The sequence below is a fragment of the Psychrobacter nivimaris genome, assembly GCF_043419765.1.
Taxonomy (GTDB): domain Bacteria; phylum Pseudomonadota; class Gammaproteobacteria; order Pseudomonadales; family Moraxellaceae; genus Psychrobacter.
On sequence record NZ_JBHOFX010000003.1, the window covers coordinates 403,700 to 461,370 of the forward strand.

General features: G+C 41.0%; 46 protein-coding genes (2 of these 46 running past the window's edge). 6 read left to right on the forward strand and 40 right to left on the reverse strand.

What is annotated here, in order from left to right; all coding sequences use genetic code 11:
• The 3 genes from ACHEVO_RS08445 to ubiG all read right to left on the reverse strand — a co-directional run.
• Positions 1-530, reverse strand: the 5' portion of a protein-coding gene (locus tag ACHEVO_RS08445; protein ID WP_227684600.1) for a YciK family oxidoreductase. 307 nt of this gene lie to the left of the window's left edge; the window shows 530 of its 837 coding nt (coding positions 1-530); its start codon is at positions 528-530; its stop codon lies off the left edge, out of view.
• Positions 531-605: 75 nt separating this feature from the next.
• On the reverse strand, positions 606-1,316 hold the full coding sequence (locus tag ACHEVO_RS08450; RefSeq protein WP_101204604.1) for an HAD family hydrolase: 711 nt from the start codon (positions 1,314-1,316) through the stop codon (positions 606-608).
• 67 nt (positions 1,317-1,383) lie between these two features.
• Positions 1,384-2,211 carry a bifunctional 2-polyprenyl-6-hydroxyphenol methylase/3-demethylubiquinol 3-O-methyltransferase UbiG gene (gene ubiG / locus ACHEVO_RS08455; RefSeq protein ID WP_394124608.1) on the reverse strand — a complete coding sequence of 276 codons (828 nt, stop codon included), beginning with the start codon at positions 2,209-2,211 and terminating at the stop codon, positions 1,384-1,386.
• 505 nt (positions 2,212-2,716) lie between these two features.
• Here ubiG and ACHEVO_RS08460 point away from each other — a divergent pair.
• Positions 2,717-3,337, forward strand: a complete 621-nt coding sequence (locus ACHEVO_RS08460) for a thiol:disulfide interchange protein DsbA/DsbL (RefSeq protein WP_057757933.1) — start codon at positions 2,717-2,719, stop codon at positions 3,335-3,337.
• A gap of 199 nt (positions 3,338-3,536) precedes the next feature.
• Here ACHEVO_RS08460 and yjgA read toward each other — a convergent pair whose 3' ends face one another.
• The 8 genes from yjgA to mazG all read right to left on the reverse strand — a co-directional run bounded on the left by yjgA (position 3,537) and on the right by mazG (position 11,121).
• The gene (yjgA, locus tag ACHEVO_RS08465; protein ID WP_057757930.1) at positions 3,537-4,049 is read right to left on the reverse strand and encodes a ribosome biogenesis factor YjgA; all 513 of its coding nucleotides are present in this window, start codon (positions 4,047-4,049) and stop codon (positions 3,537-3,539) included.
• Between the two features lie 49 nt (positions 4,050-4,098).
• Complete coding sequence (gene rapZ, locus ACHEVO_RS08470) at positions 4,099-5,064, reverse strand: RNase adapter RapZ (RefSeq protein ID WP_394124609.1); 966 nt, start codon at positions 5,062-5,064, stop codon at positions 4,099-4,101.
• A gap of 51 nt (positions 5,065-5,115) precedes the next feature.
• Complete coding sequence (panC, locus tag ACHEVO_RS08475; protein ID WP_394124610.1) at positions 5,116-6,018, reverse strand: pantoate--beta-alanine ligase; 903 nt, start codon at positions 6,016-6,018, stop codon at positions 5,116-5,118.
• A 48-nt stretch (positions 6,019-6,066) separates the two neighbouring features.
• Positions 6,067-6,867: a 3-methyl-2-oxobutanoate hydroxymethyltransferase gene (gene panB / locus ACHEVO_RS08480; RefSeq protein ID WP_394124611.1), complete on the reverse strand. Its 801-nt coding sequence runs from the start codon at positions 6,865-6,867 to the stop codon at positions 6,067-6,069.
• Between the two features lie 111 nt (positions 6,868-6,978).
• Positions 6,979-7,500, reverse strand: a complete 522-nt coding sequence (gene folK, locus ACHEVO_RS08485) for a 2-amino-4-hydroxy-6-hydroxymethyldihydropteridine diphosphokinase (protein WP_394124612.1) — start codon at positions 7,498-7,500, stop codon at positions 6,979-6,981.
• 1 nt (position 7,501) lies between these two features.
• A complete protein-coding gene (gene pcnB / locus ACHEVO_RS08490; protein WP_394124613.1) occupies positions 7,502-9,730 on the reverse strand; it encodes a polynucleotide adenylyltransferase PcnB in 2,229 nt (742 codons plus the stop codon).
• A gap of 166 nt (positions 9,731-9,896) precedes the next feature.
• On the reverse strand, positions 9,897-10,271 hold the full coding sequence (locus ACHEVO_RS08495) for a ComEA family DNA-binding protein (protein WP_394124614.1): 375 nt from the start codon (positions 10,269-10,271) through the stop codon (positions 9,897-9,899).
• Positions 10,255-11,121, reverse strand: coding sequence for a nucleoside triphosphate pyrophosphohydrolase (gene mazG, locus ACHEVO_RS08500; protein ID WP_394124615.1), 867 nt, complete (start codon positions 11,119-11,121; stop codon positions 10,255-10,257). Before mazG ends, ACHEVO_RS08495 begins: the two co-directional genes overlap by 17 nt.
• 138 nt (positions 11,122-11,259) lie before the next feature.
• On the opposite strand from mazG, the gene ACHEVO_RS08505 reads away from it, so the two are divergent.
• Positions 11,260-12,747, forward strand: coding sequence for a phosphomannomutase CpsG (locus tag ACHEVO_RS08505; protein WP_394124616.1), 1,488 nt, complete (start codon positions 11,260-11,262; stop codon positions 12,745-12,747).
• Positions 12,748-12,848: 101 nt separating this feature from the next.
• Here ACHEVO_RS08505 and ACHEVO_RS08510 read toward each other — a convergent pair whose 3' ends face one another.
• From ACHEVO_RS08510 to sdhC, 21 genes are all read right to left on the reverse strand, one after another.
• Entirely contained in the window at positions 12,849-14,207 is a 1,359-nt protein-coding gene (locus tag ACHEVO_RS08510) for a UDP-glucose/GDP-mannose dehydrogenase family protein (protein WP_394124737.1), read from the reverse strand.
• Between the two features lie 64 nt (positions 14,208-14,271).
• Positions 14,272-15,951: a glucose-6-phosphate isomerase gene (gene pgi, locus ACHEVO_RS08515; protein WP_394124617.1), complete on the reverse strand. Its 1,680-nt coding sequence runs from the start codon at positions 15,949-15,951 to the stop codon at positions 14,272-14,274.
• 3 nt (positions 15,952-15,954) lie between these two features.
• Positions 15,955-16,839 (reverse strand): UTP--glucose-1-phosphate uridylyltransferase, encoded by an 885-nt coding sequence (locus ACHEVO_RS08520; RefSeq protein ID WP_394124618.1) that lies wholly within the window; start codon positions 16,837-16,839, stop codon positions 15,955-15,957.
• A gap of 80 nt (positions 16,840-16,919) precedes the next feature.
• A complete protein-coding gene (gene galE, locus ACHEVO_RS08525) occupies positions 16,920-17,981 on the reverse strand; it encodes a UDP-glucose 4-epimerase GalE (RefSeq protein ID WP_296209065.1) in 1,062 nt (353 codons plus the stop codon).
• Positions 17,982-18,108: 127 nt separating this feature from the next.
• A complete protein-coding gene (locus tag ACHEVO_RS08530) occupies positions 18,109-20,337 on the reverse strand; it encodes a polysaccharide pyruvyl transferase family protein (RefSeq protein WP_394124619.1) in 2,229 nt (742 codons plus the stop codon).
• The gene (locus tag ACHEVO_RS08535; protein ID WP_394124620.1) at positions 20,330-23,803 is read right to left on the reverse strand and encodes a capsular polysaccharide export protein, LipB/KpsS family; all 3,474 of its coding nucleotides are present in this window, start codon (positions 23,801-23,803) and stop codon (positions 20,330-20,332) included. The genes ACHEVO_RS08530 and ACHEVO_RS08535 overlap by 8 nt, the downstream gene beginning before the upstream one ends.
• Positions 23,804-23,823: 20 nt before the next feature.
• Complete coding sequence (gene pseI, locus ACHEVO_RS08540) at positions 23,824-24,864, reverse strand: pseudaminic acid synthase (protein WP_394124621.1); 1,041 nt, start codon at positions 24,862-24,864, stop codon at positions 23,824-23,826.
• Position 24,865: 1 nt separating this feature from the next.
• Entirely contained in the window at positions 24,866-25,774 is a 909-nt protein-coding gene (gene pseH, locus ACHEVO_RS08545) for a UDP-4-amino-4,6-dideoxy-N-acetyl-beta-L-altrosamine N-acetyltransferase (RefSeq protein WP_394124622.1), read from the reverse strand.
• 49 nt (positions 25,775-25,823) lie between these two features.
• A complete protein-coding gene (gene pseG, locus ACHEVO_RS08550; protein ID WP_394124738.1) occupies positions 25,824-26,933 on the reverse strand; it encodes a UDP-2,4-diacetamido-2,4,6-trideoxy-beta-L-altropyranose hydrolase in 1,110 nt (369 codons plus the stop codon).
• 5 nt (positions 26,934-26,938) lie between these two features.
• Positions 26,939-27,628 carry a pseudaminic acid cytidylyltransferase gene (gene pseF / locus ACHEVO_RS08555; RefSeq protein ID WP_394124623.1) on the reverse strand — a complete coding sequence of 230 codons (690 nt, stop codon included), beginning with the start codon at positions 27,626-27,628 and terminating at the stop codon, positions 26,939-26,941.
• On the reverse strand, positions 27,621-28,793 hold the full coding sequence (pseC, locus tag ACHEVO_RS08560) for a UDP-4-amino-4,6-dideoxy-N-acetyl-beta-L-altrosamine transaminase (RefSeq protein WP_394124624.1): 1,173 nt from the start codon (positions 28,791-28,793) through the stop codon (positions 27,621-27,623). Before pseC ends, pseF begins: the two co-directional genes overlap by 8 nt.
• Entirely contained in the window at positions 28,793-29,791 is a 999-nt protein-coding gene (gene pseB / locus ACHEVO_RS08565; protein ID WP_394124625.1) for a UDP-N-acetylglucosamine 4,6-dehydratase (inverting), read from the reverse strand. The genes pseC and pseB overlap by 1 nt, the downstream gene beginning before the upstream one ends.
• 111 nt (positions 29,792-29,902) lie before the next feature.
• The gene (sucD, locus tag ACHEVO_RS08570; RefSeq protein ID WP_101204626.1) at positions 29,903-30,778 is read right to left on the reverse strand and encodes a succinate--CoA ligase subunit alpha; all 876 of its coding nucleotides are present in this window, start codon (positions 30,776-30,778) and stop codon (positions 29,903-29,905) included.
• Between the two features lie 150 nt (positions 30,779-30,928).
• Positions 30,929-32,095 carry an ADP-forming succinate--CoA ligase subunit beta gene (gene sucC, locus ACHEVO_RS08575; protein ID WP_057757869.1) on the reverse strand — a complete coding sequence of 389 codons (1,167 nt, stop codon included), beginning with the start codon at positions 32,093-32,095 and terminating at the stop codon, positions 30,929-30,931.
• Between the two features lie 158 nt (positions 32,096-32,253).
• On the reverse strand, positions 32,254-33,708 hold the full coding sequence (lpdA, locus tag ACHEVO_RS08580; protein ID WP_201547476.1) for a dihydrolipoyl dehydrogenase: 1,455 nt from the start codon (positions 33,706-33,708) through the stop codon (positions 32,254-32,256).
• A gap of 254 nt (positions 33,709-33,962) precedes the next feature.
• Entirely contained in the window at positions 33,963-35,210 is a 1,248-nt protein-coding gene (odhB, locus tag ACHEVO_RS08585; protein WP_101204629.1) for a 2-oxoglutarate dehydrogenase complex dihydrolipoyllysine-residue succinyltransferase, read from the reverse strand.
• 155 nt (positions 35,211-35,365) lie between these two features.
• Positions 35,366-38,242: a 2-oxoglutarate dehydrogenase E1 component gene (locus ACHEVO_RS08590; RefSeq protein ID WP_394124626.1), complete on the reverse strand. Its 2,877-nt coding sequence runs from the start codon at positions 38,240-38,242 to the stop codon at positions 35,366-35,368.
• A gap of 916 nt (positions 38,243-39,158) precedes the next feature.
• A complete protein-coding gene (locus tag ACHEVO_RS08595) occupies positions 39,159-39,869 on the reverse strand; it encodes a succinate dehydrogenase iron-sulfur subunit (RefSeq protein WP_055123743.1) in 711 nt (236 codons plus the stop codon).
• Positions 39,870-40,092: 223 nt separating this feature from the next.
• On the reverse strand, positions 40,093-41,943 hold the full coding sequence (sdhA, locus tag ACHEVO_RS08600; protein ID WP_057757857.1) for a succinate dehydrogenase flavoprotein subunit: 1,851 nt from the start codon (positions 41,941-41,943) through the stop codon (positions 40,093-40,095).
• A 331-nt stretch (positions 41,944-42,274) separates the two neighbouring features.
• Positions 42,275-42,661: a succinate dehydrogenase, hydrophobic membrane anchor protein gene (gene sdhD, locus ACHEVO_RS08605; RefSeq protein ID WP_394124739.1), complete on the reverse strand. Its 387-nt coding sequence runs from the start codon at positions 42,659-42,661 to the stop codon at positions 42,275-42,277.
• 20 nt (positions 42,662-42,681) lie between these two features.
• The gene (gene sdhC / locus ACHEVO_RS08610; RefSeq protein WP_082624524.1) at positions 42,682-43,068 is read right to left on the reverse strand and encodes a succinate dehydrogenase, cytochrome b556 subunit; all 387 of its coding nucleotides are present in this window, start codon (positions 43,066-43,068) and stop codon (positions 42,682-42,684) included.
• A gap of 1,017 nt (positions 43,069-44,085) precedes the next feature.
• Here sdhC and gltA point away from each other — a divergent pair.
• Positions 44,086-45,366: a citrate synthase gene (gene gltA, locus ACHEVO_RS08615; RefSeq protein WP_057757851.1), complete on the forward strand. Its 1,281-nt coding sequence runs from the start codon at positions 44,086-44,088 to the stop codon at positions 45,364-45,366.
• A gap of 132 nt (positions 45,367-45,498) precedes the next feature.
• Here gltA and ACHEVO_RS08620 read toward each other — a convergent pair whose 3' ends face one another.
• Together ACHEVO_RS08620 and ACHEVO_RS08625 are read right to left on the reverse strand one after the other, a co-directional pair.
• Entirely contained in the window at positions 45,499-46,431 is a 933-nt protein-coding gene (locus tag ACHEVO_RS08620; protein ID WP_394124627.1) for a hypothetical protein, read from the reverse strand.
• A gap of 218 nt (positions 46,432-46,649) precedes the next feature.
• Positions 46,650-47,183: a type IV secretion protein Rhs gene (locus ACHEVO_RS08625; RefSeq protein ID WP_394124628.1), complete on the reverse strand. Its 534-nt coding sequence runs from the start codon at positions 47,181-47,183 to the stop codon at positions 46,650-46,652.
• Between the two features lie 457 nt (positions 47,184-47,640).
• Between ACHEVO_RS08625 and ACHEVO_RS08630 the strand changes: the two genes are divergently transcribed.
• Both ACHEVO_RS08630 and ribBA read left to right on the forward strand, forming a co-directional pair.
• The gene (locus ACHEVO_RS08630) at positions 47,641-48,930 is read left to right on the forward strand and encodes a replication-associated recombination protein A (RefSeq protein WP_394124629.1); all 1,290 of its coding nucleotides are present in this window, start codon (positions 47,641-47,643) and stop codon (positions 48,928-48,930) included.
• Between the two features lie 346 nt (positions 48,931-49,276).
• Positions 49,277-50,389 (forward strand): bifunctional 3,4-dihydroxy-2-butanone-4-phosphate synthase/GTP cyclohydrolase II, encoded by a 1,113-nt coding sequence (gene ribBA, locus ACHEVO_RS08635; RefSeq protein WP_394124630.1) that lies wholly within the window; start codon positions 49,277-49,279, stop codon positions 50,387-50,389.
• A gap of 148 nt (positions 50,390-50,537) precedes the next feature.
• Here ribBA and ACHEVO_RS08640 read toward each other — a convergent pair whose 3' ends face one another.
• The 6 genes from ACHEVO_RS08640 to ACHEVO_RS08665 all read right to left on the reverse strand — a co-directional run bounded on the left by ACHEVO_RS08640 (position 50,538) and on the right by ACHEVO_RS08665 (position 56,641).
• Positions 50,538-51,029, reverse strand: coding sequence for an acyl-CoA thioesterase (locus ACHEVO_RS08640; protein WP_394124631.1), 492 nt, complete (start codon positions 51,027-51,029; stop codon positions 50,538-50,540).
• 52 nt (positions 51,030-51,081) lie between these two features.
• Positions 51,082-52,116, reverse strand: a complete 1,035-nt coding sequence (locus ACHEVO_RS08645) for a hypothetical protein (protein ID WP_394124632.1) — start codon at positions 52,114-52,116, stop codon at positions 51,082-51,084.
• 60 nt (positions 52,117-52,176) lie between these two features.
• Complete coding sequence (locus ACHEVO_RS08650; protein WP_296209004.1) at positions 52,177-53,166, reverse strand: uroporphyrinogen-III synthase; 990 nt, start codon at positions 53,164-53,166, stop codon at positions 52,177-52,179.
• Between the two features lie 110 nt (positions 53,167-53,276).
• Positions 53,277-54,311, reverse strand: a complete 1,035-nt coding sequence (gene hemC / locus ACHEVO_RS08655) for a hydroxymethylbilane synthase (protein WP_394124633.1) — start codon at positions 54,309-54,311, stop codon at positions 53,277-53,279.
• Positions 54,312-54,539: 228 nt separating this feature from the next.
• Positions 54,540-55,277, reverse strand: a complete 738-nt coding sequence (locus ACHEVO_RS08660) for a LytR/AlgR family response regulator transcription factor (protein WP_394124634.1) — start codon at positions 55,275-55,277, stop codon at positions 54,540-54,542.
• A gap of 329 nt (positions 55,278-55,606) precedes the next feature.
• Complete coding sequence (locus tag ACHEVO_RS08665) at positions 55,607-56,641, reverse strand: histidine kinase (protein ID WP_394124635.1); 1,035 nt, start codon at positions 56,639-56,641, stop codon at positions 55,607-55,609.
• Positions 56,642-56,871: 230 nt separating this feature from the next.
• On the opposite strand from ACHEVO_RS08665, the gene argH reads away from it, so the two are divergent.
• Positions 56,872-57,671, forward strand: partial view of an argininosuccinate lyase gene (argH, locus tag ACHEVO_RS08670; protein ID WP_394124740.1) — the 5' portion only. The gene runs 574 nt beyond the window's last position; 800 of the gene's 1,374 nt are visible here — the first part of the coding sequence; it begins with the start codon at positions 56,872-56,874; its stop codon lies off the right edge, out of view.

Below are 57,671 nucleotides of genomic sequence, written 5' to 3' on the forward strand. Positions count from 1 at the left end.
ACAGACCCATGGTCAGCATCTTTTAATAGCGGCAATAACGCTTGAGTCAGCATAAAAGTCGCTGTGAAATTAACTTTCATCACTTGGGCAAAAGTATCGACGTCATACATCTCAAGCGGCGTCAATTGTCCTAATACACCAGCATTATGTAAGATACCATCTAACTGGCCGACTTCTTTATTGATTAGCCCTTCGAGCTGCTGCATTTCAGCGTAAGTTGCCCCTTCTAGATTCATCGGCAACATAGCAGGCTGCTTACCTCCAAGGCTTTCAATCTCATCGTAGACATATTCAAGCTTGCTACTAGTGCGTCCTAATAATAAAACAGTGGCTCCATAACGCGCATAGGTCAATGCGGCAACACGGCCAATACCATCCCCCGCTCCTGTTACCAAAATAGTCTTACCATCTAGGCAATTACTGGACGGTACAAAGTTACGAATATCATCATGAGTCAAAGGCTGAATAGGACTTTGAACAGTTTGTTTATTGTCTTGTGGATCGACTGGTTGGTTATTATTGTCACTCATGGCATTGCTCACTACTTATCATTAAATCGTTGAGGATATGTGCTTATGGTTGTAAATCTGGTGATATGTAGCAGTCTATAAATACTCAAACTTACCAGACGATAGCAGTAATTTGTTTAACTGCTCAGGCGTATCCGTAATATAGTCGGCGCCCCATTTTTTTAAAGACTTTTGATCTTCAGGTGGAATATATCCATAAGCGGCCAAAATCGTTGGCATGCCAGCGGCGTTGCCAGCTTCAATATCACGCACATGATCACCGACATAGAGCACGCAGCCTGCCGCGCCTCGTGGAATACCCAGTTTTTCCAGCGCCATATACATTGGCTCTGGGTCTGGTTTGGTACGTGATACATCATCTGGACAGACCAAAACCGCACAGCGTTGATCCAGTTGCATCTCACTTAATAGCTTTTCGGCTAAATAACGTGGCTTGTTGGTAACGATACCCCAAGGCACACCTTTTGCTTCAAGCTCAGTCAGCACCGCTTCAAGCGCCTGAAACACGCAGCTATCGACACAAATATCTGCTTCATAATCATCTAAGAACTGCTGACGAAACTCAAGCAACGCTTCCTCGCTGACTTCGAGTTGATCGTTATGTCTTAGCATCAATTGCACCATGGCCGAGGCACCCGCAGAGACTTGCTCGCGGATTTCCGCTTCAGGCGGTGCCTGCCAATCATTTTCGAGACTCATTTTACCAATGATACGAACAAAATCAGCAGCAGTATCGATTAATGTCCCATCAAGGTCAAATAAAACAGCTTTTACAAATTGGGTCATAGTGAATGCTCTTGAGATTGATGACGTGTTTAATGAAAGTATGGCAAATAAACGGACGCTTGCAACATTAAACCAGTGGCTTTTGTACGGCTATCATATAATTAACATCGACATTTTGGGCAAGCCAGTAGCGTTTGGTCAGCGGATTATAATGCAAACCGATAATATCCTGACGAACAAATCCAGTATTAAGGGCCATTTTGTCTAATTCAGCTGGCGTGATAAATTTGGCATAGTCGTGGGTGCCGCGATCAAGCAATCGCAGCACATACTCTGCACCAACGATGGCAAACAGATAAGATTTAGGATTGCGATTAATCGTTGATAACACACAGACGCCACCAGGAGCTAGCAACTCATAACAAGCTTGCACAATCGAGCTAGGATCTGGCACGTGCTCTAGCATCTCCATGCACGTCACCACATCAAACTGACCAGCCTGCGTTTTTGCCAACTCTTCAACAGGTATATGCTGATAACGAAGCGTGCTCTCTAACTGACTTTGCTCTGCATGTAACGCAGCAGCTTTTAGGTTCTCTGTACCTAAATCAATTCCTGTCACATCAGCACCGCGGCGTGCCATAGATTCTGACAATATTCCGCCGCCGCACCCTACATCGAGTATTTTTTTGCCAGCAAGTCCTTGCTCAGCGGTTTTATTAGCAGCGTTTTGATAGCCACGTTTGACGTTTTCTTCTATCCAGTTTAAACGTAATGGATTAATCTCGTGTAGCGTTGCAAATGCACCTTTGTTGCTCCACCACTCACTCGCCAAGTTATTAAATTTTTCGACTTCGCTAGGATCTACGTTGATGATGTTAGACTCTGTACTATTGAAAGCGCTATTGTTATTTTGATCACTCGAAGTTGATGAAGAATTTAAAGCTGGGCTCATGGTATGTTCCTTGATTGTCACTATCGTTATTATCGTTTACAGTGCACGATTATGTGCTTAATATTAGCATGAGAGTAGCAGTTTTGTCGTAAGCACATCGTCACCGATTGTGAATAGGCTTAAACTTTACCCTGTTTTTTGGGCAATATCTTAATATAGAAGAGCTAAATACTTTTGTGACAATATCGCATCCTAATACTTTCGACTATCTTAAATCTTACATAGAAATAAAGTAGACGTTTGAGAAACAGTAGGTTCAGAAAGTAACAAGCAATATACCTTAAATAATAGCTAACAGCTTTACAACTATCGGTTAAGAATGCGATTCACAAGTACATACATTTTACGTTATCATAGTCGATACTTTGCTATTGTTCGATTATACTCGACACTGTCTGGTTTAAACGCTTTAAAAGCTATATATTTTAAAGTGTCACATATTTAAAAACCATATAGACACCAACCTCTAAACCCATTCTAAGTCTCCACACCTCAAGGATAAAGTATGAAACGTGTCATCACACTGACTGGTCTAGCCATGGCCATTGGACTTGCCTCTATGGGCGCACAAGCTGCAGACTATGTCGCTGGAAAAGATTACCGTGTGCTAGACAACCCAGAGAAAATCAGCGGTGATGCTATCATTGTTCGTGAATTCTTTTGGTATGGCTGCCCACATTGTAATGCGCTTAACCCGCACATGGAAAAATGGGCAAAAACCAAAGACAAAGATGTTGCCTTCTTCAAGACACCAGCAGCACTTAACCCTGTTTGGGAAGCCAATGCTCGCGGTTTCTATGCGGCTCAGCTTTTAGGCTTTGAAAGCAAAACTCATGACGCATTATTTGACGCTATCCATAAAGATGGTAAAAAACTGTTTGACCAAGCGTCACTAAGCAAATGGTATGCATCAAAAGGTGTTGATGAAAAGAAATTTAATAGCCTATATAACTCATTTGCTGTTGGCACAAAAATCGGTCGTTCTCAAGAAGGCGCCAAGCGTTATCAAATCACTGGTGTCCCATCTGTCGTTGTACAAGGCAAATATGTGGTAACTGGTGAAAACGCTAAAGTCGCTAAAGTTGTTGACTATTTAGTTGACAAAACTCGCGCTGAAAAGAAATAATTCGAGCCATGAATACTTGAATAACTCACATGACGTACAGCATATCTGTATGTCGTGCACAAAAAAGCCAATCATAAATTGATTGGCTTTTTTGCATCTTAACCTTTTAGCTATACGTCTTTTAATTACTCATTTTTAACTACTAATCTTTCAACTAATAAAATTCTAATTAATAGATTTCTAGCTTGGTATATAGATGTTATTTCTTCAGCTGCGATAAAATAGCCACTTCACGTATATAGCTTGCCAAATCTGCTTTAGATTCTGCTAGCAACTCATCATCTTGCATATGTTTGGCATACTCTATCCACAATAATAACTGATACATACTGTGGTGCTCAGAAGCTTTATATTGCTTCACAAATTGCTTGAGCGTACCTTCATCATTGATATTCAGACGCTCGTACCAGCTCTCTATTTTTGAGACTTGCTCTTTAGGAAAAAAGGCATCAAATAGTGCCTTTATCAGCTCATGACGATTCTCTTCAATCATAAGCTTGCCAACACGTTTGGTCTGACGATTACGAGCATTGGCACTAGTAATATCAGCCAATGCCATTAGCTCAGCCATAAAATAATCACTGGCAGGTAAGGCTTTTAGCTGTTTTTTCGATAAGCTAGCAAGCGGTATCGATAACTGCTGCAAGCGCTCATGGGCTTTTTTGAGTTCTGTGCGCGAGACGCGCATATCCTGTTCTTTCCAGTCGATCATAAAAGCTTTCCAAAATAATAATTAATAAATTAAAGAGTGTCTGATATCACTACCAACGACTTTTTTCGCGGTGTTTTGCCAATACCTTCACGCCTTTAGGCATAGCGTCAGCAAGGCGGCGCTGTAGATGATCAGTGATAAAAACAGAGCGATGTTTGCCGCCCGTACAGCCTATGGCAACTGTGACCGTATGACGATTATTGTGCAAAAACTCTGGTAGCCAACGGGTCAAAAACTTATCAATATCACCCATCATTTCTGCTACTTCTGGATAATCTGAGAAGAATGCGCCTACCTCAGTATCCAGACCTGTCGAGTCACGTAACTCAGGGTTCCAATGCGGATTCGGTAAAATTCTAACATCGAATACAAAGTCAGCATCGATAGGGCTACCGTATTTAAAACCAAAAGACAGTAGATTGATGACAATCTGGTTGTCCATGCCTATGTGTTCACGCAAGCTGTCTTTTAACTGATGGATATTTAGGCTACTGGTATCAATCCTAATATCAGCGTGACCAGCAATTGGCTCTAATAGCTCAACTTCTTTTTTGATAGCAGCGGGTAAATTAAAGGCAATATGCTTAGCGTTATCACTATCAATATCTTGTGACATTAGCGGATGTACGCGTCGCGTCGCATTGAAACGAGCTATCAGCGTACTCTCTTGTGCAGTCACATATAAAATCTGTACCGCATGCGACCCATAAGTTTCCTTGAGAGAAGCATATGTCACTGCAAAGTTAGATAAATCCGCACGTGGCGTTCGAATATCGACACCAAGCGCAATACGATGAATACCGCTTTCATTAACCAGTTTATGAGCAGCATTAGGTAATAAAGATAGCGGTAGGTTATCAATAGAGTAATAGCCTAGATCTTCTAAGATATTCAATACTGAGGTTTTACCAGAGCCTGAACGCCCTGAGACCACCAATATACTGAGCTTATTCGTAGACGTCTGATCCGCTATCGTTGCTACCGCATTACTATTTTGATCCTGACTTACACCCATGATCTACTCATCCAAGTCTATTATATCTAGTCTACTGCTATGTCATAAAAGCTAATTTACCATTACCAACTGATTGTCTAATAAACGCGCTCGTCCTAGCCACGCTGCGACTAAAATAACGATATTTTTGTTTTCTATATTAAAGGTTGTAGAGTCGCTCACAACAGAACCTAACTCATCAGTCTTTATTTCCAGATAATCAATAATAAAACCTGCGTCACTAATACGTGTCCGCGTATCTACTAATAGCTTATCAAATGCTTGCTGACTAAGAGCCGTACTTTTCAAACTCTGCGCTAATTCTTGCAATGCTTGATGTAATACAGGGGCAACTTGACGCTCATTTGCACTTAAGTATTGATTGCGCGATGATAGCGCCAAGCCATCATCAGCACGAACAATAGGCGCACCAATGATATTAATAGGATAACTCAAGTCACGTACCAACTGCTTAATGATAGCAAGCTGCTGATAGTCTTTTTGTCCAAATACTGCCACATCTGGTTGTACGATATTGAATAATTTAGCGACAACAATACCAACACCATCAAAGTGTCCAGGACGTGATTGACCACATAACTGATTGGCAATAGCACCAGCCAATACAGCAGTAGGTGGTGGTAATACTGGATACATTGCATCAATACTAGGTGCAAACACGTAATCTGCATCCACTGTCGCAAGCTTTGCCACATCTGCATCTAGCGTACGGGGATAGCTATCAAAATCTTCCCCAACGCCAAACTGAGTAGGGTTAACGAAGATACTGACCACCACTACATCTGCATGCTGCTTGGCAATTTTTACTAGCTCAAGATGACCGTCATGCAGATTACCCATCGTTGGTACTAACGCAATGCGCTGCTGACGGCCTTGTTTGTCACTTTGCTGACCACGATAAGGCTGCAGCGCTTCACGTAGTGACGAGATATCATGATAAATAATTGGAGACATGATTATTTTTCTTCTATTCAAACGTTCTGTTGTTCAATAGCTTCAAAATCAGCTAAATTGGTGCTGCTCAGTCGGGAAGCTACCTTCGCGTACTGACTGCTGATAGAGCGCAAAAGCACCTTCGATACTGTGTGCACTATTGCGATCATCTGTCAAAAAGTCATGGATAAAACGTGGCACTCGGCCATGCGCCATACCTAGCATGTCATGCATAACCAATACCTGACCATCAGTGTCTGCTCCAGCACCGATGCCGATGACTGGCACAGCAACAGCTTCAGTAACGGCTTTTGCAAGCGCCGCTGGAACACATTCTAATACTAGTAACGCAGCACCAGCATCGACGACTGCCTTGGCATCAGCAAGCAGTTTATTAGCCGCCTCATCACCGCGGCCTTGAATTTTATAGCCACCAAACACGTTCACAGACTGCGGGGTCAAACCAAGATGTATACAAGTTGGTGTGCCTGCTTGTGCCAAGGTCGTTACCAATTCACAAAGCTCACTGCCGCCTTCGATTTTTATCACATGCGCCCCTGCTTGCATCAGCGTGCGGCTATTAGCAACGGCTTCTGGTAGTGTCACATAACTCATAAACGGTAGGTCAGCCAATATCAGCGCGTGTTTGTTGCTACGGGCAATATTGGCAGTGTGATAAGCCATATCATTGACTGTTACAGGTAATGTTGAGTCATGGCCTTGTACAACCATGCCCAAGCTATCCCCAATCAGAATCGTGTCAATTTCGGCTTTTTCCATCATTCGTGCAAACATCGAGTCATAGCAGGTCAAGCAAGTGAACTTGGTACCGTCTTTTTTAAACTTATTTAACGTAGATAATGTCGTCATATGACCCTCAATTAATCTGCAATGCCTTTGATTATCAATACTGCTACTATTCTAGCTGTGATCGAGATGTCTTAAACCAATCTCCCATCACTTAGCATCATTTACTTATAATCAATCGCTTGATAGTAATGTTAAACCTGTCCAATCGCGACTTTGTGCATAGTCACTTATCGACTTACCTGCGATGGTTAAATTTGGTGCCAACTCTCGCAGTGGTATTAAGACAAAATTGCGCTCACTTAAGCCAGCGTGCGGTATTGTCAGTGTTGGATCAGTAATCTGTATCTCACCGTATAGCAAAATATCAACATCCAGACTACGTTCACCCCAACGGCGCAAACGTGCCCGCTTGGCCATGCTCTCTAACTGCTGACAAAAAGCAAGCAACTCGTAAGGGGTAAGTGTCGTCTCAAAACCAGCTACTGCATTAACAAAATCCGGCTGATCTTGCGGACCCATCGGTGCTGAAGCGTAAAAAGAAGATACACTTACTTCACGTACCTGCTCATGTGCTCGCATTACTGCAAGCGCCTGCTGTAAATGATCAGTAGGCGAACCCAGCTCATTAGCGAGGTTGCTACCCAAGCCCACATAACAGGTAACCCAGTTACTATTATCTGTACTGTTATCCATATTATGCGCTTTCAGTACTAGGCTGACGGCGGCGGCGCTTCGATGGTACAGGGCCTTTACTATCAGTGACTTTCACAGCAGGCATCTGATCATTCGTATCTTGCTTCGCTTTAGCAGCCTTTGCAGTAGTTGCTTTCACCGATTTTTTGGCTCTCGCAGGTGCAGCAGTTTTTGTCGCGTCTTTGCTATCTACTGCCTTGCTAGCTACTTCCTTTACACTTTTAGTATCGCTTTTATCAGTTGATTCAACTGCAGGTTTAGGCGCTTTTTTCGCATACTTCGCTGCTGGCTGTGCTTTGCTATTACTACCCTTCTCATCGCTATTGCCTTGTACTTCGATATTGCTCGCACTATCTACAGTAGGTTGACGACGGCGACGCTTATGCGGGATCGGCTCGTTATTCATACTGACTAACGCAGGTGATCTTGCGATCGAGCGAACTGGTCTAACCTGATTAGCTGACGCTTGAGCTTCTGGTTGGTCAGTATTAGACGGCTGAACGTTATTTGAGCGCTCAGCTTTAGCCGCTTGCTTTGGTGCATCTTGATTGGTTGATGCTTGCTTTCGTACAGGTGCTTTGCTGCGCTTCGATGTATCATCAGCTGACAGTTGCTTCTGCAATGGTGGCACTACGTTCTCGTGCTCGATAACAAATAATGGCTTAGGCTTTGCCTGTTGACTTGCCGATTGCTTGTTATTGGCAAGAGACAACTGCTGTAGCTGAGCAAGCTCATTATTGTCTTGCTCTACTTGCTGCACGTTGTGTCTGCTACTGTCGTTGCGGCCAGCTTTAGACTGGCTGGCAGCGCGGCGGCGACGGGCTGGAATATTTGACGAATCATTTACCATTGTTTGATCATTTCTACCTTTTTCAGCACGGTCATCGGCTTTATTTTGCTTTGTACTGTTCTGATTAGGTGTTGCGTTATCAGTAGTCTGTGTTTTTGATTCTTGACGATTACGTCCGCGCCCACGTTGCCCTTTTTTATAAGCACCTCGGCGAATATTTTCGTCAAATTCATCAATCGCCTGCTGTTGCTCTTGTTCAGACAAGGTTTGATACGTCTGCCACCAGTCACCCATATCGTTGGTTGACTCTGATAGCGGATGCTCAGCATCGCCACATTGCTCACGCAATAACAAAAAGTCAAAGCCAGCACGGAAACGTGGATGCTCAGATAGCTGAACGATTTGCTTGCTACGTGGGGCTGCAAGTTTCGGCTGCAATATCCAGATATCACGGATGAATTGCTCAGCAAATTTCGGAATAGCGGTTTTGATACGCTGACGGTCGATGACTTTACCAGCAGCATGCATTTGCGCTTCGGCAAACGGCATATTGCGTTTCTTGGCTTTTGCTAATTGATGTAGGTAATTTTCCCACAGTAAGGCAGCATAGAAGAACGCAGGGTTGATGCTCTTGCCCGCTGCAATACGCTTATCAGTATTGATAGCTACCTGATTGACTAAAGCACTTGGCTCAGATGGTGGATAGATAATGAGACTATCAATCGCACCTGATTCAAACAATAGCGGCAATAAGGGTACTAAATAGCCACCAGTAAACATCTTTTGCGTTTCATCATAGAGACGATGCGGTGATATTTGCTCAAGCAGCGCCCAGTTCCCGTCATTGAATTGAGCAGACAACGCTTCATCAAACTCAAAACCCAACTTGGCTTTGAAACGTAAGGCACGTAACAAGCGCACAGGATCTTCTTCGATACGTACTGGCGCATTGCCCAATAGACGAATGATTCTGTTATCAATATCATCAAGCGCGCCGCAGAAATCATGGACGATGCCTTTGAGCGGTTGATAATAAAGCGCATTAATAGAGAAATCGCGACGGGAGAAATCTTGTTGGATATCGCCCCAAACATTGTCGCGCAGAATCATACCGTCTTGATTGGTATTAGCATCACTGGTTGGTGGACCACGGAAAGTAGCAACTTCGATCAACTCGCGACCTGAATATACATGCGCTAACTGGAAGCGGCGACCAATAATGCGGCAGCGCTTGCCAAAGACATCTTTAATCTCATGCGGCTTGGCATCGGTGACGGCATCAAAGTCTTTCGGGCGCAGACCTAGTAAAGTATCGCGCACACCACCACCGACGATATACGCATCAAACCCAGCACGGGTCAATGTGGCGATCACTTCAGTAATGGAATTGGGTAATTCAGATTTGTTCAGTTCTAACTGCTTGGCGGCACGCTCGGCCATGCATCTACTCCTCGCCGGTATTCTTTAACTACCCCTGAATAACACAGCGTTTATCAGGCGGATGTACCCGCTAGTTTAACAAATTTTGGACCTACTGGGGGTGTTATGACATTTACTTACATGCTATTTTGTCAATATTGGGGTTAATTAATGCAAAACACCCTCATTAATCGCGCACGCTTAAACGTCTTTGGTTTTTCTCGACTGTTTTTGCACCGATACCTTTCACTTTTGCTAACTCATCCACTGTCTTAAAATCGCCAAACATATCACGATATAAAATTATCGCCTGCGCTTTACTACTGCCGATACCATCTAACGAAACCAGCTCGCCTTCATTGGCTCGATTGATATTGATAACTTTCTGCTCACGCGCTTGTGTGATAGCTTGTTCTTTTGCGATTAAATACTCATAGGCACGTTTAGGGTCGTCAAAACAAGGATCTGCATTTGCATTACTGAGTGCGACCACAGATAATAGCAGACTAAAAGCGGTGGTCGTCAGTAAGCTGACAAATGAAAATTTACGATGAGCGTTCATGTTGTTTCGCCGCTTCCCACAGTGCATCCATTTCTATTATATCGCTGTCTTCAATACGCTTGCCAGCGAGTTCTAGCTGCTCCTCAATATAACCAAAGCGTGACTTAAACTTGTGCACGCAGGTTAAGGTAGCCGCTTCTGCATCAAGGTTTAGTTTACGTGCAACATTTACGAGTGCAAATATACAGTCGCCTAATTCTTTTTCGACCTCTCTGATGTTAGCTTTGACCTCAGCTGTAGACTTATCTGTTAGCTCATGTTTTAGCTCAGCAACCTCTTCGTCTAACTTGTCTACAGCACCTGCAATACCTTCCCAATCAAAACCCAACTTTGACGCTTGCTTTTGTACATCCTGCGCCTGCATCAATGCGCTACCCGCTTTGACTTGGTCTAAGCGACGCTTGGATTTACCACGTGCTTCACGTGCCTGCTGCTCCTCAAGCTTGATTTCGTCCCAGCGTACTTTTACTGCCGCATCGTCTTTGAGCGTTTCGGCTTCAAAAACATGTGGATGACGACGAACCAGCTTCTCTTGCAAAGTACTGATAACATCATTCATATCAAAGCGCCCTTGCTCCGCATACATCTGACAATGAAACACCACTTGCAGCAGCACATCGCCAAGCTCACCTTTGATGTCCTCATCATCATCGCTTTGTACCGCTTCGCCTAGCTCATAAGCCTCTTCGATGGCATACGGAATAAGGCTATGGTTGGTTTGCTTTTTGTCCCACGGACAGTCTGTCCTTAGTCGTGCCATCAACGCTAACAAATCATCAAGCTCGCCAGTGGCGTCTGGCGTTCCTTGTACAGGCTTAGGCACGGTAATTTTATTGTCTGAAATACTCATAAGGGCGGCTCTTATCGTTTTATATGTTGTTTGATGATTCGTCTAATAGTTAGTGTATCATTGAACACAGCTTGGCTTATAATTGTGCTACTGACGTTTTTATTTTACCATCGCTCATGCGCGAGGAACTTTATCATTATGTCCACTTCTGCGACCACCAGCTATCAACCAACCGCAAAATTCGACCCTGTTACTATCAGCTCATTTAAAGCTTATGATATTCGGGGTGAGCTTGGGGTTAACCTCGATGAAAATATTGCCTACCGTATCGGGCGCGCGTTCGCACAGATTTTATATCAGCGTTATCAGGCAGCGGCTCAAACCCAAGTCGATGATATGGCAACTCTAAAACCTGCTATCGTTATCGGGAGTGATATTCGCCACTCTAGTGAGCAGTTAAAGCAAGCAGCTATCACAGGTATGATGGATGCAGGCGTTGATGTGATTGACTTGGGTATGAGTGGTACTGAAGAAGTATATTTTGCCACCAGTCACTATCAGGCGTTAGGTGGTATCGAAGTGACTGCCAGTCATAACCCTATCAATTACAATGGCCTAAAACTGGTTAAAGAACATTCAAAACCAATCAGCGCTGATGATGGTTTGGCAGAGATTCAAGCACTGGCAGAATCTGGGCAATTCACTACGGACAACCAAACGGGCAAATTACAGTTATTGACGGATAAAAGCGCGTACATCGATCATGTCATGACTTTTATCGATACTGATAAACTAAAACCACTTAAACTGGTCGTTAACTCAGGCAATGGTAGTGCAGGTCCTGTGGTCGATTTATTAATCGATAAATTAGCACAAGCAGATGCACCGATTGAAGTGATTAAATTGCATCATACACCGGATGGTAGCTTCCCCAATGGCATCCCCAATCCAATGATTGAAGCCAATAGAGTAGCTACCCAGCAAGCCGTCTTGGAAAACAACGCGGACCTTGGTATTGCTTTTGATGGTGACTTTGATCGCTGCTTCCTATTCGATGAACGAGGTGAGTTTATCGATGGTAGCTATATCGTAGGTATGCTCGCTCAAGCTTTTTTAAACAAATATCCGCGTGAATCAATCGTCTATGATCCACGAGTGATTTATAATACCGAAGCAGTGATAGAGGAACATAATGGTAAGGCTGTCATCAGTAAATCTGGACACTCATTTATTAAGCAAATCATGCGTGACTCAGGTGCTGTATATGGCGGTGAAATGTCTGCCCATCACTATTTCCGCGACTTCTTCTATTGCGACAGTGGCATGATTCCATGGTTACTGACCATTGAGCTGTTGTCTATCACCGGTAAAACCTTATCAGAATTGGTCACAGGCTATATTGCCGCTTATCCTAGCTCAGGCGAATTAAACTTTCGTCTCACAACCCATGATGCACCGGCTATCATCAGCGCTATTGAAGAGAAGTTTAGTACGCAAAGCACAGTTAAATCGACACTCGATGGTTTAAGTCTGAATTTTGGTGACTGGCGCTTCAATCTACGTGCATCGAATACCGAACCGCTTATCAGATTGAATATCGAAAGTCGCGGCGATCAACCGTTACTGGCTGCTAAAACTCAAGAGATACAGCAATGGCTAGCAACTCAAGGTGCCATACCGGCATAAAGTTATTAACCCCAGTAAGATGATCCTGATTGTCAGTCGAAAAAGGCTCGCTAATGAGTATTAGCGAGCCTTTTTCTATTCATAGAAAACCTTAAATCAAACTATTTGGTTCGACCAATACCCATATAGTCACCTACTAAGCTATTAATTTGCGAGCGTGTCAGGGCATTTTGCGCATCAAATACTGGCATGGCTTGTTGATTGATTTTGCCAATATCCAATTGATCTCGTGGTGACCAACTAACAATAAAAATAGCATGGGTATCGCAAAGCTGTTGATAGGGACTAGTAATCAGCTCAAGCAATGGCTGTTGCTGATAGAGCTCGGCAAGTTCATGCTGTGCCTTATCGCTATAAACCAGTGTGCGAATATTATAAGACCACAGTAATGCTAACAATGGATGGATAGCTGAACCAGCAGTACGTCCTGAGCCTGACTTATAACTACTGCCCCAAATCATGACTGTTTTATTATCAATGAACCCATCAAAATACTGCCAGAATTTACGGAATATCAGCTCTTTTTGATCTTCATTAATATGCACAATAGATTGTAATAGAGGCATATCCAAACTGTGTGTGCGGCTTGATTGTTGCAATTTAGCCAGCTCAGTGGGCAAAGTATTACCACCGAAGCCCCACCCTGCTTTTAGATAACTGCTACCTACCCGCTCATCCAATCCCATAATGCGACTGACTTGACTGATATCGACATTTTGACTATCAGCCAAACGTGACATTTCATTCATAAAGCTCACTCTAGTCGCTAGCATCGCCATGATACTACTGCGAGCAAACTCTATCGTGGCGATATCAGCATGATGAGTAGCTTGTGCATGCTGCATCAAAGGCTTCAATACATTCAAGTGCTGACTGCTACTTGCTGTCTTTTCACCCAGTAGCCATAACGAAGGGTTCAACATCGAGCTATAAGCATCACCGTCTTGTAAGAATACAAATGGCACATAATAGACCCAAGCACGTTGTAAACGCTGAGCCAAATCAGCTACATGGCCTAATTGCTCAATGCCGCTCATAATCACAGGTAGCGCCTGCTGATGGCTTTGATTAAACGCGGTAATCCAACTGTCTTCTGTCCATGCTAGCTTGACACTATCTAAAAACAACCAATAAAGCGTCACCGTACTTTGAACATCAGTTTTGTCATGGCCTACTGCTTCATAACCTTTTATTAGCATATCGGCACTAGCTAGTAGGGCTTTACTAATAATAACCTGCTGCTGCTCATACATTTGCCATAAGGCTTGCAGATGATGCTCAAAACCATACTGTTGTATCTGCTGCGTCAGTAGCATCTTGTCTGCATAAAGATGTACACACTGACCGAGACTTGCCAGCACCACTGCACTGGTAATCGCCTCTATGCTGTGACCAATAAGCACACAAACTGTAGAATCAGTTAATTGGTTTGGTTCAGATTCATTATTGTATTTATTCATATGGCTACCATCTAGAGCCGTCTCCATGAGCGTGCTTTCCTATATTATTGACACACCATTATCGCTAGGATAGCTGTTTGATACGCTGTAGTAATTGGTCAGTAGACGTATCGAATAGACCTTGAGAATCTTTCTGCACGTGCTGCATAGCATGGTGTACGGAGTCTGCCATTTGTTTGCCCATCTCGACGCCCCATTGATCAAACGGATTGATATCCCAAATGCTGGCCATGACATAGACCTTATGCTCGTAAAGCGCTATCAATGCGCCTAAGCTATGCGGTGTCAGCTCATCAATCAGTAATGTGGTTGACGGTTGGTTACCACGGTAGTACTTATATTTGTCCGCATGAGATACTGTCTGTGGATTGACCAGATCTGTTACAGCAGCATTGCCAAATGCCAATACTCGACTTTGCGCCAAACAATTTGCTAAAGACAATTCGTGCTGTTGCTGCAATGAGGAGTTTCGCGCCTCATCACCGTAGCGACGTACACAAGCAATAAAGTCACAGGAAACCTGCTGCGTGCCTTGATGTAGCAGCTGATAGAATGCATGCTGCGCATTTGAGCCGATTTCACCCCATAGAATTGGGCAAGTATCATAGTCAATATGATCCCCATTTCGAGTAACGGACTTACCATTACTCTCCATCTCTAGCTGGGTAAGATAACTTGGTAAATAGCCTAGCCTGCCATCATAAGGCAATACAGTGTGCGCATTTACTTGTAAAAAAGTACTGTTCCAAACAGCAAGTAAGCCTAGCAATACGGGTAAGTTATCAGCAAAGTCAGCCTGTAAAAAATGCTCATCCATACTATGAGCACCGCTTAATAGCGCCTTAAAGCCATTCATACCGATACGAATAGCAATGGCAAGGCCAATTGCTGACCATAAAGAGAAGCGACCGCCGACCCACTCCCAAAGCTGCAACTGATGCTCAGGATGAATTCCCCAAGCACTCATTTTTTCACTATTGGCTGAGATGCCGATAAAGTGACGACGCAATACACTATCTTCTGTACCTGCACGGAGTTTTGCCGTCGCAAGTAGCCAAGATAATGCTGTCTTGGCATTTGATAAAGTGTCAACCGTACCAAAGGATTTGGAAGAGATAATAAATAGTGTGGTCTCAGGATTTAAATGCTTGAGCAAATTATCAAGTTGCGTACCGTCCATATTGGAGACAAAATGCACCTCAATACTGGTATCTGCCCACTCGTCGAGCGCTGTAGTCGCCATGAGTGGGCCTAGATCAGAGCCACCAACCCCAATATTGACAACATCTGTAATCGCCTTGCCCGAAAACCCGCGCCACGTGCCATTGCGCACGCGCTCTGAGAGGCGTGTTACTTGTGCCAAACTATGATGTACATCAGCGACGATATTTTGTCCATCGACTTGTAATGTCGCTGCCGCTGGCAATCGTAATGCTGTGTGCAATGCAGCACGCTGCTCGCTAGTATTTACCATCGCCCCTTGTAGTAACGCATCAATACGAGCATCCAGCTCACAGCTATCAGCCAAACTCAGTAAGTTAGACAATACTGCCTGATCGATACGCTGCTTACTAAAGTCCATATACAGCGCACCAACCTGCACGCTAAAATGCTTAGCACGCTTATCATCTTGCGCGAATAGCTGTGCAAGCGACCAAGGATGCTTTGCAAGCGTTTGTAGTTGCTGCCAGTATTTAGAATGTCGAGCACTACTATATGCCTTATCGCCTTTTATCTCATTCATCAGCTACTCATCATCTGCTAATTGCTGCTCGGCAAAGTAGATGAACGCCTGCATATACGAGCGCATATCGCCTGCATCGTAGCTATCACCACGCATAGTTGTGACATGGACACCATATTCACTAATGAGCGCATCAATCGCATCTGTCAGCTGAATCTCACCGCCAACTGAAGCTTTAGTATTGGCTAAGTAATCAAAGATATGGTTACTAAATACATAGCGCCCTACCACAGCCAGATTGGAAGGAGCATCAGCTAAATTAGGCTTTTCTACAAAACCAACCACTTTAAAGCTGGCATTAGTATTTATTTCTTCATCAATGTCATTAGTATTGCTGAGCTTTTCATCTAGTCGAGCGATACCATACTTATGTACGTCTTCATCCGCTACTTGTTCAACCAATATCTGTGAATGACCATCGGTAGCAAAGGCATCTAACATAAACGCCAAATTGTCAGCTGACATATCAGTAGTAAAAGGATCAAGCACGACATCAGGTAACAATACGGCAAAGTCATGCTCACCAATGATTGGTCGCGCTGCCAGTACTGCATGTCCCAAACCTAACGCCTTACCTTGACGTATCATCGACACAGTCACATCTTCTGGCAACCAATTTAAGCTATCAGCCAACTCATCTTTGCCTTTATGACGCAATTGGTTATCCAATTCCGCATTGATATCGAAATAGTTTTCTATAGCGCTTTTTTGCGCATGACCGACCAAGACAATATGCTTAATACCGGCAGCGATAGCCTCTTCGACCACGTAGTGAATAGCAGGGCGATTGCCAAGCGGCAACAACTCTTTTGGCACAGATTTCGACAATGGCAGCATACGGGTGCCAAAGCCTGCGACAGGAATAACAGCGTGAGTGATTTTTTTCATAGTTTTTTAGTTATTTTAAGAAGGTGGGTAGGAATGAGTCAATCATAACGCATTATTAGGCAGCTGTAACGCCATACGACTTAAGAGACATCATAGCCATTCGGGTTCATGCTCTGCCAATGCCATGTATCTCGACACATATCAGCAATTGATAGTTCAGCTTGCCACCCTAACAGTGTTTTCGCTTTATCGGCACTGGCATAGCAACTGGCGATATCCCCTGCACGACGTTCTACAAACTGATAAGGAATGCTCTGACCAGATACATCAGAAAATGCAGATGCCAATTCTAATACAGAAGTACCTTTGCCAGTGCCTAAGTTGATAGGTAAAAAGCCTACTGAGTTCTTTTTTGCCGTATTATCTTCATTTGGTCTGGTTTGTTTATCTAGATAATTTAGTGCAGCCACATGACCTTGAGCTAAATCAGTAACATGAATAAAGTCACGTACACCTGTTCCATCGACAGTAGGATAGTCACTACCAAAGATACTGAGCTTGTCAAGTTTGCCGACGGCCACTTGAGAAATATAAGGCATCAAGTTATTAGGAATGTCATTGGGGTCTTCGCCAATTTGTCCTGATGGATGTGCGCCTACTGGATTAAAATATCTAAGAGCAATCAGGTTCCAGCTGTCATCAGACACAGCTAAGTCTTCTAATATATGCTCGACGGTCAGCTTACTCTGACCATAAGGGTTGGTACAAGAACGCTTTGATTTCTCATCGATAGGCAGAATTTCAGGGTCACCATAGACAGTGGCAGATGATGAAAAAACGAAGTTTTTCACATTATACTCTTCCATAATTTCTAACAAGGTTATGGTGCCGCTGACATTATTATTATAATACAGCAATGGCTTTGCTACTGACTCCCCAACTGCTTTTAACCCAGAAAAGTGAATCACGCCAAAGAATTCGTGCGAAGCAAAGACCTCTCTGAGTAACTCAGGATCTCGTATATCCCCTTCGATAAACTCAATTGTCTGTCCAATAAGAGTAGAGACACGGTTAATCGCTTCACGGCTACTATTAGATAAGTTATCGTATACAACAATATCATAGCCTGCTTCGTGTAGTGCTATACAAGTATGCGAACCGATATATCCAGCACCGCCTGTAACTAATATTGTATTTTTCATAAATTTCTCAGGCACAAAAAAAGACACCTTTATGATAGAAGTGTCTTTATGTTATACCAAGGAATGGTTAAAGATACAATAAGATAGTACTATTTCTAATTAAACTTAGTATTGTCAAAATACCAATTCATTGAAACACAGGTGAAAAAATATTTTTAATTTCATTTAAACATTTATGCACCGTTATAGTCTTCTTATCTATAGTATATGTTACAACCCAAGTTGTATTTTTATGATATATATCTTGGTGTTTTTGATTAAAACGCCAATTAAACTTATTACCAGTTGATAAAGCAATTACCTTTTTACCCAATCCCCCACAAATATCTAATAAACTATTGGGCGGAGTAATTATCAGATCACAGCATTCTATTATTGCTGCAATATTTTCAATATCATTCTTTCTATCTATTCTTGGCTCATATACATTAATGTTGTTGAACCCCAATATACCAATATTTACATATAAAAAATTATCATAAACTTCGAATATTTTATGATAATTTTTGGCAGAAAATATATTAGCTATTCTCTCAGGAGTATTTATTTCTGTACCCGTACAAACACCTATAATTTTATCTTTATCAAAACTATTAAATAACCCAAACCAATAAGCTTTTAGGTTTTCATCAGCCGCTAACGATACATAAATTTTCTCTAGGTCATGTCTAAAATATGAGAATAAATCTTGAGCCGGTACCATAACGTGATGGTCATTCAAAAAGTCATCTTGATTCATATAGACAAAATCAGGATTAATTCTTGTAAATAGAGCTATCAACCTCTCATCACAAACTATAGTTATTTTTAAGAAATTCTCAGTAAGATACTTAAAAATTAAAGATTGTTTAACTTGGTCACCAATCCCGCCTTCCATTATCACTGTAATTTCTTTAGAATCTAGATGTAATGAATAATGACTTCCATTATCGATCAAATTGCAACTAAAAGGTCTAAAGTGCAATAGCTCCCATGCTTCTTGCAATCTGTGTGAGTGAAGTAGGTAAATATATTTAGCTTGGTTCCAGCCAGCCTTGTCATTAGTTTCTAAGTCTAATATTTCGGTATAACGACCCAAATCCATATATAAATAACTTAGATACTTATAAGCTCTCTTGGCATCCAACTCTATCAACTGCTTAAGTAATTTCTCAGCAGTATTAAAATCTCTGACTCCGTAAGCTGCTATTGCTGCATTAAATATTAAGCTGCTATCTTTAATAAAAATAGTACTATATTTTTTATAATATATAGTATAAGAGCGATTTTTTATAAGATTACTTTTAGCTAACAAGTTCTTTTCACTCAGAAGCAAGTTTTCTCTTAGTACATTTTTATAAAAGTTAGTTTTAGAGGTATTACAGTGTACTTTTATACTTTCCTGCCACTGATTGACTGTTATAGATTCCTTTACATCAGAGTTATTAAATAATAAACCAAAATAAGTATCGAAAACCTCAAAATCTTTATTTTTACTTTCTTTCAAAAATGACTGAAACTCTTTGTATAAATTTCTATTTTTCATAGCATAATTGATACAGCTTTCAAGATCTTTAGAGTGAGTACATATTGGTAGAGGAAGGTTAGATGATTTGATAATACCCTCCACTTTATGAGAGTTGGAAGGCAATGCAACAAAGGGCTTACCGCCCAATCCACTAAGGTAAATCGAGTGATATCTAGGTGCTATAATTAAATCTGCTGTTTGAAAATTAGCGACTGTATGCTGCCACTGATTGTAAGCTTCACTATTCTGTAATGGATAGTATGAAACATCATAGTCAGTTCGGACTTTGCTTACGATGGGATAGATAACTGACTCTACATGGGGATGCCAGTCATTTACAATTACCTTTGAACAAAAATCTATACTAATCTCATCACTGAAGTCAGCATTTACTATACTATCAACTGTTAGCCTACAGTCGATACCTTTACTACGCAGATACTCATATGACAGCTGCTCTCTGACAGCTAAATCAGTCAAGCTTTTAAAAACATCATCAAAACCGTCTATCTCTTGTATAGTAGCATTAATTAAGAAAACAGGTTTATTGATACTTATTGCAAATTCCGCTATAGCTAGTAAAAACAATCCTCTATTATGATGTAAAGTACCTTCACCATTTATTATAACTCCATCACATAAGTGAACGCCGTTTGCTATCTCACTACTTTGTATAAACTCAAGAGAAGATACACGATCCCCTTTCCAATACTGTTTAATTTCAGAATTGCTATAAGTTTTTACTTTTATATTTCTACTAAATAAAGATGTTAAGTGAGCATAGCATACTCCAATACAACCGATATGAGGGTCAATTGCTGTATAGTTGAGATAGATAATACTATTCATTAGAGAGACCGAAGCTATGTAATCTTGTGTTCAACTCGCTAACTAATGCTTCTTTGTCACCCTTATTTGGGACATCTACAATAATCATTGAGCTATGCCATACATCAGTAGAGTCATTATCAATTTTTCTCCACAAAATCTGTGAAGAGTTGGAAAATAACCAAGTATTCACTCCTAAGGCACCAGCTAGTTCTGCAACTGTCGTAGCAGGCGCAATAACTAAGTCTAGGCACATCATTAAAGCTGCTACATCGTCTAGATCATTATATTGATCAATATCAGTAAAGTTAATCATCTTCCCAGGAAAGCGCTCTTCAATCCACTCTAACTCTTCTGCACAATCATCATATTGTAAGTTAATAAACTGTATTGAATCATTATGAAAAATAGGAGCTAATTGCTCAATATCTAAATAATGCTCCATACGGGTAAAGTTAGTAAGGCTACTTCTCCAATTTAATCCTACTAGTTTTTTGCCAGATATTTTATAGGATTGTAAACGTTGCTTATATTTATCAATTAAATCAATATCCGCATATAGATATTTATTACCTGTAAAGTCTGCATAAGTGTCTCTAAACTTTCCCATGAAATCAGTTACTAGAAATACTTTACTGTAATTATCTAATTCTTTGAAAGCATTATTATCTAAAATGGTCGTAAGCGTCGTAGAGGGCAGTTGATCATAATCACCTACAGGATATCTTTCACTAAAACCTCTTGTTCTTCGAATAGGCAAAAAATCTATATTTTTGAATGATCTACTAAGTAAGTTATATAATCTGTAATCACATGAGATGGTAAACGGCTTAGATGAATAAGCTTTTTCAAGTTCGCTATAGATAGACATAAATCTAATCTCGTCACCAGGACCATAGACTGCTAGTATCAGACTATTATCTTCAGCTCTAATATCAGAAATATTATTGGCTTCTCTAAACTTTCTTCCTAATAAAAAAGCAATATCATTGGTAAAGTTTTCATTGATATAACATTCATATGCCCTACCAATCTTACCTTTCTGTTGTAAGATCGGCATACTAAATGTAGAATTTAGTTTCATACCTATGTTAATACAATAATTTATGTATTCTTCTGCTTTATCAAAAGCGCCAATAAATATATTCAGGCGTATCAACTGTTTTATAATAAACTCACTCGTATTGAACCTTGAGTAGCTTTCGAGGATATCTATAGCTTCTAAATCTTTTCCCTCAGAATGTAAAAAATCGGTATATACCTTTAGTAGTTTATCAGGTCTAGTATTTTTAGAATTGTACAATTCCAAAAACAGTTTTTTAGAAGCTATGTAATCTCCATGTTCGATCAATCCCATTAAACGAGATATAGACTTATCTGTGCTGAGATATACAGTTGAACCTATTAAGTCAAACCAAGTAGAACTACGACCAACCATGACTCTATACTTAGATATTAGTTCAGGATTCAATTTGGTAGAAAGTAGTACATAATCTATAATACATGGTATAGAATAATTACTTAGAATATATTTATTATCTATATATTGATTCAATGCCTTTCTATTATTTTTTTCTATATCAATCATCATAGACATTAGACTAACACCTAACGACTGATTGAAGTTAAAAGTATTATATAAAGTCCTCGAAGCAGTATTGAGGTAGTTTATTTTGTTTATCGTGCTGTCTGGTAATCGTAACAGTTCTTCAATAGTTTTTAATAATTGAGAGAAATCACTTCGTGAACTAAAAAATTCTAATTTGCTTACAAGTAACTGTCGCTTCTGATTATTCCACTCTTCTAACTTTCTATCTTCAGAATCAACTTCAGAATTCGTCTCTTTTACATTATTTTCATTCGCATTATACAAATCATGAGATATGAGTTCAGATTCTGCAAAAAACTCTTGGGCCTCTATCAAACTTATACTTTTCTGTTTAGGAAAAAAAGCTGATATCAATTTATTTAAAAACAAGCTATCTAACTGGCTCTTAATAGAAAATAAAAAATCAATAAAAACATCTTGATCGCAGACACTCATAATACTAATTAGGAAGTCTTGTCTTTTTTCTAAAGACACCTTACCCCAAGTATAATTGAGTAAAATTGCATCTATTTCAAAAGGCTTGAAATAGATAAACATTTCTTTATACAGTTTACTATCGCAAGTTGCAAGGTTCCTCAATGTATGTTGAACCGTTAACTGCAAGGAAGGCTCCAAACCCTCATCCAACTCACCTTGATAATCAGCTTTATATGTTAGCTGCAGCACTTCACTACGTATCTTATGGATAGTAGTAATCAAGGGGTAGATATTATTTTCAGAACCTTCTGCGACCCCTACTATATATCTCGGATATACAATATAAGCCCCGATAAATAACTCAAGCAAAGACAGCTTTCTATTTCGTCTGGTTAAGTCAAATTCACTTCTATCATCCGTTAATCCCCAACCTGCATAAAAAGGTTGACCTAATACAGTCACCTGTTTTCCTCTAAGTAGTGCCTCTAAACCAGTCAAAGAAGTAATAGTGTAAACATGATCTACCCTTTCAATTAAATCGATAATATGTTCATCAGGCGATAATATTTCAGCGAAAAGCTCTACATTTGTATTCTTAAAATTAGATTCTTGAAACCCTTTGAAGATTTCTGGGTGAGGGCGATAACATATTTCGGCATCTGGATTCTCATATTTAGCTAATCGAACCATATCCTCCATAGACCATCCATCTGGATTTCCATATCGAATTGATGCATCGTTATCTACTTGTCCAATAACAAGTACTCTTTTCCTTAGTTTAAGACTAATAGAGTGATACATAGCAGGAGGATTGTACTTAGATACTTTCAAATCTATGATTGAGCTTAGAAGCTTAGAAGCTTCTTTTGCTAAATTATTATGAATGTTAAAGTCATAATTATTTAAAATTTTCTCGATATCCGAAGGTTGTGTCGAGTTATAATATAATCCTGATTTATCAAAAACAAGCGAGTATGGAGTGGCTCCATTAGCTCCCAAGTCTGCAGAACGTATAAAACCATCTTCTACACGCCATATATCTATATTTTTATAGCTTATATACCTGTTTAAAAATGTGCTTTCATTGTAGCCCCATATTACTATCACTTCAGGTTTGATAGATAAACGCTGCATTACACCTATCATTTTGTAGTTCGTTAATTTACGTGGTGCAAACGCTACTCTAAATTCATCTAAATAATCTGCAATAAATCCAAACTTCCAATCATTACAACCTATAGCAACTGCTATAGGCTTATCTGTACCCTCTACCCAGTTTTTTCCTACTAAATATAGCTTTTCAAAACCACTCTCTTCTCCAAATATCTCATAAGGGTCATGAACTACGAACTGATACTCTTTACCAGCTGGTACTTTTTTTTTCCAGTGATTTTGAGTACGTTTTGAAAAATACTCAGCTAACTCAGACTTTTGATGGGCTTTGGACTGTTTATCTATCATACTTGATATACTCTAATATATTACTTTGCAATAGCTTCGGATGTCACAGGCGTAGCATAATCAACATTGATTGATACTGTTTTGCCGATAATACTTTCTAACATCTTAGGAGGTAAACCAAAACCTGGTCTAACACTTCTAATAGAATCAGATGTAATCGTATCTCCAGCTTTCAAAGGCTTTACAAAGTATAATGATCTTCTAAACTGTACATTGGCCTTCTCACTCGATTTATGTCCATAATCTACTTCACCTAATGCTTCCCAACATATACGACTAGCATCACATAAGTTCTGTAATTCAGGCTCTTCTAAAGAAAAACTATCATCGGGACCGCCACCGCTTCTGTCTAGGGTTACGTGCTTTTCTATGATATTAGCTCCAAGTGCTACACTGGCTATTGCAGTAGTGTTATCCAATGTATGATCAGACAGCCCTGTCGATACACCGAAACGCTGCTGCATATCTACTATAGTTCTTAGATTATAATCACTGGATGGTGCTGGGTAACCACTGACACAGTGTAAGATTGCTAGCTGCTCACAACCTCCACTTCTCGCAGCTTCAATGGCTTCTGCTATCTCTTCATTATTTGCCATACCAGTCGATATAATCATAGGTTTGCCTGTTTGAGCCACATACCTAATAAGTGGTAAATCAATTGCTTCAAAACTAGCGATTTTGTATGCTGGCGTATTCAAGTCCTCTAGCATGTCAACTGCAGTGGTATCAAACGGTGAGCTAAACATAGTAATACCAATCTCTTTGGCTCGCTCAAACAAAGGTTTGTGCCACTCCCATGGAGTATAAGCAGATTGATACAGCTCATATAATGTTTGACCCTCCCACAGACCACTTTTAATTTTAAACTCTTCTCTATTGGAGTTCAGAGTAATAGTATCAGCCGTATAACTTTGCATTTTCACTGCATCAGCTCCACAACGCTTAGCCATTTCGATTATTCGAAACGCATTCTCGATATCACCATTATGATTTGCTGACATTTCAGCAATGATATAAGGAGAAAAATTGCTACCAATGCTTCTATCATTAATTTTCATATTATTTACCTATTAAGAATTCAGAAAGGCTTGTCATCAATAGCTTATTATCTTTATCAAACAGCTTGTATTCAATAAGACAATACCTACCTATTTGGGTGAGTAAACTTGCTTGACCAGTTATTTCCACATCTGGATAAACAGGTGAATGATATTTTAAATCTTGGCCTACATAAATAGTGTTGGGTCCAGGATAGTCTGAGGCGGCTACTCGTGAAATTTCAGCAACTAGAATTGCTCCATGCGCAATTCTACCCTCAAAACCCAGTTCTTTTGCAGATTCATCTTGAATATGAATTGGGTTTTTATCACCTGAAAAATCAGCAAAAGCGTCAATTTTAGAAGATTCTACTGAAAAACTCCATTTATAGTATTTATTAATACTAGGTTTAAAATCGACTTTAGAGATTTTATCATAATCTTTTTTAAATATTGACAACTGATATACATCATAATACTTTCCATCTCTATAGTAATGATGCTTTTTGATACCTTCAATTTTGAAGCCATGCTTACGGTGAAACTTAACTACAGGAAAGTTAAATTCGAGAACTTCACAATAAAGTTTATTTAATTGTAGGTGGTTAAAGGCATAATCAAGTGCTAGCCTTTCCATTTCAGAACCTATACCTCTGATCGAAACATTTGCTGAATAAAAAGCCCATGAAGCTGTTCTATTTGAATTATCAATATTAGTAAAAGAAACTAATCCTAGAGGATTACCCTCTTGCTCATAAATAAAGTATTCGCTAGTACTATCCTGCGCCATTCTACCAAACCAAGATACATGAGTTTCATAGTCTATAATATTGTGATTGTACATATTCAATCGAATTTCATCTCGATTTCTCCACTCATATAATCTATCAATATCTTCATCAATTAACTTTCGAAAATTACCTTTAAACATATTTAAGTTCCTTATCTGTTTATATACAGTATGACCGACACATATCTCTCTAAATTTTTTCTAAAATTATCTTGTTATACTTATTAAAATGGATAACCATAATACTTTTTGCAACTCTGGCTGCACCCATACCATCCACTAGGTTCATTATATTTACTGTGCGCGCCTGACATTTGATGCTCTCTATTGATAGTTGCTCTAAATAGTCACATATAGAACCTACAGTAATAGTATTTAAACTACCTAAATAGTCGACTAGGTCTTTTTCATGTAAGTAATGTACTAAGTCTTTTTGATTGTCTGCCACATCGATTAAAGCTGAATTCAATCCTAAACAGAATCTTTCCCATACTGTAGAACCACAGGCACCTAGGGCAAAGTCACTGACTTTCATTAAAGATGACATTTGATCAGTTTGCTCTTCTAAAAATATATGTTTGAACTGTTTGACCATATTCTTACAATAAGCAAGATCTTCTGAAGGTAATTTCCCAGTAATAACATGAAATTTAAACTTATTATATTTGACTAATGCTGGTAGGAAAATTTTCCAGACTTCCATATTACCAACACCCCCGAAGTTTACTAATATAGTCTTCAACTCATCTGAAGGTTTTTGTGCTTTAGATTCTCGTAAAGAAACGAATTCATCTCTAAGCAGTGAATATTTTGGTCCTAATAACCTTGAACAATGACCAGACACTAAATCATCATATCTAGAGTTAAGCTTGGGCCAATAATTTTGATCAATCAATAAGTCACAAGTATGTTTGCGGTTTGCCAAATCATCAATTACTGCTATAGGTAAAGATATCGCATTTTTTACTATATTTTCCCATGTGCTATCTATCGAGTAATGATCAATGACTATCATATCTATATGTTGCTTAGTAACAGCATTAATGAACTCTTGAGCATCTTGCTCTTGAGAAACCCCTAACCAATTTAAATGGTCTTCAGAAATATCTTCGGATGCAGCATACCCAATAATGTAATAAGTAAAACCGCTAATAACGATTAAACTCAGTAATTCTTTATCATATTCTCTAACGAAGAAAATACTTGAAATAGACATCTTTTTCAGTTCACGAGCTAATGTAAGACAACGTTGCAAATGGCCTGTTCCTATGTGTTTAGCTACATCAACTCTAAAACCCACCAGTCTCAACCTTGCCTCCAAGCTCGGTATAAAATTTCTGCCATATCCCAATCTTCTAAGGTATCAATATCTTGAACACGATATCGAGGGATCTTGATACCAATAGAGTTTGAACTGAAAATGGGCAACCCTTCCTGCCAAGCTTGCTTTGTGCCCCAATAAAACTGACCAGCGTCATGCCAGCATTCTTCTAAATCTTGAGAGCGAACATCAAACATCTCTGCATTATGCATTGATACTCTACCTTCTTTTTGCAGCAGTAGAGAACGCTGGATAGGAAAAGCATAACTTGTAATACTAAATGCATAGTCGCAGTCTAGTTTTGCCTTTATAGTGTTCAAGCCAGTAATTATATCTTTTGAAGATATCATAGGAGCTGTAGCATAAATACAGCATATGTATTCAAGATTTGGATTTTCTAACTTTTCAATGACATCTTGAATTACTGGCGTAGTACCTGAGAAGTCATTCGAAAGCTTTTCATTACGAATAAAAGGTACTTCAGCACCATACCTGATAGCTATTTCAGCTATCTCTTCGTCATCGGTAGACACAATAACTCTGTCAAAACACCCACTGTTTATTGCTGCTCTTATTGAATAGGAAATAAGAGGATTACCATGGAAGTTTTTTATATTCTTGCGTGGTATACGCTTGCTACCTCCCCTAGCAGGTATTACAGCTATGCTAGTCATACGCTAATATATCCTTTAATGTTTCAACCACATAATCTTGCTGCTCTTGCGATAAGTCAGGATACAAGGGTAAGCTAATAGCTTCTTCGTAATACTGTTCTGCTTGTGGAAAATCACCTAGTTTAAAGCCAAAACACTCTTTGTAATAAGGCTGAAGATGTACAGGTATATAATGAAGATTGACACCAATATTAGCAGCACGCAAAGCTTTAAAAACTTCTAAATGCGTAGGTTTGATTTCATCTAGCTTTAATCTAATTACATAAAGATGAAGACCAGAATAAGATTCTTGTATTTGAAAAGGCACAATCACGGCAAGACTAGCTAATTTCTCATTATATCTATTTGCAATCTCATGACGACTTTTTGTAATACTCGATAGTCTTTTTATTTGTGAGACCCCAAGCGCTGCCTGCATTTCTGTCATACGATAGTTATAACCCAAGTCAACTTGTTGATAATACCAAGGCCCGTCGGGTTCGTGAGTCATGAGATCAGAATCACGAGTAATACCATGACTACGTAACAAATCCATCTTTTGTGCTAGCTCTTCGTTTTTCGTGGTTGCTACGCCGCCTTCAGCAGTCGTAATTATTTTGACTGGATGAAAGCTAAAAATCGTGATATCCGAATATTGGCAGTTACCTATTGGCTGGTTTTTATACTTACCACCTATAGCATGTGAAGCATCCTCGATAATAGAAAAACCATACTTTTTAGAAAGTTGATATATCCTCTCCATATCGCAAGGCTGACCACATAAATGCACAGGAATCACTACCTTTGGTAATTTATCTTGCTCTTTAGCAGCTTCGAGCTTATGTTCTAGAGACTGAATAGATAAATTATAGGTTCTTGGATCAATATCCACGAAATCAACTGTAGCACCGCAATACAAAGCACAGTTTGCAGATGCTACAAACGTAATAGGTGTCGTCCAAACAATGTCACCTTGGCCCACGTTCAAAGCCAAACACGCAACGTGGAGGGCTGAAGTAGCACTGTTCATTGCCAGAGCATATTCAACATTACAATATTCTTTAATTGCATTCTCGAATTCTGGTACTTTAGGACCTTGCGTTAAATAATCAGACTTGAGGACATTGACAACCGCTTCAATGTCCTCCTCTGTAATATTTTGGCGACCGTAGGGAATAAAATTCATTAGATTTTACCAATATTATCTTTGTTCTCTTGTATCCAAGATTCGAGCTCTTCTCTTGGCATCCATTCAGTATTATTATCACTTGAATAAACAAAACCTTCTGGAACTAACTTACCATCTTTTACTCTCTCAGGTGAATGACCCCAATTGTTAATAGTAGGTAAGATTTTAAAGTGTTCAGGGTATTCATAAGTATAATAAGAATCTTCAGCGCCAATCATTTGCTCATGTAGTTTCTCACCAGGTCTAATACCAACCACCTTAGTGGCAGCTTCTGGCGCTACAGCTTTTGCTACATCCATAATATTCATTGATGGAATTTTTTTAACGTAAATCTCACCACCTTCCATATCTTCAAAAGCATGCCATACAAGCTCAACACCTTCTTCCAAAGTAATCATAAAACGTGTCATACGATCATCAGTAATAGGTAGCTCACCTCTTTCTTTGATTGACAAAAAGAAAGGGATCACTGATCCACGTGATCCCATCACATTGCCATATCTTACGACAGAAAATTTAGACACGTGCTGACCGCTGTAAGCATTTCCTGCTACAAATAATTTATCAGAAGTAAGTTTAGTAGCACCATATAGATTTATAGGACTACTTGCTTTATCAGTTGATAGCGCCACTACACCCTTAACACCTTTATCTATGCATGCATCAATTAGGTTCATTGCCCCATGTACATTCGTTTTTACACATTCAAAAGGATTGTATTCTGCTGTTGGAACAATTTTAGTAGCAGCAGCATGCACGACATAATCAACTCCATCTAAAGCACGGTATAGCCTTTCTTTATCTCTTACATCGCCAATAAAAAAGCGTACGCGTGGATCATCCTGAAACAGTTTAGCCATTTCCCACTGCTTCATTTCATCTCTTGAGAAAATAATAATCTTTTTAGGGTTATATTTTTCAAGAGTCATCGGGATAAACTTATGTCCGAATGAACCTGTACCACCTGTCACTAAAATCGTTGAATTACTTAACATTTATTTTTATCCTTGAATTACCATTATTAAACCAATAAAAAACACCCCATTGTAGGGGTGCCTTCTCGATATTTCAATAGAGTTTTAGTAGTTAATAGGTTTTTGAGCCTTTTACCAACCAGTAACTTCTTTTAGCTTGTCGCCAAGTTTAGATGGGTCACGTGTGTACGCGATACCAGCGTCTTCAAACGCTTTGAATTTCTCTTCAGCAGTACCTTGACCACCAGAGATGATAGCGCCAGCATGACCCATACGCTTGCCTTCTGGAGCGGTAACACCAGCGATATAACCAACCACTGGCTTAGTTACATGGTCTTTGATATAAGCAGCAGCTTCTTCTTCAGCAGTACCACCGATCTCACCGATTAGGATGATAGCTTCAGTTTGTGGATCAGCTTCAAATAGCTTCAATGCGTCAATCTGGTTCATACCAGGAATAGGATCACCACCGATACCGATACAAGTTGACTGACCAAAACCAAGCTTAGTAGTCTGAGCTACGGCTTCATAAGTCAATGTACCAGAGCGTGAGATGATACCCACTTTACCTGGCTGATGGATATGGCCTGGCATGATACCGATTTTGCACTGACCTGGAGTGATAACGCCTGGGCAGTTAGGGCCAACCAAACGTACGTCACCAGCTTCTTCAAGATAGCGTTTTGCTTTTAGCATATCGATAGTCGGTACGCCTTCAGTGATCACAACGATCAACTTAACGCCAGCATCGATTGCTTCAACGATAGAATCTAGTACAAATGGTGCTGGTACGTAGATAACAGAAGCGTCAGCTTGAGTCGCTTCCATGGCTTCCGCCATGGTGTTAAATACTGGTAGGCCTAGGTGCGTTTGACCGCCTTTACCTGGAGTCACACCACCAACTACTTTTGTACCATATTCGATGGCTTGTTCAGAATGGAACGTACCATTTTTACCAGTAAAACCTTGTACCAATACTTTGGTATCTTTATCGATTAATACACTCATTATATTTTCCTTGTATTCGGTTGTCTTGTAACAGCAGTCTTTACAACTATCATTATCAAATTTTGATAACCAATTTTTATTATGAAAACCACTATTACGATTTGACTACTATGCTTAAGCGTCTATCTCTAAACACTTATATTTAAAGACTTACGCTTTAACAGCATCGACAATTTTTTGAGCCGCGTCAGATAAACCTTGAGCTGAAATCAATTTCAAACCAGACTCTTCTAGGATTTGCGCGCCTAACTCAGCGTTGTTACCTTCTAAACGAACAACAACTGGTACTTGTACGTCAACTTCTTTGATAGCAGCGATAATAGCTTCTGCAATCATGTCACAACGTACGATACCGCCGAAGATGTTGATTAGAACGCCTTCAACACTGCTGTCTTCTAGGATGATTTTGAACGCTTCAACAACGCGATCTTTAGTTGCGCCGCCGCCAACGTCCAAGAAGTTAGCAGGCTTGCCGCCATACAATTTGATGATGTCCATGGTCGCCATTGCAAGACCAGCACCGTTAACCATACAACCGATGTTACCTTCTAGAGCAACATAGTTTAGGTCAAATTCAGCAGCTTTAAGCTCACGCTCATTTTCTTGAGTCTTGTCTTGTAGCGCTGCGATTTTTGGCAGACGATATAGTGCGTTTGAGTCGATACCGATTTTGCCATCAACACAAACGATTTCGCCATTTTCACGAACAGCTAATGGGTTGATTTCCATTAGAGCAAAATCGTTTTCGACGAATGCTTTATAAGCGCCAGTCATCAATTTAACGAACTGGTTGATTTGCTTACCTTCTAGACCAAGTTTGAACGCAACGTCGCGCGCTTGGAAAGGCATTAAACCAACTAAAGGATCAACATTTACTTTGAAGATTTTTTCTGGAGTGCTGTGTGCTACTTCTTCGATATCTACACCACCTTCGGTAGATGCCATGAAAGTTACACGACGAGTTGCACGATCTACGACTGCGCCAAGGTATAGCTCAGTTTGTACTGGATACATATCTTCTGCAACCAATACAAAGTTTACTGGCTGGCCATCAGCATCAGTTTGGAACGTTACTAGGTTAGTACCGATCAGTTCTTCAGCAACTTGCTTAGCTTCTTCACGAGTTTTAACTAGCTTTACACCACCAGCTTTACCGCGACCACCAGCATGTACTTGCGCTTTAATCACCGCAATATCAGTTGGGGTTTTATCAAAAGCTGCAGCAGCTTCTTCGCCGTTATGAGCGATGATGCCTTCTTGAATTGGCAAACCGTAGCTTTTTAATAGCTCTTTTGCTTGATACTCATGTAAATTCATTGATTGTATCCTTTATTTTTTACAATTAATAAAAAGTGAAATCAAGTGCGCACATGTACATATTAATCATACGTCTGACGCACTCATGATTGTGGCATCACCAAAATAGCGATACCCCAATCAGGTTGTAAATCGATAATAACTAAACGAGCAACTACTTATTTCTTACGTTTTTTGCGCTGGATGGCGTGGATAGCACGGCCATCTGCAGATAGAGCAGCTTCATGCACTGCTTCTGAAATAGTTGGATGAGCAAATGTCATCAACTGCAAGTCTTCAATACTAGAAACAAATTCCATCGCGATCATACCTTGATGAACGATATCGCCAGCACCAGCAGCGATAGCATGCATACCTAATAGACGATCTGTCTTCGCATCAGCAACTACTTTTACAGAACCTTGCGCTTCACTTTGCGCTAATGCACGACCGTTAGCAGCTAGGTTGAAAGAACCTGTTTTAACTTCATAGCCAGCTTCTTCGGCTTCTTGCTCAGTCAAACCTACCCATGCGATTTCTGGGTGAGTATAAATGACATTGATGATAGTGTCATAGTTAACTTGAGGTTTTTCGCCATGAATACGCTCAACAGCCATCATGCCTTCTTCCATAGCTTTATGCGCAAGCATAGGACCACGGACCAAATCACCGATAGCATAAACGCCATCAAGATTGGTTTTGCACTGGTCATTGACATCGATAAGACCACGTTCAGTCAACGTGATACCGCTATCATCGCCAAGTAGCTTTTCAGAATAAGCACGACGACCAACACAAACGATCAGCTTGTCGAAGCTCTCTTCAGAAGATTCACCTTTGCTTTCGCTAGTGACAACAACTTGGTCACCTTGTACTTCAGCATTGGTTACTTTGGTATCGACACGGATATCAAGACCTTGCTTTTTCAGCATTTTGCCAGCTTCTTTTGAGATGTCTTTGTCAGCAGCAGCTAAGAAACTAGGAAGTGCTTCATATACGACTACTTCTGCACCTAAACGACGCCATACTGAACCAAGCTCAAGACCGATAACACCAGCACCGATAACGCCTAAACGCTTAGGTACTTCAGTGAAATCAAGTGCGCCAGTTGAATCAACAATACGGTCACCGTCAGTTTTGGCAACAGGAATCTCGATAGGCACAGAACCTGCCGCAAGAATGACATTCTTAGCAGTGATCGTCGTTTCGCTTTCGTCTTCTAGAGCAGTAAATTTAACTTTTTTGTCAGCACCTTTACCGTCAACTAAAGTACCCCAGCCTTGTAGCCAGTCAACACCATTGCCTTTTAGCAACGCGGCAACACCACCAGTCAACTGTTTAACAATACCTTCTTTACGCTCTATCATTTTTTCGATATTGATAGCAACGTCACCAGTACTGATACCGTGCTCGTCAAGGTCATGCTTAGTAGCTTCGTAACGATGTGAGCTGTCAAGTAGGGCTTTTGATGGGATACAACCAACGTTTAAGCAAGTACCACCAAGTGCTGGCTCGCCTTTATAAACGCGCTTTTCGATACAAGCAACGCTCATACCGAGCTGGCCTGCACGAATAGCTGCTTCGTAACCACCAGGACCGCCGCCGATGACGACTAAATCATAATTGTCTTTCATAGTACGTTCCTATTTTTAATTGTATGTGTCATTTAAACTGGTTGTTATCTCGCTGATAGATCAGCGTTATCTACACTTAATAGTTAATACACTATGTCAGTGAGATAGACTCACTTATCAATAGCAAGTCACCATTGTTAAATTCATTTGAATACAGTTATCAGCGCATCAAACGATCGCTGAGTAATAAAAATCATTATCTATACCAAAGTTAAAAAGCTTGTATCAGCGGTTGCCAATACAAGCTTAAAAGCTTACAGGTCTAGTAGTAGCATTGCAGGGTCTTCGACCAACTCTTTGATAGTTACCAAGAACTGTACTGCTTCTTTACCATCGATCATACGATGGTCATAAGATAGCGCTAGGTACATCATTGGTAAGATTTCAACTTTACCATCGACAGCCATTGGACGGTCATTGATAGCGTGCATACCTAGGATAGCAGTTTGTGGTGGGTTCAAGATAGGTGTTGACATTAATGAACCAAATACACCACCGTTAGAGATAGTGAACGTACCGCCAGTCATGTCTTCTAGACCAAGCTTACCTTGCTGTGCTTTACCGCCAAATTCACGGATTGTGCTTTCAACATCAGCCATGCTCATGCGATCAGTATCACGTAGTACTGGAACAACCAAACCACGATCTGAAGATACTGCTACACCGATATCATAAAAACCATGATAAACAATGTCATCGCCATCTAGTGAAGCGTTTACTGCTGGGAAGCGTTTCAGTGCTTCTGTCGCTGCTTTTACGAATAACGACATAAAGCCTAAACGCACGCCATGACGTTTTTCAAACTTCTCTTTGTACTTAGCGCGCATGTCCATCAATGGCTTCATGTTCACTTCGTTAAACGTCGTCAACATCGCTGTATCTTGTGATGCTGATAGTAGACGCTCAGCAACACGCTTACGAAGACGAGTCATTGGAACACGTTTTTCAGTACGCTCGCCCATTGATTCAGCAACAGGACGGCCGCTATCAGACTTGATGCTGCTGTCTGATTTCAATGTTGGATTAGCCATATCAGTTTTGGTTACACGACCACCGCGGCCACTACCTTCAACTTCTTTAGGATCTACGCCTGACTCTTTTGCTGCTTTACGAACTGCTGGGCTTTGATCTTTATGATCAGCTTCGCCTTTCTTATCTGTTGCTTGAACAGGCTCGCCACCATCAGCAGCTTGTTTTGCTTGAACTGGCGCAGCTGGTTGGTCTGGATCTACTGCTGGCGCTTCTTCTGCGCTAGCACCAGCACTTGCACCGGCTTCAAACTGAGCGATAAGCTCATCAGACAATACAGTATCGTCAACTTGCTTTACGATTTTGGTCAATACACCATCATCAGGTGCCACAACTTCTAATACAACTTTATCAGTTTCAATTTCAGCCAATAGGTCATCACGATTAACTTGTTGACCTTCAGTGACATGCCACTCAACGATTGTGCCATCGGCAACCGATTCTGGAAAAACGGGGGCTTTGATGTCAGCCATCGATATACTCCTTAGATTTGGATATTCATACTTATTATTAAGTCGTGATAGGCAGTCAGTAATTTTCTAATAACTTTGCTTATATTTTATTAAAAAACACTAACTGTCATCGCCTGATTCATTTATCTTCTATAATCTTTTGATTAGACAAGGTGTTACTGAGCTAATTCATCAACACTTATGCCAAGGCCACCAGCAATGAGTGCTTGCTGTTGTTGAGCGTGTAGTTTCGGTGATCCTGTTGCAGGGGCTGCACTAGGAGGACGCGCTACTGGCTCCATGACTTTTGCTTTAGTTGGATGCGGTACGACAATACGGAACATATGCGGTGCTAAATAGTACCAAGCGCCTTGGTTCAATGGTTCTTCTTGCGTCCATACGATTTCAGTTAGGTTGCTGTACTTTTCGATTTCAGCGATTAAGCGAGTCTCTGGCAATGGATACAACTGTTCAATACGAACGATAGCCACATGATCAAGACCTAATGCGCGGCGCTGCTCTAACAAGTCATAATAAACCTTGCCACCACACAGAACCATACGAGTCACTTTATCTGCGTTGTGATCGTCCATCTCTGGCAATACCGTCTCAAACTTACCATTAGCAAGCTCTTCTAGATTAGAAGTCGCTAGCTTATGACGTAATAAGCTCTTTGGTGACATAACGATCAGTGGCTTACGAATAGGACGTACAGCCTGACGACGTAATGCATGATAAATTTGCGCAGGAGTCGTTGGGGTAATGACCTGCATATTGTCTTCAGCACATAGCTGTAAGAAGCGCTCTAGACGTGCAGATGAATGCTCAGGGCCTTGACCTTCGAAACCATGTGGTAACAACATTGTCAAACCACAAACACGCTGCCACTTGGTTTCGCCGCTTGAGATGAACTGGTCAATCACAACCTGAGCACCGTTAACGAAATCACCAAACTGTGCTTCCCAAACGATCAATGCGTTCGGTACGGTGGTCGCGTAACCATATTCAAAGGCTAGTACCGCTTCTTCTGACAACAATGAGTTGTAAGTAGCAAAGCGTGCTTGGTTCTCACTTAAATGAGATAATGGTACATACATACTGCCATCATTGACATTGTATATTTCGCTGTGACGGTGTGAGAAAGTACCACGGCCAACATCTTCACCAGTAATACGTACTAGTACGCCATCGTTATCAACCAATGATGCATAAGCCAATGTCTCAGCTGCACCCCAGTTAAGAGGCTCTTCGCCCGTTTGCATCGCTAGACGCTGCTCAACGACTTTTTGAACCTGACGTTGTAACTTGTAGCCTTCTGGCATTTCGGCCATACGGCGACCATAACCTTTGAGCTTTTCGATATCAACACTGGTATCCCAGTCATCAACCAAGTCATGACCTAGATAAGGTTTCCAATCTACAAACAGCTGCTCGTTAGGCTCTTGAACCAATGAGCTGACAACATAATCACCACGGTCTAACGACTCACGATAATCATCTTCGTACTGTTTCTCTTCTTCAGCATTCAAGATACCTTCTGCGATAAGCTTTTGCGCATAGAGAGTACGAGTAGTCGGAAGCTTCTTAATAACAGCATACATTAATGGCTGAGTCGCAGATGGCTCATCTGCTTCATTATGGCCATTACGGCGATAGCAGAACAAATCGATGATGATGTCTTTGTCAAACTTATGACGATAATCTAATGCTAACTGAGCGGCAAATACGACTGCTTCAGGATCATCACCGTTTACATGTAGGATAGGAGCATGAACCATCTTGGCAACGTCAGTACAATATTCAGTTGAACGAACATCTTCTTGACGACTAGTAGTAAAGCCAACTTGGTTATTAATCACGATATGCACAGTACCGCCAGTGGTATAAGCACGGGTCTGTGACATTTGGAAAGTTTCTTGAACCACACCTTGACCAGCGAAAGCAGCATCACCATGAATCACGATAGGTAATACTGAATTACCACCAGTATTATCTAGTAGTGGCTGATCGTTACGACGTACTTGACGGGCACGTACTGAACCTTGTAGTACTGGCGCGACAATTTCAAGGTGCGATGGGTTAAATGCTAAAGCCAAATGCGCTTCGCCACCTGGTGTCATCACATTAGATGAGAAACCATTGTGGTATTTAACATCACCTGAGCCTTTTTCTGGCTGTACTTTACCATCAAACTCATCAAATAAGTCTGCAGGGTTTTTACCTAAGATGTTGACTAGTAGGTTTAGGCGGCCACGGTGAGCCATACCAATGACCATTTCTTTTGTGCCATATCCACCAGCACGTTGAATGATTTCATTGATAGCAGGAATGAAGCTCTCGCCACCTTCCAAACCAAAACGCTTAACACCTGTATATTTACGAGCAAGGTATTTTTCTAGACCTTCGGCAGCGGTTAAGCGCTCAAGAATAGATAAACGTTTTTCTTTATCGAATTTGATATAACCTAGATTGGTCTCTAGGTATTCTTCCATCCAGCGTTTTTCTGTACTGGTGGTAACATGCATGTACTCGACACCGATATGACCACAGTAAACACGTTCCATGATTTCGATGATTTCGCGCAATGTCGCTTCATCTTTACCAATAACTAAATCATTGGTTGGAAATACGGTATCAAGATCAGCTTCTGACAAATTATGATAAGCAAGCGTCAAATCTTCTACTTCTGCACGTGGATGCAAATCTAAAGGATCAAGTTTGGCACGGCGATGACCGCGACGACGATATGCTGAGATTAGTTGCTGTACGCCCATCTGCTTAGGATCACAGTTGGCAGAGCTGCTAGAGTCGGTATCAGTATTGCTACTCTTATTTGCCGTTTGATTACGAGCAAGTAGTAAGAACTGATCTTTGATAGCATTGTGCTGAGCATCGTTCTGCGACTTATACTGTTCAAAGTACGTTTGCCAGTCAGTATCAACACTATCAGGGTCTGTTAGGTATTGCTCGTAGAGAGCTTCTATATAGTTGGCGTTATCGGCAGCCAGTTCGGTATGTACTTGGCCAGATTTTTCTTTGGTTATACTATTCATAATAATCGTCTATTTGATAGATAAATGAATGGAATCGTGCTTATTATTGTGTCAGTCGTTGTATGCTCAGGTAGTTAGACAATGTGTCATATCCTGTTAAATACTATTCGATAAAACACTTTTATCCCTAAGTATTGCCATCACCATAGAATATTGCTGTCATTGTCTACAAGAGCAAGTGATGCTAAATAGTGGTAACAAGTCTTATTGCAATACCCGTCTAAAAATAAAACTATTTGTGAACGCTCAGTTTTCTCATCTAGCTCGTTTCACAACATTAATTTATATATACTTCTTTGAGTCATAACCAATCCATTAATGATAAGCTATTAATAGACAATTATATTTTCAGCTAACCTATAAACTGGTTATTGATGCTGAATTACCCTAAATTTGCTGATAAACCCTGCCTTTTCAGACAGACATACATTGCTGTATAGATTATCATGCCCATTTTTTGCGACATAGTTTGTTTGTTCAATACTAGGTATTTATGTAATGAATATCTATCATCAATTATAAACGCATAATCATTGTGCGCATAGTATTTTAGCTTGATAATGTCATAATGTATTCAAACGACATGTATTAAGCGCTAAAAAAGACGCTTTGATCATCTCATTAAATACCAAATACAATTATACCAAAATTCGACTATGTCTATATTCGATTATATAGGGTGATTGTCTATATATTATTTCTTCTTACATACAACCAACGTATTGACCATATAGTTTTACTCTTGAATCATTTAATACCTATTTTTCAATAGGCTAAATTCACTATATTTTTTTAGATGACAAGTTAGCTATACAAAGTAGTAAATCTATATATCAGCTTTTTAACTAACAAAAACACCACCTAATGAATAGGTGGTGTTTTTCGTATAGTAACTATAAAGATCAATTACTTATGCTTAACCAGCTTGATCAATCAACATATTACGTAGATGACCGATCGCTTTGGTTGGATTCAATCCTTTTGGACAAACTGATACACAGTTCATGATACCGCGGCAACGAAACAAGCTAAACGGATCGTCTAAGCGGGCTAAACGTGCCTGAGTATCACCGTCACGGCTATCAGCAACGAAGCGATAAGCATGCAGTAATGCTGATGGACCTAGGAACTTATCAGGGTTCCACCAGAAAGATGGGCAACTGGTTGAACAACAAGCACATAGAATACATTCGTATAGACCGTTCAGTTTTTCACGCTGTTCAGGTGACTGTAAACGCTCAGTTGGCGGTGCTGGCTGATCATTAATTAAGTATGGATGTACTTTTTCATACTGCTCATAGAACTGGTTCATATCGACAACCAAGTCACGAACCACTGGTAAACCAGGTAGCGGACGAACCGTTACTTTTTCTGGTAGCGTGTTCATGTTGATTAAACACGCCAAACCGTTCTTACCGTTGATGTTCATGCCGTCAGAGCCACAAATACCTTCACGGCAAGAGCGACGGAAAGTAAGCGTTTCATCTTCTTTCTTTAGGCGTAATAATACGTCAAGCAACATACGATCTGAATCAAGTAGCTCAATCGTATAAGTTTGCATGCGTGGCGCTGCGTCCAGATCTGGATCGTAGCGATAGATTTCGATGGTGCGAGTACCTCGGCTCATAATGCTAAACTCCACACGTAGGTGATGGCGGGCATACAAAGATTGCAACATATTTGCGCTTGCTATTAATCAGTACTGATAACCAGTATCGGATACCAATTAATAGCGTCGTAGCGCTGGCATGAGCATGTAGCTGGCGGTCACCTTTTTAATAAATTAATAAGGGATAAAACGTTAACACTGCTGTTATCTATCAACTATATATAAAGTATGCAGTCTAGAATTAGTAGACGCGAACTTTTGGTTCGATATAATCAACGGTTAATGGCACTTTACGTACTGGCTTATAAATGATGCGATTGCCTTCAGAGTACCATAAAGTATGCTTCATCCAATCGTGGTCATTACGGCCGTTAGGTGCGTAATCATCATCTTCTGGACGATCATAATCGGATACACTGTGCGCGCCGCGGCTTTCATGACGCTTCGCTGCAGATATCATTGTCGCTTTTGCTACTTCATACAAGTTAGCAACTTCGAATGCTTCAATACGTGCTGTGTTGAACACTTGTGATTTATCGCCAAGATGGATCTTGTCGATCTTTTCACCTAGCGCTAAAATTTTCTCAACGCCTTCGTCCATCATCGCTTGCGTACGGAATACACTAGCGTGTTTTTGCATCGTAGCACGAATCTCATCAGCCACGTCTTGCGCGTTGTAGCCTTCAGTAGACTGTTGCAACTTGTCTAAACGCTTCACTGTGAAGTCAAGTACGCGTGGGTCAAGTGGCTTATAGTTATGATCTGCATGATGGAATTCATCAACGATATGCTTACCAGCTGCACGGCCAAATACCAATAGATCTAGTAGAGAGTTCGTACCTAGACGGTTAGCACCATGTACACTTACACAAGCACACTCGCCGATTGCATAAAGACCTTTAACCACATTGCCTTTAGCATATAGGCCGTCTTCATCAGTACCTGCTTCTAGATCCGGTACAATTACTTGACCATGAATAGTGGTTGGAATACCGCCCATCATGTAGTGAATGGTTGGGATTACTGGAATTGGCTCTTTAGTGATGTCAACGTTGGCGAAGTTTTTACCAATCTCAAATACTGATGGTAGACGCTTCATGATGGTTTCAACACCTAGATGTGTCATATCCATTACGATATGATCAGCATTAGGACCACAACCACGGCCTTCTTTGATTTCTTGGTCCATTGAGCGCGATACAAGATCACGTGGTGCCAAGTCTTTCACGGTTGGTGCATAACGCTCCATGAATGCTTCGCCATCTTTGTTACGCAAGATAGCACCTTCACCACGGCAACCTTCAGTCAATAGTACACCTGCACCATGGACACCAGTTGGGTGGAATTGCCAGAACTCCATGTCTTGCAATGGAATACCAGCACGTACTGCCATGCCAATACCGTCACCAGTATTGATATAAGCATTGGTAGAAGCTGCGAAGATACGACCAGCACCACCTGTCGCTAGGACAGTAATTGGTGACTGGAATACTGCAATCGTACCCGTCTCTTGCTCAAGCGCGACGACACCGTTGATGTTACCAGCTTCGTCTTTGATCAAGTCAAGGGCGATCCACTCGATAAAGAACTCAGTGCCCTGCTCTAGGTTTTTCTGATATAGCGTATGTAATAGTGCGTGACCTGTACGGTCAGCAGCGGCACAAGCACGTTGTACTGCTTTTTCGCCATAGTTAGACGTATGACCACCGAACGGACGCTGATAGATCGTACCATCTTCGTTACGGTCAAACGGCATGCCCATGTGCTCAAGCTCATAGACTACTTTTGGCGCTTCACGGCACATATATTCGATAGCGTCCTGGTCACCTAACCAATCTGATCCTTTAACGGTATCATAAAAGTGAAAGTGCCAGTTGTCATTGCTCATGTTGCCCAAACTTGCACCGATACCACCCTGAGCGGCAACCGTGTGCGAACGCGTTGGGAATACTTTGGTAAGGACTGCAACCTTCATGCCTGCTTCCGCTAAATGCAATGAAGCACGCATACCTGAGCCGCCGCCACCAACGATAACTGCATCGTAGTTTAAGGTCTTAATATTACTAATGGTATTGTCTTGTCTAGTTGCCATTACGGTTTTCCTAATGCCTGTTAATGCGTAAAAGTAAATCAAAGACTGTTTAAGACATCTCTATTACAGCTATAAAGGCTTACTATTTGGCCATTTCATACGCTTATAAAATAAAGACTCTCAATAATCATTAACCACTTAATTTGCATATCTATCGTTATACTGAACTAAGCCTACTCAACTATAATCAGATTAGCTGATCAGTAATGCTAGTCCAATGCTATGACTATTCTTGGCTATCAACGGATGACTCTAAAATACTTTGCCAACCAATGTAGCAGTTGGATGCATCCGTCGTTATATATAGATATCAGAGCTTTTTATGAGATGGTTAAACGGCAGCGATACCGAAACCGTTACCCCAAAAAATCATGATGCCCCAAAATAGAAATACTAAAATAGCGATAATCATCAATGACTGTAGTACTAAACGTAAACCTGCTGCGCTTGAGCCCAGTTTGCCTGTTGTAATATAGTCAGTAAATACTGTCCACATCCCAACCCAAGCATGACCGGCTAGTGCAAGTACTGCAACCAAGCTGAATAGACGCATCGGTAGGCTGGTCATAAATGATGACCATTCAACGAAAGTGACATCGCCACGGGTCAAAAAGAAGCCCAGCAAAACCACACTATAAACGGCTAAAACAACAGCACTAATACGCTGAATAATCCAATCACGTGAGCCTGAACCTGTCAGACCAGTAGCACTTTTGATTCCTGAATCATTTTTTATCATTAGAACATCACCCATACAAATGACGCGACAACTAAAATCGCTGCAATCACAAAACTGACCATAGAGGCAGTGCGGCCAGATTTTAGCTCTTCGTTCATGCCCATATCAGCAAATAAATGTTTGATACCCATTACAAAATGATATGCAATGGCGGCAACAAATATCCATGCCAAAAAGCGCACAAGTACATTGTCAAATACGGTCGCAAAACTCTCAGGCGATGCCAATGAGTTCTGTAGTATCCATAACATGACAGGAATCAATAAAAATAAAATAATGCCAGAGATACGATGCAAGATAGAGGCGATCGCGATCGGTGAGCGATTAACGCTAATCACTTGGCTTAAAGGCAGATCAATAGGTCGGTTGCTTTTCACAGCGGGCATCCTTTTGCGGTTATACTCCTGTATCTGCTATCAACGCCTGACATAAATAGTGCCAATTGAGCATTGAGCAACACACGAGACGAATAAAGTAAGGAAGAGCTAGCTGACTTCGTTTAGTTTGCGCTAAATATGAAGAAAGGATCATGTATATAAAGGTATTGATAGACTGTTCAATGTCGCTTGTCGAATCGACAGGCCTATCAAACAACCTATCTATTATACAACAAAGAAAATAAACATGAGTAACATCGACTAACCAGTCTATTTTAGAGGTCGTATGAATAGTAAGACAACGTTACTATGTCTTCTATATCAGAGCAGACCTTATATTAGGCACTTGAAATCTTGTGCTAAACAAATAAAAAAGATTGGTTAAGAAGAAAGTTCAAACCATAGAATGCTGTTTGGTCTATCGTAACACCAGACAATCGTAAATAAGCATGAATAGAAGACGCTCTGAACGACACTATAACATGGTCATTTATTAATTCGCGCAAAGCTAGTGCCAGTTAATTCCTACAATTATAAAATGCCTGAGCAATAATTACAAATTTATCCATTCAGTAAGAATATATACATATTTAATCAATAAATGAATGGATAAGAGTGATACTGGTTTTAACAGTGATTATTATGACAAACTTTAATCCGCTTACTAGGCATAGTCTGCCAGTTTTTGGTGTCATTATTTATGAGTTTTGTCTCTAAGATATATTTAGAAACCCAAAATATTGGCTCGATAATGCTGCTATAAACTTTCTCAAAAACAGAGGAATTTTAAGCAAAATAACCTGACAGACATATTTTGATACAAAAATTACAGCGAATAACTACCGCCACACCGCGCCAATTGGACACATGGTCCATAAAAGTTTTTTCAAATCATCAAGAATTGCTGCTAATATACCCTGCGTACTAAATGAGTTGAATGCACTTTTACCGTTCAACCGACAATGACGCGAGGGTATGCGTCTGTAGTAATTTATTCTAACAAGTCAAACCAATGGAGAGCAATTTATGGCTGATACTAATGCCAAACTAACCGTGAATGGTGAAGAATACGAACTTCCTATTATTAAAGGTACTTTAGGGCGCCCAGTTATCGATATTGCTGCTTTACAAGAATCAGGATTTTGGTCTTATGACCCTGGTTTTAAAGTAACTGCTCCTGTTGAATCAAAGATTACTTATATTGATGGTGGCAAAGGCGAGTTATTACACCGCGGCTACCCTATCGACGAGCTAGCGAACAATGCTGAATACCTAGAAGTTGCTTATGCACTTTTACATGGTGACCTACCTACTGCTGAGCAAAAAGCAGAATTTTTTGAAAAAATCCGCGAGCATACTCCTGTTCATGATCAATTGCGTAAGTTCTTTGAAGGCTTCCGCCGTGACGCGCATCCAATGGCTATCATGGTTGGTGTTGTTGGTGCTTTATCAGCGTTCTATCATGAAGACCTAGACGTGAGCAATGAAGAACATCGCGAAATCACAGCTATTCGCTTGATTGCTAAGATGCCTACGCTTGCTGCGATGAGTTATAAATACTCACAAGGCGAACCGTTCATGTATCCGCGTAACGACTTTAATTACGCAGAAAACTTCTTATACATGATGTTTGCAACGCCTGCTGACGTAGACTACGAGAAAAACGACGTTATCACTCGCGCAATGGACAAAATCTTTACCTTGCACGCTGACCATGAGCAAAACGCTTCTACGTCAACGGTACGTTTAGCTGGTTCTACTGGCGCAAACCCTTATGCGTGTATCGCTGCTGGTATCGCAGCCCTATGGGGACCATCACATGGCGGCGCGAACGAAGCTGTTCTTGAGATGTTAGACGAAATCGGTACTGTTGAGAACGTGCCTGAATTCATGGAAAAAGTGAAGAGCCGTGAAGTGAAGCTAATGGGCTTTGGTCACCGTGTTTACAAAAACTTCGATCCACGCGCTCAAGTAATGAAAGAGACTTGTGATGAAGTACTAGAAGCACTTGGTATCAACGATCCTAAGCTTGAATTGGCAATGGCACTAGAGAAAATTGCGCTAGAAGACCCGTTCTTCATCGAGCGTAACCTATATCCAAACGTTGATTTCTACTCTGGTATCATCTTGAAAGCCATTGGTATCCCAACGTCAATGTTTACCGTAATCTTTGCATTGGCTCGTACTTCAGGTTGGATCAGCCATTGGTTAGAAATGCACAGTGCACCGTTCAAAATCGGTCGTCCACGTCAGTTATACACTGGTGAAACGCGCCGTGATTTTGTAAAAGTTGAAGATCGCAAGTAAGCAAAAATAATCGTTATCCAATAAAAAATCCCGCCATCGTACGGGATTTTTTATTGTCTTAACTCTCGTTATTTGATATTGATTGTTTTATGAGAAATGACTAACTAAATCAATTCATAAAGATATAGTCAGTTACTGAAACTCTTTTAACGTTTGCTCATATTTGGCAATCTGCTCATCGTATCCTTCAATAGTTTCATTAAATTTAGCCATTAAAGCTTCGAACTCTTGTTGCTGCTTCTGTTTCATTTGCTGCATATCAACCACTTGCTGAGCTTCTATTTGTTCCCATACCTGATGCTGAATAATCAAACGGGCAAGCGCCGGACTTTTTGCACTTACTCTGCCAGCAATCTCTGCATGCTCAAATAACTGAGGAACCAAGGTCGCCATATTGATTAATGTATCAGAATCCTCTGCGCTCAGCGGTGTTGTCACTGGTTGATATAAGGCATTCATGGTTTGCTGATAGCGTTCTATAATTTGGTCCTCGGTCAACATAACAGGTTTACGCGGCTCAAGACTGATACGTTTTAAAACCGTTAAGTCACGCTCACCAACTTCAGTGCTAGTATTGACATCAACCTCTGCATCTACATTTGGATTGCTGTTTATCGGGGCGATATCGATATTCGATGACACCACTTCTTCAGAACTGGTAGCGGTAGTATTTGCGTTAGGAGCGGTATTATCGGTCGGTACTTCGTTATTACTATCTGTATTTTCACTATTATTAGTATTCAGTAATAAAAGCTCCTCACTGTCTGATGCATCTGCCGCTTGCAATGACTCATATTCTGCTTGCAATCGTCTCTGTAAACTCTGCGCCTGTGCAACATATATCGGCTGAAATTGTTTTATACGCGCAGCAGCTGAGTCACTTTTTGGCATAGGCTGACTGTCTTCTACGCTTGTTTTTTCACTGGTTTGACTGTCATCAGCTACAGGTGATGTGTCAGACTGCTGACAGCCTGTCAAAAACAATACTCCTGACAGTGCGGCTACAAGCAAGGTCGGTGGATAACGAGTATCAACATTAGGCTTTACTGACAAAAATTTAAACATGAGAGTGCATATCCTTTGGTAAAGCAAAATTATTAAAGGGTAAGTTACAATTACGGTTCATTATTCTTTGATTTTTAGCGATACAATTAACTGTTAAATCGTCCAATATAGTCATCCAGTATTTATCCGACTGACCCGTATATCAATTACTATATAGCTCAATCGTTCTATAGCTCGGTTATGCTTATCACAGTCAAGCTTACTGTTATTTTTAAAAACTAAATAACTGATAGATCATCAGTATTTTCTGCCTTAACAATAGGCTGCTCTGTCAAAAATGGAATACAAGCTTCCCACTCTTGGCAATTCTGACCACGCTGACGACGGACAAAATAGTCTTGTACCATGCGTGCCTGCTGTTCAATACCATACTTAAAGAACGATTTACCTGTTTCTAACACGTAGTCATATTTTCGGTTGATGATTGCTCCGCGTACAACCTTTAAGCCTTGCTGTAGCTGCCATACGTGCGTTAGCTCATGTATAAGCCAGCTTTGTTTGCTCAGTGGAGCTTCGCTAAAATCCGTAATCCAATCAACTGAATTAAAGTAAATATTGCCATTAGGGCTGACGGCATAATGTTTTAGTACCCACCACGCTGTCTTTAACTGCACTTCATCAAGTTTGATGCTGTCACCAAATACTGAATACGCCAACGCTATCTCGCCAGCTGTCAGATAACGTGATTGCTGCTTGCCTGTATCACTACGCAAGTAGCGATTGAATAAGCGTTTAAGAGTCAGTTCAGACATCGTTAATGCAATACCTTATATTTGATAAGCCATTTTTAGTTTTTAATAGTTAATAGTTAATAGTTAATAGTCGCAATTAGCCAACTTTTCCCATCGATACGGTAGAACTGTTAATAGTAGAGCCGTTAATATAGATGAATGATGAAAACTAAAGTACTCGGGACACAAGCTATACGCTTAGTTAGCTTTCATTAACATATTTTTGCGCTAACCTAGCACGTATGACTTATAACAAGTACCATCCTTATAAACTAGCCTACTTCTACTGCTGATGTCTAATACTCATTACTATTATAAAATTGCTGCGAAAATCATGCCAAACGTATATGAGTGTTGAAACCTCATTAAAATGATAAAGGTAGCCTAGTATGCTGTTATTTGGATTTAACTATGGAGGCTTTGCCGTTACTACCTTTGCAGCTAGTAGATAGTTTTTTATTTTCCGATCGAGAGTCTTATGCCACCTAACTTCCACGCCGATACCCCACTTGCTCAGCGTATGCGCCCTACTTCTCTTACCGAAATCATTGGTCAAGAGCACTTGCTAGCAGCTGGTGCGCCGTTACGACGTTTAGTAGATCAAGGGCATCTGCCATCTATTATCCTGCACGGTGAAGCAGGTATTGGCAAAACAACCATTGCAATGTTGTTAGCCGATGCCGTTAGTCGACCTTTTCATGCGCTTTCTGCTTTAAATACTGGTGTCAAACAATTACGTGAAGTCTTAGATAATAAAGATTCATTGGTATTTGAATCACCTGTGGTCTTCATTGATGAGATTCATCGCTTTAATAAAGCACAGCAAGATGCACTTTTGGGCGCAGTAGAGTCTGGTGATATTACTTTGATTGGTGCTACCACTGAAAACCCATCATTTAGTGTCAATAACGCTCTACTATCACGTTGCCAAGTATATCGTTTAGAGCCGTTAACACCTGAGCAGATAAGTGCCGTGCTGCAACGAGCCCTTTCGGAAGACAATATACTCAAAAGGTTGACCGTCGATTTACAAGCAAAAGATACCATTAGTCAGCTGGCTCACGGTGATGCTCGAAAAGCGCTAAACTTATTAGAGTTAGCCATTCAGACCGCTGATGCCAAGCAGTCGCCAGTGATTGTTGATGATGAATTGGTCAGCCGAGTGGCACAGACTGCTTTGGTAAGATATGACAAAGATGGTGAGCAGCATTACGATATTATCTCAGCGATGATAAAGTCAGTCCGTGGCTCAGATCCGGATGCGGCATTGTATTGGATGGCACGTATGCTGGTAGGCGGTGAGCCTGCAGATTTTATTGCGCGGCGCTTGGTGATTTTGGCCAGTGAAGATATCGGTAATGCCAATCCTAACGCCCTACTCCTAGCTGATGCAGCATTGCGTAGTGTGCAATCTATTGGTATGCCAGAAGCGCGCATTATTTTAGGGCAAGTTGTGGTGTATCTAGCGACCAGTGCCAAAAGCAATAGCACTTATAAAGCGATCAATGCTGCGATGGCGTTGGCTGAAAAAGATGCCTCACCTGTACCGCTACATTTGCGCAATGGCGTGACCAAACTGATGCGTAGTCAAGGCTACGGTCAAGGTTATGCTTACCCGCATGATTATCCCAACCATTACTATCCACAAAGCTACTTACCAGATAATTTGGTTGGTACCAGTTTCTACGAGTTTGCAGATAATCAGCGTGAGCAGCACAGTAAGCAATTTATGGACTGGCTAAAAAGCCAAGCTGCGAGCAATGATTAACTGCGATATAGATTAATAAAAAAGATGGCGCCTAGATTTATGAGTCAGTTTTAATGCTCATTGATAATATTTATGACTATTTTTGACATACTGAACGATATAGTGGGAAGATGGCGCAGCACGTGACGCTGAAAAGCGTTAAAATAACCTCATAATGATATATACAAGCAATTAAGCGAGTCACTTTTATATCAAATTATATTGCTTATAGCGCGACTTACTTGACCGTAGTAGCGCTTTGCTTGACCGTAACAGCGCTTTGTATTATCTACTGCTACAATAAGCAGATAGAGCCTTATATTCTAAATGACACCTATTTATAAATAATAAAATATTGAGATTTACTATGAGTTTAAATGCAATCCCTGAGATTATCGAAGACATTCGTGCTGGAAAAATGGTCATCTTGATGGATGATGAAGACCGCGAAAACGAAGGTGACATCATCATGGCAGCGACGCATGTCCGCCCTGAAGATATTAACTTTATGATTACTCACGCGCGTGGCTTGGTTTGTTTGACCTTATCACAAGCACGTTGCCAGCAATTAGCACTGCCACTGATGTCAGATCGTAACGAAGCGAAGTTTAGCACCAACTTTACTGTATCTATTGAAGCGGCTGAAGGCGTCACCACCGGTATTTCTGCTAGTGATCGTGCACGTACTATTCAGGCGGCGGTATCTTCGTCAGCAAAGCCTGAAGACATCGTTCAGCCTGGACATATTTTTCCAATTATGGCACAAAACGGCGGTGTTCTTCACCGTGCAGGCCATACAGAAGCAGGTTGTGATTTAGCACGTTTAGCGGGTCTAGAGCCTGCAGCGGTGATTGTAGAGATTATCAATGCAGATGGTACGATGGCGCGCCGTGACGACCTTGAAATATTTGCAAAAGAGCATGACATCAAGATAGGCACCATTGCTGACCTTATCAATTATCGTATCGCTAATGAGCAGACGGTAGAAGAGATTGAGTCACATCCATTTGAAACTGAACATGGTACTTTTACGCTACATCGCTTCCGTGAGTTTGGCGCTGAAGAAACACATTTAGCCTTGGTAAAAGGTAATGTCAGCGAAGGCGTCAGCACTGTACGTGTACACGGTTTCCACCCATTACGTGATTTGTTTGCGGCTAAAAACGATATGACTGGCCGTAGTGGCTGGAGCGTACAGTCAGCACTAGAAGAAATCAGTGCTTCAGATCGCGGTGTGTTGGTATGGATTGGTAGCAATCAGCCAGTTGATTTGGGTGATGCGCTGGACAAAGCCGCAGACAACGAGTCTCAATCAACCATTACGCAACAGCCATATCGTAGTATCGGTGTTGGTGCACAGATATTACGTCATTTAGGTGTCCGTGATATGCGCTTATTGTCATCGCCAATGAAGTTTTTTGCATTGTCAGGTTTTGATCTAAACGTGGTTGATTTTGTTCATGCACCGCAGCAAGACTAATATCTGTTTGCACCATTGAGTGAAAAATCAATGATAAAAAAGGCACGCTAGCGTAATATTAGCGTGCCTTTTTTGTTTTTAACTATCGACTTTCAACACACAAGGGTTTCTCTAAAAAACCTGATAATCACTTCATATAGAAATCAGCTTAACACTCAGGCGTATGACCAAATTTTGCTTCCAGTGCTAGTAGTCGCTGACGCTCCTCTGTTGTCCATGGCAATTTACCTTTCCCATCACTATCAAGACGTACGACGACTGCCTCTGCCGTAGCAACGATTGTTTCTTGCGCGGTACTATAGTAACTATACTCCATCGCCATGCTGGTATTGCCTAAACGCTTGCAGCGGACGCCTAATAATAAAGTGTCTGGATAGGTGACTGGGCGTAAATACTGGCAGCTCGATTGTGCCAAGACCGTGACCATACTGCCATCAAACATACCTAGCGCATGCAAATAACTAATGCGTGCTGACTCAGCGTAACGATAGTAAACCACATTGTTCAAATGATTGAAGGCATCCATCTCACCCCACTGTATAGGCTGATGATGAATAACAGGATAATGAGCTAATAACTCAGGGCGGTGTTCGTTTGCTGCATCAGATATATATGTTGAGCTTTCATTAAAATGGGTCATTGCTTACCTTACGTTTTGTATTTTCTGTATTAACTATTGTGACTAGCTTCCGTTAGCGTTGCGGCTTATCCAAAATTTCTGTCGTCAATAATGGCGTTGGTTTGGGTGCATGAGCAATCAACTGATTTAGCCATACAATTACTTCTGGTATGTCACTCGGTGCTTTCATTGTCTCAAGATTACTTTGACCATCGATTGGTTTTTTATCAGCTTGTACAATGCCAATCGCGCCAGCTTGTGCTGAATTTTTATTATCGCTAGTTGAAGCCTTAGGCACCAACGTTTTTAACTGTTTACGTGCTTGAGTCAAATAGCTGACAAGTTGATCTTGCTTACGCATATTGCTTGCTTGGCTTGCTAGATTCAACGTCATGATGACTTCATGGATAGTGAGCTGACGACGCGTTAAATTTGTATCACTAGCCGCTGAATTATCAGCAGCATTGATTGCTTTAGGCTGCTGTTTATTTTCAATAGCTGCATCTACCAGCTCTCGACGCTGTAGATCCGTACCTTCGTAGCTACCAAGACGCTCATGACTGTGCAAAAATTCCTGAATATTTTGAATCGCAAGATTTTGTATTTGCCATGGGCTTGGCTGTGAGCTTTGTGCCTGCAGACGCTCAATATCTTTGAGCAAACTTTGCTTGATAACGATAGTGAGCGCAGGCGCAATCTCATTACTGCTCTGCGACAACTGCCAATGTAGACCTCGCAATAACTCAATCGCCGCACTGTCATTACTATCCGCCAACAGTCTATCAGCAGCTTTGATTTGGATACGCAACAGGTCCAACTGATTCTGAGCTTGGCTACTGGCCTTTACCCTAGGCTCCGGTAGCGTCTGCTGACTCATGGCAAATAGACGATCATCCATTTCGTTTAATCGACTGATTACTTGCTCATTGCTCTGCAAACGATCGTTGACACTATGCTGAAAGCGCTGCTGACTAATATATAGCCACAATAATGCAGCGATCAGTAATAAGATAACCAGCCATTGCATCCGTAGCAGCAAAATATTTGCTTGCCGGCGCTGCTGAACAGTAGAAGGATCCTTAGATAAGGACTCAGAATTCATTGACATAAGGCAGTACCGTTATTGGTATAGATAAACATGTTTAAAGCAAATGAGAAATTTAAGGTATTATATTTTAGAATGAATGGCGGAGAGAATCGTATCTGGCGATAAATCCTCTACTCGCCAGTAGCTCAACTGCTGTGCTGCAACCATATTGGCAAGACGCTCACCCAACACAACGTAGGAAAAATCTTTTAACGTAAACGATAGACGTTGTGTTGTATTAGCCACTGCATCAGAATTTTGCTCTTTGTCTAACGTCTTCAGTTGCTCGTCATTGACGATATTTGACCAATGCTCAAAAGCTGCCGCACTGCTGATCACGACAATTGGCTTTGACTGCTGTGATGACGCAGTACTACGAGTAAGAAACGCTTGTTGCCACTGCTGGTACTGAGCCATTGCATCGATAGGCATTGTACGCTCGTACCAAGCAATACTATCGATATGTACACCGCGCGCCTGTAATGTATCAACCAATAATCGACGTCCACCAAGCCCGCGCCATATCAGCAATTTATCGCCTGCTTGTAAGCTATCGATTTCAGGCATTGCTAGCATGCCTTCATTATTGGCCGTCTCAGGCTGAAGTATTTGATAGTTTGTTGTATCTATACGCACCTGACTGAACTCTGCTGCCGTTGCTTCACCAACCGCAACCAGAGGACTAGGTAGTGACAAACCTTCTGACAATCTCTGCGCATAGTTGCCATTACTATCTTTCGTTTTGTATTCACACTTTTTATGGTCAAGTGACTGCCAAGCGGCTAGCCCCGAAGCCGCTGCAGTTGGACTGACGATAACAAGCGCTTTGTACTCCCCCGCCATCCACTGATGCATTAATGCAATATCTAGATCAGTTGTTAGACGTGGTTGTAGCGTCAACATTGGCATCTCAATCACTACCAATCCTGCCGCTTGCAAATGCTGCGTCAACGGTGCTGCTCGCTCTACTGGGCGAGTATTAATGACAATTTGCGGCATTACTTTTGACTTCTCATTAGAATAATTTTTATGAGAAGTTGTGTATGTAGATTGAGTTGGCATTGATGACATAGGTATACCATGACAAAAAACGAGTGAAAAAGGCTTAAGTATACAAAAATGGCTGATGCTTAGATCAGCCTATCTTACGGTTAATCAAACCTATAGCGACTGTACTTGTACTACTCAGGCTGATAGATCGCTGACAAAATAGCGCCTGCGCCATCGGCAAGTAGCATTTCTGCGACATCGATACCTAGTTGGTTGGCTTGGGCTTCTTGCTCGGCTTGTGTCCCAACCAACGTAGCTCGTTTGTCTGCCTTCAACAATTCGCTACCATCGGCTTGACCTACTCGACCGCGTAGCCACAGCACATTCCCACTATCGTTATTGCCATTATCACCATTGTTATCATTATTAACACTGGTTTCTTCAGCTGTCTGCAAAACTGCATAAGCGGCGATCGGTACTTGGCAACCGCCCTCTAGATGACGGTTCAGAGCACGCTCAGCGATAAGTCGAATACGGGCTTTATCATCATTGAGTGGTGCAAGTAATTTGAGGACTTCTTCATCGCCTTCACGGCATTCGATCGCCAAAGCGCCTTGTCCAACGGCAGGTAAGCAAGCCGCGATATCAAGCTCACCGCGTATTCTCTCGTCCAGTTCAATACGCTGCAATCCGCTGGTCGCTAAAATAATGGCATCATACTCGCCAGCATCTAACTTACCTAGACGAGTGCCGACGTTGCCGCGCAAGGTTTTGATTTGCAGGTCAGGTCGATAGGCTTTGATCTGGCATTGACGACGTAAACTTGACGTCCCAACGACCGCACCCTGTGGTAACTCGTCGATACTATTATAAGTGTTTGAGACAAAGGCATCTGTTGGTGAGGCGCGTTTGCAATAGACACCTAATGTTAGGCCTTCAGGAAGCTGCATCGGAACATCTTTTAGCGAGTGCACTGCAATATCGGCTTGTTTTTCATACAGCGCTTGTTCAAGCTCTTTTACAAACAATCCTTTGCCACCGATTTTGGCCAAAGGTGTGTCCAAAATCTTGTCACCCTTAGTAACAATTTTTAGTAAATTAATCGTCAGATTAGGATACAACGCCAATAAACGATCACGAATATGCTCGGCCTGCCATAAGGCTAAAGGACTTTGACGTGTAGCGATATTTAGAGTAGTCAAAACAGGTTGCTGCGGATTGCTCATAAAGGGCCTCAATAAGTTCGATACTAATACTATAGTGGCTATAGTCCCTATGTCAGTACCATTCATATTTATACTGAATAGTATCGATATTACTCGATAGGGTAAGTTTGCCAAAGAATAGGCGACTCAAATTATTAATAGTAGATGCTGACGCAAAAAAATACCCCTATTTAAGCATAAATAAGGGTTTGATGATATGGAATGATTGGTCGCTATCAGGACAGCCTATTACATACTTTGAATTTTATCACGTAAGGCAGGTAAGTGACGACGACTGACCGCTAGCGTCTCATTAATACCTTTAAAACGTATCTGATACTGGCCTGCGTCTAGAGTTTCTAGAAAGTCCAAATAACTAAGGTTGATAATGGCATTGCGATGTACTCGGAACAGACGATCATCAAACTCTTGCTCTAATTCTTTTAGCGTTTCATCAATCAATACCATGCCATCTTTGTGACGCACTTTGACGTATTTTTGATCTGCTGCAAAATAGTAGATATCTTTTAGCTTAATCAGTTCAACACCGCGATGTGTACGAGCAGCGATATGTTCACGTATTGGACGTGCTGTCGGATCTTCAAGCTTGCGAATTTCGTTTAGTTGAGCGGCATTTAGGTTCTTTGCTTTGTTTAAAGCTTCTAGTAGCTCATCTTTGTTTGCAGGTTTCAACAAGTAGCCAATTGCATTGGCTTTTAATGCTGCGATCGCATAATGGTCGTATGCCGTCACAAATATAATCGCTGGTGGATGCTCAAGTTTGGCAAGTTCTTGAGCACAGCGTACTCCGTCCATTTCAGGCATTCGGATATCTAATAATATAATATCTGGCTGCTGGGTTTTTACAGCGACGATAGCTTCTGCACCTGTTGTGGCCTGAGCAACTACCTCATGGCCTGACTCCTGTACAATTCTCACCAAGCGCTCACGCGCTAGGGGCTCATCATCACAAACTACGATACGCATGCAAACTCCCATCCAAGGACATACTTAATATTTTTTTCAATAGTATTACGGCTATATTAGCACTCATTATCAATCACTTAGAATATAAAATCTAAATTATTTAATAAAATTCTGACGAAAACTACCAGTTTTTATAGCGGACAATATACTCCTGCTATAGGTAGATTTTATATGGTGTAATTGTGTTTCACGGTAGTTATGATATTACTGATTCGTAATCATTATTTATCAAATACAAATTGTGATACCTATGCATGGTTATGCAATAAGTATGCCACATAGGCTTTTAAGAGTTAAAAGAATGTAGAAAGCTAATAAAGAACAGTAAGTTATAAACCGACGTCTTGTAGAGGATAGTCGATGATGGTGATAATCTGCGTACTGGCTACTGAGCTCTGGATATCAGCACTTTGTCCAAAATGGGCGCGCAAACGATCAGCTTGAATATAGAAATTCATATGTTGGCGCAAGTCATGGTTGATAATTAGTGTCTTTTTGGGAAGCGCAACATCAATCATGATTTTGACTTGGTGTTGTTCCCACGTGACTTCGATATTAATGCAGATAGTTTCTGTGGTCATCTCTACCACATTGAGGAGTATTTTCTCTAGCACGCTCTGTAGCGTCAGCGCAGTGATAACCATGTCATACATGATATCTTCTTCAGGTAGCTTCCAATTGACTTCGAGCTTGTCTGCTAAACGACTAGATTCGATTGCCAAATAATGCTCACAAAGATCAACCTCTTCTTCAAAGCTAATTTCACGTGTACCACTAAAACTAGCACGGAATAGTGCAGAGACATGCTGTAATAAGTCAGCGGCTTTAGGCGGGTTCGATTCAATCAGAGATACAAGTGTATTGATAGTATTAAAGAAAAAGTGCGGGGCCGTACGGGCTTTTATTAGATCATTTTGCGCAGTCAATTTATATTCAAAGGATAGCTTAAGTGCATTAAGCTCACGGTAGCTGCGCAAAAAATATAATAAAAATACAGTCGTAAAACCGCCAGACAACACTGTATTAAGCACGATATTTACTACAAATGTGCGACTATCATATGCTAGCCAACCGAAATTAATCATAGACAACGTTACTAACGCCATCGAAACTGCAGCAGCAAACATCAGTAACAGTACAATCCGCATACTTACGCTAAGAATACTGGCATTTTTAAATGCAGGGCGTAGGTAGTCAACTAAATACAGTGAGGGAATAACTGTTAGAGCGTTTTGAATGAAACTACGTAGAAACTGAATCATGAAATCTGACCAAGTGGCTAAGCTATGGCGCTCCATTACCGTTAGGAACAAGGACCAAAAAAAGATATATGTCAGCCACTGCCAAGGCCTCATGATTTCCATGAGTTTAGGAATAAAAAACTCTAAGCGTGTAGCTAGTAAGGCAACCTCATCATTTGCTATACTCGAGTTCTTATTCTCTTGACTTGTCTTGTACCGATATGAACGCCAATTCTTCAAAACCTAGTAATCCTGAATCAAGTAAAAGTTCATCTGACTCTGATTTTAGCACAGATGCTTCTATAACAAGTACCACAACGCAGACTGCGCCTGCTAGTAGTCAAGGCCAACAAATGTGGGGCGGACGCTTCAGTGAAGCGACAGATAGCTTCGTTGCCGCCTTTACTGCCTCTGTTGGCTTCGACCAACGCTTTGCTCGTCACGATATTCAAGGCTCGATTGCGCATGCAACGATGCTAAAAGAATGTGACATTTTAACTGCTGATGAAGTTGCCACCATTATTGACGGCTTGCAGCAAGTATTGCGCGAGATTGAAGCAGGTGAGTTTAACTGGTCGATCGCCCTTGAAGACGTGCACATGAATGTCGAGTCTCGTTTGACTGACATTATAGGTGCCGTTGGTAAAAAGCTACATACTGGACGTAGCCGTAACGATCAGGTAGCCACAGACATTCGCCTATGGTTGCGCGAAGAGACTGATAATATTATTGAGTTATTAGTACGTTTGCAAAGCGGCTTGCTTGATTTGGCTGAGCAACATACTGATACTATCATGCCAGGCTTTACTCATTTGCAAACGGCACAGCCTGTTAGCTTTGGGCATCACGTGATGGCATGGTTTGAGATGTTGTATCGCGATACTGATCGTCTTGTCGATGCACGTCGCCGTATCAATCAGATGCCACTTGGTAGCGCAGCGCTTGCTGGTACGACTTTCCCAATCGATCGTACCATCACTGCTGAATTGCTAGGTTTTGAAGGTATTTGCCAAAACTCACTCGATGCCGTTTCAGACCGTGACTTTGCGATTGAGTTTACTTCAGCAGCATCTATCCTGATGATGCATATGTCGCGTATGAGCGAAGAGATTATTCTTTGGATGTCAGCGCAGTTTAATTTTGTGCAAATACC

Coding starts and splice junctions, on each gene's coding strand:
- ACHEVO_RS08450 (WP_101204604.1), bottom strand. CDS start 1,316: ATGACCCAATTTGTAAAAGCTGTTTTATTTGACCTTGATGGGACATTA.
- ubiG (WP_394124608.1), bottom strand. CDS start 2,211: ATGAGCCCAGCTTTAAATTCTTCATCAACTTCGAGTGATCAAAATAAC.
- ACHEVO_RS08460 (WP_057757933.1), top strand. CDS start 2,717: ATGAAACGTGTCATCACACTGACTGGTCTAGCCATGGCCATTGGACTT.
- yjgA (WP_057757930.1), bottom strand. CDS start 4,049: ATGATCGACTGGAAAGAACAGGATATGCGCGTCTCGCGCACAGAACTC.
- rapZ (WP_394124609.1), bottom strand. CDS start 5,064: ATGGGTGTAAGTCAGGATCAAAATAGTAATGCGGTAGCAACGATAGCG.
- panC (WP_394124610.1), bottom strand. CDS start 6,018: ATGTCTCCAATTATTTATCATGATATCTCGTCACTACGTGAAGCGCTG.
- panB (WP_394124611.1), bottom strand. CDS start 6,867: ATGACGACATTATCTACGTTAAATAAGTTTAAAAAAGACGGTACCAAG.
- folK (WP_394124612.1), bottom strand. CDS start 7,500: ATGGATAACAGTACAGATAATAGTAACTGGGTTACCTGTTATGTGGGC.
- pcnB (WP_394124613.1), bottom strand. CDS start 9,730: ATGGCCGAGCGTGCCGCCAAGCAGTTAGAACTGAACAAATCTGAATTA.
- ACHEVO_RS08495 (WP_394124614.1), bottom strand. CDS start 10,271: ATGAACGCTCATCGTAAATTTTCATTTGTCAGCTTACTGACGACCACC.
- mazG (WP_394124615.1), bottom strand. CDS start 11,121: ATGAGTATTTCAGACAATAAAATTACCGTGCCTAAGCCTGTACAAGGA.
- ACHEVO_RS08505 (WP_394124616.1), top strand. CDS start 11,260: ATGTCCACTTCTGCGACCACCAGCTATCAACCAACCGCAAAATTCGAC.
- ACHEVO_RS08510 (WP_394124737.1), bottom strand. CDS start 14,207: ATGAATAAATACAATAATGAATCTGAACCAAACCAATTAACTGATTCT.
- pgi (WP_394124617.1), bottom strand. CDS start 15,951: ATGAATGAGATAAAAGGCGATAAGGCATATAGTAGTGCTCGACATTCT.
- ACHEVO_RS08520 (WP_394124618.1), bottom strand. CDS start 16,839: ATGAAAAAAATCACTCACGCTGTTATTCCTGTCGCAGGCTTTGGCACC.
- galE (WP_296209065.1), bottom strand. CDS start 17,981: ATGAAAAATACAATATTAGTTACAGGCGGTGCTGGATATATCGGTTCG.
- ACHEVO_RS08530 (WP_394124619.1), bottom strand. CDS start 20,337: ATGAATAGTATTATCTATCTCAACTATACAGCAATTGACCCTCATATC.
- ACHEVO_RS08535 (WP_394124620.1), bottom strand. CDS start 23,803: ATGATAGATAAACAGTCCAAAGCCCATCAAAAGTCTGAGTTAGCTGAG.
- pseI (WP_394124621.1), bottom strand. CDS start 24,864: ATGAAAATTAATGATAGAAGCATTGGTAGCAATTTTTCTCCTTATATC.
- pseH (WP_394124622.1), bottom strand. CDS start 25,774: ATGTTTAAAGGTAATTTTCGAAAGTTAATTGATGAAGATATTGATAGA.
- pseF (WP_394124623.1), bottom strand. CDS start 27,628: ATGACTAGCATAGCTGTAATACCTGCTAGGGGAGGTAGCAAGCGTATA.
- pseC (WP_394124624.1), bottom strand. CDS start 28,793: ATGAATTTTATTCCCTACGGTCGCCAAAATATTACAGAGGAGGACATT.
- pseB (WP_394124625.1), bottom strand. CDS start 29,791: ATGTTAAGTAATTCAACGATTTTAGTGACAGGTGGTACAGGTTCATTC.
- sucD (WP_101204626.1), bottom strand. CDS start 30,778: ATGAGTGTATTAATCGATAAAGATACCAAAGTATTGGTACAAGGTTTT.
- sucC (WP_057757869.1), bottom strand. CDS start 32,095: ATGAATTTACATGAGTATCAAGCAAAAGAGCTATTAAAAAGCTACGGT.
- lpdA (WP_201547476.1), bottom strand. CDS start 33,708: ATGAAAGACAATTATGATTTAGTCGTCATCGGCGGCGGTCCTGGTGGT.
- odhB (WP_101204629.1), bottom strand. CDS start 35,210: ATGGCTGACATCAAAGCCCCCGTTTTTCCAGAATCGGTTGCCGATGGC.
- ACHEVO_RS08590 (WP_394124626.1), bottom strand. CDS start 38,242: ATGAATAGTATAACCAAAGAAAAATCTGGCCAAGTACATACCGAACTG.
- ACHEVO_RS08595 (WP_055123743.1), bottom strand. CDS start 39,869: ATGAGCCGAGGTACTCGCACCATCGAAATCTATCGCTACGATCCAGAT.
- sdhA (WP_057757857.1), bottom strand. CDS start 41,943: ATGGCAACTAGACAAGACAATACCATTAGTAATATTAAGACCTTAAAC.
- sdhC (WP_082624524.1), bottom strand. CDS start 43,068: ATGCCCGCTGTGAAAAGCAACCGACCTATTGATCTGCCTTTAAGCCAA.
- gltA (WP_057757851.1), top strand. CDS start 44,086: ATGGCTGATACTAATGCCAAACTAACCGTGAATGGTGAAGAATACGAA.
- ACHEVO_RS08620 (WP_394124627.1), bottom strand. CDS start 46,431: ATGTTTAAATTTTTGTCAGTAAAGCCTAATGTTGATACTCGTTATCCA.
- ACHEVO_RS08625 (WP_394124628.1), bottom strand. CDS start 47,183: ATGTCTGAACTGACTCTTAAACGCTTATTCAATCGCTACTTGCGTAGT.
- ACHEVO_RS08630 (WP_394124629.1), top strand. CDS start 47,641: ATGCCACCTAACTTCCACGCCGATACCCCACTTGCTCAGCGTATGCGC.
- ribBA (WP_394124630.1), top strand. CDS start 49,277: ATGAGTTTAAATGCAATCCCTGAGATTATCGAAGACATTCGTGCTGGA.
- ACHEVO_RS08640 (WP_394124631.1), bottom strand. CDS start 51,029: ATGACCCATTTTAATGAAAGCTCAACATATATATCTGATGCAGCAAAC.
- ACHEVO_RS08645 (WP_394124632.1), bottom strand. CDS start 52,116: ATGTCAATGAATTCTGAGTCCTTATCTAAGGATCCTTCTACTGTTCAG.
- ACHEVO_RS08650 (WP_296209004.1), bottom strand. CDS start 53,166: ATGTCATCAATGCCAACTCAATCTACATACACAACTTCTCATAAAAAT.
- hemC (WP_394124633.1), bottom strand. CDS start 54,311: ATGAGCAATCCGCAGCAACCTGTTTTGACTACTCTAAATATCGCTACA.
- ACHEVO_RS08660 (WP_394124634.1), bottom strand. CDS start 55,277: ATGCGTATCGTAGTTTGTGATGATGAGCCCCTAGCGCGTGAGCGCTTG.
- ACHEVO_RS08665 (WP_394124635.1), bottom strand. CDS start 56,641: ATGGAAATCATGAGGCCTTGGCAGTGGCTGACATATATCTTTTTTTGG.